53 protein-coding genes (2 of these 53 cut by a window edge) are annotated in these 56309 nt (G+C 72.1%); 25 read left to right on the top strand and 28 right to left on the bottom strand.

Annotation, left to right across the window (positions count from 1 at the left end):
* The 4 genes from ACFC09_RS05695 to ACFC09_RS05680 all read left to right on the top strand — a co-directional run.
* Positions 1–386: the 3' end of a glycosyltransferase family 2 protein gene (locus ACFC09_RS05695; protein ID WP_376524212.1), read on the top strand. Its footprint begins 592 nt before the window's first position; 386 of the gene's 978 nt are visible here — the last part of the coding sequence; the start codon falls outside the window, past its left edge; the stop codon is at positions 384–386.
* A complete protein-coding gene (locus tag ACFC09_RS05690; protein WP_376524211.1) occupies positions 383–1717 on the top strand; it encodes an alpha-2,8-polysialyltransferase family protein in 1335 nt (444 codons plus the stop codon). Before ACFC09_RS05695 ends, ACFC09_RS05690 begins: the two co-directional genes overlap by 4 nt.
* A 232-nt stretch (positions 1718–1949) precedes the next feature.
* A complete protein-coding gene (locus ACFC09_RS05685; RefSeq protein ID WP_376524210.1) occupies positions 1950–4631 on the top strand; it encodes a glycosyltransferase family 4 protein in 2682 nt (893 codons plus the stop codon).
* A 246-nt stretch (positions 4632–4877) separates the two neighbouring features.
* Entirely contained in the window at positions 4878–6110 is a 1233-nt protein-coding gene (locus ACFC09_RS05680; protein WP_376524209.1) for an acyltransferase family protein, read from the top strand.
* Between the two features lie 152 nt (positions 6111–6262).
* Here the strand turns inward: ACFC09_RS05680 and ACFC09_RS05675 are convergent, their stop codons facing one another.
* Positions 6263–6961 carry a TetR/AcrR family transcriptional regulator gene (locus tag ACFC09_RS05675; protein WP_376524208.1) on the bottom strand — a complete coding sequence of 233 codons (699 nt, stop codon included), beginning with the start codon at positions 6959–6961 and terminating at the stop codon, positions 6263–6265.
* A gap of 71 nt (positions 6962–7032) precedes the next feature.
* On the opposite strand from ACFC09_RS05675, the gene ACFC09_RS05670 reads away from it, so the two are divergent.
* Positions 7033–8442 carry an FAD-dependent oxidoreductase gene (locus tag ACFC09_RS05670; protein WP_376524207.1) on the top strand — a complete coding sequence of 470 codons (1410 nt, stop codon included), beginning with the start codon at positions 7033–7035 and terminating at the stop codon, positions 8440–8442.
* On the opposite strand, the gene ACFC09_RS05665 is transcribed toward ACFC09_RS05670, so the two are convergent.
* Positions 8434–10122 (bottom strand): methylmalonyl-CoA mutase, encoded by a 1689-nt coding sequence (locus tag ACFC09_RS05665; RefSeq protein WP_376524206.1) that lies wholly within the window; start codon positions 10120–10122, stop codon positions 8434–8436. The genes ACFC09_RS05670 and ACFC09_RS05665 overlap by 9 nt on opposite strands.
* A gap of 117 nt (positions 10123–10239) precedes the next feature.
* Here ACFC09_RS05665 and ACFC09_RS05660 point away from each other — a divergent pair, with 117 nt between their 5' ends.
* Complete coding sequence (locus ACFC09_RS05660) at positions 10240–11181, top strand: L,D-transpeptidase family protein (RefSeq protein ID WP_376524205.1); 942 nt, start codon at positions 10240–10242, stop codon at positions 11179–11181.
* A 308-nt stretch (positions 11182–11489) separates the two neighbouring features.
* Here the strand turns inward: ACFC09_RS05660 and ACFC09_RS05655 are convergent, their stop codons facing one another.
* The 7 genes from ACFC09_RS05655 to ACFC09_RS05625 all read right to left on the bottom strand — a co-directional run bounded on the left by ACFC09_RS05655 (position 11490) and on the right by ACFC09_RS05625 (position 19595).
* A complete protein-coding gene (locus ACFC09_RS05655; protein ID WP_376524204.1) occupies positions 11490–12665 on the bottom strand; it encodes a hypothetical protein in 1176 nt (391 codons plus the stop codon).
* Positions 12665–13327 carry an RNA polymerase sigma factor gene (locus tag ACFC09_RS05650; RefSeq protein WP_376524203.1) on the bottom strand — a complete coding sequence of 221 codons (663 nt, stop codon included), beginning with the start codon at positions 13325–13327 and terminating at the stop codon, positions 12665–12667. Before ACFC09_RS05650 ends, ACFC09_RS05655 begins: the two co-directional genes overlap by 1 nt.
* Positions 13328–13845: 518 nt before the next feature.
* The gene (locus tag ACFC09_RS05645; RefSeq protein ID WP_376524202.1) at positions 13846–15348 is read right to left on the bottom strand and encodes an ATP-binding protein; all 1503 of its coding nucleotides are present in this window, start codon (positions 15346–15348) and stop codon (positions 13846–13848) included.
* 233 nt (positions 15349–15581) lie between these two features.
* A complete protein-coding gene (locus tag ACFC09_RS05640; protein WP_376524201.1) occupies positions 15582–16499 on the bottom strand; it encodes a hypothetical protein in 918 nt (305 codons plus the stop codon).
* A 168-nt stretch (positions 16500–16667) separates the two neighbouring features.
* Positions 16668–17297: an RNA polymerase sigma factor gene (locus tag ACFC09_RS05635; protein ID WP_376524200.1), complete on the bottom strand. Its 630-nt coding sequence runs from the start codon at positions 17295–17297 to the stop codon at positions 16668–16670.
* Between the two features lie 160 nt (positions 17298–17457).
* Positions 17458–17853: a hypothetical protein gene (locus tag ACFC09_RS05630; protein WP_376524199.1), complete on the bottom strand. Its 396-nt coding sequence runs from the start codon at positions 17851–17853 to the stop codon at positions 17458–17460.
* A gap of 128 nt (positions 17854–17981) precedes the next feature.
* On the bottom strand, positions 17982–19595 hold the full coding sequence (locus ACFC09_RS05625) for a glycoside hydrolase family 20 protein (protein WP_376524198.1): 1614 nt from the start codon (positions 19593–19595) through the stop codon (positions 17982–17984).
* Positions 19596–19812: 217 nt separating this feature from the next.
* Between ACFC09_RS05625 and ACFC09_RS05620 the strand changes: the two genes are divergently transcribed.
* The 5 genes from ACFC09_RS05620 (at position 19813) to ACFC09_RS05600 (ending at position 23963) form a co-directional block, all read left to right on the top strand.
* Complete coding sequence (locus tag ACFC09_RS05620; RefSeq protein ID WP_376524197.1) at positions 19813–20352, top strand: 2-oxo-4-hydroxy-4-carboxy-5-ureidoimidazoline decarboxylase; 540 nt, start codon at positions 19813–19815, stop codon at positions 20350–20352.
* A gap of 207 nt (positions 20353–20559) precedes the next feature.
* The gene (gene sdhC, locus ACFC09_RS05615; protein WP_351745517.1) at positions 20560–20940 is read left to right on the top strand and encodes a succinate dehydrogenase, cytochrome b556 subunit; all 381 of its coding nucleotides are present in this window, start codon (positions 20560–20562) and stop codon (positions 20938–20940) included.
* Between the two features lie 5 nt (positions 20941–20945).
* Positions 20946–21428: a succinate dehydrogenase hydrophobic membrane anchor subunit gene (locus ACFC09_RS05610; RefSeq protein WP_376524196.1), complete on the top strand. Its 483-nt coding sequence runs from the start codon at positions 20946–20948 to the stop codon at positions 21426–21428.
* Positions 21429–21447: 19 nt separating this feature from the next.
* Entirely contained in the window at positions 21448–23202 is a 1755-nt protein-coding gene (gene sdhA / locus ACFC09_RS05605) for a succinate dehydrogenase flavoprotein subunit (protein WP_376524195.1), read from the top strand.
* Positions 23202–23963: a succinate dehydrogenase iron-sulfur subunit gene (locus ACFC09_RS05600; protein ID WP_376524194.1), complete on the top strand. Its 762-nt coding sequence runs from the start codon at positions 23202–23204 to the stop codon at positions 23961–23963. The genes sdhA and ACFC09_RS05600 overlap by 1 nt, the downstream gene beginning before the upstream one ends.
* 148 nt (positions 23964–24111) lie before the next feature.
* Here ACFC09_RS05600 and ACFC09_RS05595 read toward each other — a convergent pair whose 3' ends face one another.
* The gene (locus tag ACFC09_RS05595) at positions 24112–24741 is read right to left on the bottom strand and encodes a Uma2 family endonuclease (protein WP_376524400.1); all 630 of its coding nucleotides are present in this window, start codon (positions 24739–24741) and stop codon (positions 24112–24114) included.
* Positions 24742–24884: 143 nt separating this feature from the next.
* Here ACFC09_RS05595 and ACFC09_RS05590 point away from each other — a divergent pair, with 143 nt between their 5' ends.
* The gene (locus ACFC09_RS05590; RefSeq protein WP_376524193.1) at positions 24885–25295 is read left to right on the top strand and encodes a VOC family protein; all 411 of its coding nucleotides are present in this window, start codon (positions 24885–24887) and stop codon (positions 25293–25295) included.
* 15 nt (positions 25296–25310) lie between these two features.
* On the opposite strand, the gene ACFC09_RS05585 is transcribed toward ACFC09_RS05590, so the two are convergent.
* The 3 genes from ACFC09_RS05585 to ACFC09_RS05575 all read right to left on the bottom strand — a co-directional run bounded on the left by ACFC09_RS05585 (position 25311) and on the right by ACFC09_RS05575 (position 28838).
* Complete coding sequence (locus tag ACFC09_RS05585; protein ID WP_376524192.1) at positions 25311–26855, bottom strand: ABC transporter substrate-binding protein; 1545 nt, start codon at positions 26853–26855, stop codon at positions 25311–25313.
* Positions 26856–27194: 339 nt separating this feature from the next.
* Positions 27195–28571, bottom strand: coding sequence for a metallophosphoesterase (locus ACFC09_RS05580; protein WP_376524191.1), 1377 nt, complete (start codon positions 28569–28571; stop codon positions 27195–27197).
* Between the two features lie 27 nt (positions 28572–28598).
* Complete coding sequence (locus tag ACFC09_RS05575) at positions 28599–28838, bottom strand: SCO4848 family membrane protein (protein WP_376524190.1); 240 nt, start codon at positions 28836–28838, stop codon at positions 28599–28601.
* 91 nt (positions 28839–28929) lie between these two features.
* On the opposite strand from ACFC09_RS05575, the gene ACFC09_RS05570 reads away from it, so the two are divergent.
* Positions 28930–30231 carry a D-alanyl-D-alanine carboxypeptidase family protein gene (locus tag ACFC09_RS05570; protein WP_376524189.1) on the top strand — a complete coding sequence of 434 codons (1302 nt, stop codon included), beginning with the start codon at positions 28930–28932 and terminating at the stop codon, positions 30229–30231.
* On the opposite strand, the gene ACFC09_RS05565 is transcribed toward ACFC09_RS05570, so the two are convergent.
* Genes ACFC09_RS05565 through ACFC09_RS05550 form a run of 4 tightly spaced genes read right to left on the bottom strand, consistent with a single transcriptional unit; the run spans position 30176 to position 32982 of the window.
* Positions 30176–31087: a YihY/virulence factor BrkB family protein gene (locus ACFC09_RS05565; RefSeq protein WP_376524188.1), complete on the bottom strand. Its 912-nt coding sequence runs from the start codon at positions 31085–31087 to the stop codon at positions 30176–30178. The genes ACFC09_RS05570 and ACFC09_RS05565 overlap by 56 nt on opposite strands.
* Positions 31075–31500, bottom strand: a complete 426-nt coding sequence (locus ACFC09_RS05560; RefSeq protein WP_376524187.1) for a GtrA family protein — start codon at positions 31498–31500, stop codon at positions 31075–31077. Before ACFC09_RS05560 ends, ACFC09_RS05565 begins: the two co-directional genes overlap by 13 nt.
* Positions 31497–32480, bottom strand: a complete 984-nt coding sequence (locus ACFC09_RS05555; RefSeq protein ID WP_376524186.1) for a decaprenyl-phosphate phosphoribosyltransferase — start codon at positions 32478–32480, stop codon at positions 31497–31499. The genes ACFC09_RS05560 and ACFC09_RS05555 overlap by 4 nt, the downstream gene beginning before the upstream one ends.
* Complete coding sequence (locus ACFC09_RS05550; protein WP_376524398.1) at positions 32473–32982, bottom strand: phosphatase PAP2 family protein; 510 nt, start codon at positions 32980–32982, stop codon at positions 32473–32475. The genes ACFC09_RS05555 and ACFC09_RS05550 overlap by 8 nt, the downstream gene beginning before the upstream one ends.
* A gap of 151 nt (positions 32983–33133) precedes the next feature.
* Between ACFC09_RS05550 and ACFC09_RS05545 the strand changes: the two genes are divergently transcribed.
* The gene (locus tag ACFC09_RS05545) at positions 33134–34489 is read left to right on the top strand and encodes an FAD-binding protein (RefSeq protein ID WP_376524185.1); all 1356 of its coding nucleotides are present in this window, start codon (positions 33134–33136) and stop codon (positions 34487–34489) included.
* A gap of 32 nt (positions 34490–34521) precedes the next feature.
* Positions 34522–35277, top strand: a complete 756-nt coding sequence (locus ACFC09_RS05540) for a decaprenylphospho-beta-D-erythro-pentofuranosid-2-ulose 2-reductase (RefSeq protein ID WP_376524184.1) — start codon at positions 34522–34524, stop codon at positions 35275–35277.
* Between the two features lie 409 nt (positions 35278–35686).
* Here ACFC09_RS05540 and ACFC09_RS05535 read toward each other — a convergent pair whose 3' ends face one another.
* Together ACFC09_RS05535 and trpS are read right to left on the bottom strand one after the other, a co-directional pair.
* Positions 35687–36265, bottom strand: coding sequence for a 2'-5' RNA ligase family protein (locus ACFC09_RS05535; RefSeq protein ID WP_376524183.1), 579 nt, complete (start codon positions 36263–36265; stop codon positions 35687–35689).
* 179 nt (positions 36266–36444) lie between these two features.
* Entirely contained in the window at positions 36445–37458 is a 1014-nt protein-coding gene (gene trpS, locus ACFC09_RS05530; protein WP_376524182.1) for a tryptophan--tRNA ligase, read from the bottom strand.
* 131 nt (positions 37459–37589) lie between these two features.
* Here trpS and ACFC09_RS05525 point away from each other — a divergent pair, with 131 nt between their 5' ends.
* The 3 genes from ACFC09_RS05525 (at position 37590) to ACFC09_RS05515 (ending at position 40110) form a co-directional block, all read left to right on the top strand.
* Positions 37590–38150: an RNA polymerase sigma factor gene (locus tag ACFC09_RS05525; RefSeq protein WP_376524181.1), complete on the top strand. Its 561-nt coding sequence runs from the start codon at positions 37590–37592 to the stop codon at positions 38148–38150.
* Complete coding sequence (locus ACFC09_RS05520; protein WP_376524180.1) at positions 38143–39225, top strand: hypothetical protein; 1083 nt, start codon at positions 38143–38145, stop codon at positions 39223–39225. The genes ACFC09_RS05525 and ACFC09_RS05520 overlap by 8 nt, the downstream gene beginning before the upstream one ends.
* Before the next feature lie 153 nt (positions 39226–39378).
* Positions 39379–40110, top strand: coding sequence for a hypothetical protein (locus tag ACFC09_RS05515; protein ID WP_376524179.1), 732 nt, complete (start codon positions 39379–39381; stop codon positions 40108–40110).
* A gap of 65 nt (positions 40111–40175) precedes the next feature.
* Here ACFC09_RS05515 and ACFC09_RS05510 read toward each other — a convergent pair whose 3' ends face one another.
* A complete protein-coding gene (locus tag ACFC09_RS05510; protein WP_376524178.1) occupies positions 40176–41645 on the bottom strand; it encodes a glycine hydroxymethyltransferase in 1470 nt (489 codons plus the stop codon).
* A gap of 262 nt (positions 41646–41907) precedes the next feature.
* Between ACFC09_RS05510 and rocD the strand changes: the two genes are divergently transcribed.
* A complete protein-coding gene (rocD, locus tag ACFC09_RS05505; protein ID WP_376524177.1) occupies positions 41908–43113 on the top strand; it encodes an ornithine--oxo-acid transaminase in 1206 nt (401 codons plus the stop codon).
* Here rocD and ACFC09_RS05500 read toward each other — a convergent pair whose 3' ends face one another.
* Together ACFC09_RS05500 and ACFC09_RS05495 are read right to left on the bottom strand one after the other, a co-directional pair.
* Positions 43114–43983, bottom strand: a complete 870-nt coding sequence (locus ACFC09_RS05500) for a DMT family transporter (RefSeq protein WP_376524397.1) — start codon at positions 43981–43983, stop codon at positions 43114–43116.
* 358 nt (positions 43984–44341) lie between these two features.
* A complete protein-coding gene (locus ACFC09_RS05495) occupies positions 44342–45736 on the bottom strand; it encodes a PLP-dependent aminotransferase family protein (RefSeq protein WP_376524176.1) in 1395 nt (464 codons plus the stop codon).
* Between the two features lie 47 nt (positions 45737–45783).
* Here ACFC09_RS05495 and ACFC09_RS05490 point away from each other — a divergent pair, with 47 nt between their 5' ends.
* From ACFC09_RS05490 to ACFC09_RS05475, 4 genes are all read left to right on the top strand, one after another.
* Positions 45784–46281, top strand: coding sequence for a carboxymuconolactone decarboxylase family protein (locus ACFC09_RS05490; protein ID WP_376524175.1), 498 nt, complete (start codon positions 45784–45786; stop codon positions 46279–46281).
* Positions 46278–46748 (top strand): carboxymuconolactone decarboxylase family protein, encoded by a 471-nt coding sequence (locus tag ACFC09_RS05485; protein ID WP_376524174.1) that lies wholly within the window; start codon positions 46278–46280, stop codon positions 46746–46748. Before ACFC09_RS05490 ends, ACFC09_RS05485 begins: the two co-directional genes overlap by 4 nt.
* A 20-nt stretch (positions 46749–46768) precedes the next feature.
* Positions 46769–47527 carry an isocitrate lyase/phosphoenolpyruvate mutase family protein gene (locus ACFC09_RS05480; RefSeq protein ID WP_376524173.1) on the top strand — a complete coding sequence of 253 codons (759 nt, stop codon included), beginning with the start codon at positions 46769–46771 and terminating at the stop codon, positions 47525–47527.
* 70 nt (positions 47528–47597) lie between these two features.
* A complete protein-coding gene (locus ACFC09_RS05475) occupies positions 47598–47888 on the top strand; it encodes a hypothetical protein (protein WP_376524172.1) in 291 nt (96 codons plus the stop codon).
* A 184-nt stretch (positions 47889–48072) separates the two neighbouring features.
* Here ACFC09_RS05475 and ACFC09_RS05470 read toward each other — a convergent pair whose 3' ends face one another.
* From ACFC09_RS05470 to ACFC09_RS05455, 4 genes are all read right to left on the bottom strand, one after another.
* Positions 48073–49062: a malate dehydrogenase gene (locus ACFC09_RS05470; RefSeq protein ID WP_376524171.1), complete on the bottom strand. Its 990-nt coding sequence runs from the start codon at positions 49060–49062 to the stop codon at positions 48073–48075.
* Positions 49063–49634: 572 nt separating this feature from the next.
* Positions 49635–50522, bottom strand: a complete 888-nt coding sequence (locus ACFC09_RS05465; RefSeq protein WP_376524170.1) for a DUF2690 domain-containing protein — start codon at positions 50520–50522, stop codon at positions 49635–49637.
* Positions 50523–51043: 521 nt separating this feature from the next.
* A complete protein-coding gene (locus ACFC09_RS05460; protein WP_376524169.1) occupies positions 51044–51517 on the bottom strand; it encodes a DUF3017 domain-containing protein in 474 nt (157 codons plus the stop codon).
* Positions 51507–52361 (bottom strand): bifunctional methylenetetrahydrofolate dehydrogenase/methenyltetrahydrofolate cyclohydrolase, encoded by an 855-nt coding sequence (locus ACFC09_RS05455; protein WP_376524168.1) that lies wholly within the window; start codon positions 52359–52361, stop codon positions 51507–51509. Before ACFC09_RS05455 ends, ACFC09_RS05460 begins: the two co-directional genes overlap by 11 nt.
* 315 nt (positions 52362–52676) lie before the next feature.
* Here ACFC09_RS05455 and ACFC09_RS05450 point away from each other — a divergent pair, with 315 nt between their 5' ends.
* Positions 52677–53387, top strand: coding sequence for an RDD family protein (locus ACFC09_RS05450; RefSeq protein WP_376524167.1), 711 nt, complete (start codon positions 52677–52679; stop codon positions 53385–53387).
* Positions 53388–53536: 149 nt separating this feature from the next.
* On the opposite strand, the gene purH is transcribed toward ACFC09_RS05450, so the two are convergent.
* Positions 53537–55135: a bifunctional phosphoribosylaminoimidazolecarboxamide formyltransferase/IMP cyclohydrolase gene (gene purH, locus ACFC09_RS05445; RefSeq protein ID WP_376524166.1), complete on the bottom strand. Its 1599-nt coding sequence runs from the start codon at positions 55133–55135 to the stop codon at positions 53537–53539.
* On the bottom strand, positions 55132–55761 hold the full coding sequence (purN, locus tag ACFC09_RS05440; protein ID WP_376524165.1) for a phosphoribosylglycinamide formyltransferase: 630 nt from the start codon (positions 55759–55761) through the stop codon (positions 55132–55134). The genes purH and purN overlap by 4 nt, the downstream gene beginning before the upstream one ends.
* Positions 55762–56107: 346 nt before the next feature.
* On the opposite strand from purN, the gene ACFC09_RS05435 reads away from it, so the two are divergent.
* Positions 56108–56309: the 5' portion of a hypothetical protein gene (locus ACFC09_RS05435; protein WP_376524164.1), read on the top strand. The gene runs 617 nt beyond the window's last position; 202 of the gene's 819 nt are visible here — the first part of the coding sequence; the start codon lies at positions 56108–56110; its stop codon lies beyond the right edge, outside the window.

Raw genomic sequence — 56309 nt, 5'->3', positions numbered from 1 at the left:
CGGATTCGTTCGCCGCGGTGAACCTGCTCGGTACCTTCTACCGGCGCGGGGTCGCCTCCTCGCTCACCCAGATCGGTGACGTCCGGCAGCTCGATTTCATTCGAGCATTCGATCAGGTAATCGAAGAGACCGCCCAGGACCCCCAGGCGGACGAACTGCTGCCGAAGGCCGTCCGGACCTACTGCGCCATCATTTCCCATCATCTGGGATCCATCGAAAGGTTCGAGCCGCCGGTGGCGAAGAAGCTGAAATCACTGAGTGCCGCGGCGCTGCGGCGCATGCCGCAGGCCGTCCTGGACGACGCCCTGGACTCCATGGACCTCCAGCGCGCCACGAAGCTGCGCCGGCTGCGCCGCCGCCCCGCCCCGTCGGGGGTCGCCGCGTGACCACGCAGATCTTCCAGGCGTCGACGCTGTACGGCATGGCGACGCTGGCCGCCGCCCTGGACTCCGGTGCGTTCCGCCCCGCCGACCGGCGCATCCTGCTGGTCTGCAACAACGCGACGACACCCGAGACGACGCCGGGCCCGGACGAGATGCCGGGCTTCGAGCGGCTGCGGGAGCGCTTCGACGACGTGATCTCGTACAACGAGACGATCTTCCCCTTCCACCCGGGCGGCTGGCTCCCGCGGCCGGAGGACGTCCCGCTGTGGGAGCGCTATCTGCGGCTGGCCTGGGACCTCGGCGACGACGAGGTCGAGCTGGCCGTCGAGTCGATCCAGGTCAACCCGTCGCTCGGCATCGCGCAGATCTTCACCGGCGCCGCCGTCACCGTCTACGCCGACGGCCTGATGAGCTACGGTCCCACCCGCAACAAGATCGACCCGCTGGTCGGCACCCGGGTGGACCGGCTGCTCCACCTCGACCTGGTGCCCGGCCTCGCGCCGCTGCTGCTCACCGAGTTCGGCGTGGCCCCGGAGATCGTCCCGACCGCCGTGTTCACCAAGGTGCTGGCCGAGCTGTCCGGCAGCGGTGACGGCCTGCCGGACATCGACGAGCCCGCCCTGCTGCTCGGCCAGTACCTGTCGGCGCTGGGCATCCTCAGCGCCGAGCAGGAGGAGGACCTCCATGTGCGGATGCTGAAGGGGGCCGTCGGCCTCGGCCACCAGCGGATCGTGTTCAAGCCGCACCCGTCCGCCCCGGCCCGCTTCACCCGCACCCTGGAGCAGGAGGCCGAACGGCTCGGCGCCGACCTCACCGTCGTCGACACGCCGGTCCTCGCGGAGGTGCTGTACCAGCGGATGCGCCCGGCCCTGGTCGTCGGCTGCTTCTCCACGGCGCTGCTGACCGCGTCCGCGCTGTACGGGCTGCCGACCGCCCGGGTGGGCACCGACATCCTGCTGGACCGGCTGTCCCCGTTCGAGAACAGCAACCGCATCCCGGTCACCGTCGTCGACGCGCTGCTGCCCGACCTGGCGGACCGTTCCGCGGTCACCGAGCAGCGGCCCGGTACGGACGCGGCGACCCTTGGCGAGCTGATCCGGGCGGTGGGCTTCACCATGCAGCCGAAGATCTACCCGCGGCTGCGCCCGGAGGCCGAGCGCTATCTGGCCAAGCACCTCAGCCCACACACGCTGCGCTACTTCAAGCGCAAGCGGCTGACCTCGCTCGGTCTGCCCGGCGGGATCCCGGCCCAGCTGTCGTTCATCCCGCGCAACGCCACCGTGCGCCGGGTGGCCCGACGGGCGCGGGCGCTGAAGAAGGCCGTCAAACGTTAAGACCGGGCATAACCGCCCAAAGCCCTTGGGGTAGCACGGACTGGATCACCGTGCTACCCCAAGGGCTTCTCTCTACCCGTTTACATAACGACTCATTGCCCAGAGTTCACCTGGGGTTCCGCATTGGTTAGACATGGAGCGGGAGATGGTCGTATTTCCTTAAGACACATGAAGGTTCGGTCGGCCCACGGCCACACACGGGGCGGGCCCGATTGAAGGATTGATAACGTCCATGCGCATCGCTGTGTTCGTCGAGAACCGTAACGGCGTCGGCCTCGCCGCACAGATCATGAACGCCCCGGAGGCCCAGGCCCACTCGTTCCACCTGGTCACAGCCGACCGGGACGGGGACGTCGCGGGCTGGATCGAGCAGGAGGCGGCAGCCCGCTTCGACGATCTCAAGGTGCACAACCTGTTCCAGGTCGACGAGGCGCTCAGCGGCGCCGAGTTCCTGGAGGAGGTGGGCCACCGCATCCACGCCTTCACCGACCTGGAGCGCATCGACCGGCTGGTGTTCTTCAACGACCAGTCGCAGCGGGGCCGCCGGGTGGCCGGGGAACTGGGCCGCACCCTGCCGCTGATCCTCGTCCAGGACGGTCATCTCGACTTCCACTTCAAGAAGACGGACGCGGGCCTGCGCGACCAGAACTGGTACTACGGTTCGTCCTCGCCGGCCGCCGTCTGCGTGTGGGGACCGGCGACGGCGCACCACCTGCTGTTCCGCCAGGCGGACGCCGACGCGCCCGTCCACATCACCGGAGCGCTCGGGCACAGCGACGACCCCCAACTGCTCAGGGCGGCCCGCTCGACCACCCACCGGCACGCCAAACGCCCCGGTGAGCCGCTGCGCATGGTCGTCCTCGACCAGCCGCTCAGCGACCAGAAAAAGCTCTCCCGGGGCGACCACCGGCAGCAGCTCACCGAGCTGTGCGAGGCGCTCACCGCCTTCGGCGAGGTGGAGATCAAGCCGCACCCCTCCACGCTCCGCGGCCACCTGGAGTGGCTCCAGAACCTGCCGGACGTCACCGTGCTCGACGAGAGCGCGCTGCTGGAGGCGGAGGCCCTCGACGGCTACGACCTCGCGATCACCTTCTTCTCCACCACCTACCTCCAGACCCTGCGGGCGGGCACGCCGCTGATCCTGTTCAGCCCGCCCCCGCTGAACATCGTCTTCCCGACGATCAACCACCCGCTGCTGCGCAACGTCGGCACGGTCGGCGAACTCGTCGACGTCGCCGCCGACCTCCAGCGCTCGGGCAAGTTCACCGCCAACGTGCACGGCGAGCCGGTCGAGCACTTCCTCACCTTCCACGAGGACGTGCCCTCCCGCGTCCTGCGCCGCATCGAGGAGGCCGAGGTCCCCGTGGAGCGGCCCGCGCCGCGGTGGTCCGCACCGGACGAGGGCCCGCAGGCCCACCTGTCGCGCGCCGAACGCGCCCTGCGCGCCGTCGAGGGCCGGCTGAACCGGCCGCGCTCGCTGGCCATCCTCGGCCTGGGCTTCTCCTACGTCACCGGCGTGGCGATCCCCGTGCTCACCTACACCCAGGCGCTGCTCGCCCAGAGCCCGGTCGACATCCGCTACTTCGACCTCGGGGTCTACTCACGGACCGAGGACGTCCTGGCCGACCTGGAGGGCGCCGAGGTCGTCCTGATCAACAGCCTCGCCCCGTTCTGGCGCTCGCCGCTGGCCAACGAGCTGACGGAGGCGCTGCACGCCCTGGGCCGCACCGTGGTGCTGTACGCCCACGAGACCGAGTACGTCATGAACTTCGAGGGCGAACAGCACGCGCTGCGGCACGCCGAGATGCTCAAGGTGCTGCCCAAGATCAAGGTGCTGTGCGTCTCCACCTCCCAGGCCGACATGTTCCGGCAGCTCGGCGTGAGCGACCCGGTCGTCGTCTACAACACGGTGCCGCTCGACACCCACCGCGCCCGCGCCCGGCGGACCCCCGGTGAGCGCCCGCGGATCGTGATGGTCGGCTCGATGCAGGACCGCAAGGGTCTCGACCTGTTCTCGCGGGTCGCGGAACTCGCGTACGCGCAGGGCCTGCCGTGGCGCTTCGCCTGGATCGGCCACAAGACCTGGCGGATCGGCCCCTCCACCCTGCTGTCGGACCGCGTCGAGTGGATGGGAGCACTCTCCCGCGACCGGGTGCGCGAGGAACTCGCCGCCTCGGACGTCTTCTTCCTCTCCAGCGTGGACGACCCGATGCCGCTGTCGGTGGTCGAGGCGGTGCAGCAGCGGCTGCGCTCCGTCACCTACCACCGGGTGGGCTCCCGCGAGGTGCTGGAAGGCGTGCCCGGCTACCACTCCTTCGCCGAGTACACGCCCGAGGCCGCGCTGGACGCGCTGCGCAAGGTGCTCGACGAGGAGGTGTCGGAGCAGGAGTACCAGGACGTCGAGGAGCTGTTCGACATCTCGGCCTTCACCGCCCGGATGACCACGGCACTCGGCCTCGCCGGCCCCGAGGACGTGGTGCGGGGCGGCGCCGCCGGTGCCGTCGGCGACGGGCCGGAGCCGGACGGCGAGACGGTCTACGGCGAGGGACCGTTCGCCGCGGTGCTCTCCCGGCACGGCAAGTACCTCGCCGAGGACTTCACCCGGCACCTCACCTCGGGCAAGCACGACGACGCGCTGCGCGTGGGCACGGAGATCCTGCGCCGCCGCCAGCCGGTGGACGTGCTCATCGGCATGGCCGAGATACGGGCCGGGCGCGGCGAGGTCGACGAGGCGCACCGGCTGCTGTCCGCGGCGGCCATCGCGGGCGGCGACCGGGCCAGGGTCTGGTCGGAGATCTCCCGCGTGGCGAGCGCGCTCGGCGGCCGCGGGAAGGCCATACGGCAGCTCGCCCGCAAGGAGTCGATCCGGATCGACCTCTCCAACCGCTCCGCGCGGCTGCTGAAGTCCGACTGAGCCGAACGCGTCACGGGCCGGCGGCCGACGCGCCGCCGGTCCCGGCACGGGACCTGCCGGTCGAGCGGGCGGTTCCCCCGGGTGCAGGGGGTGCCCCCCCAGGTGCCGGGGTTTCCCCCGGGTGCCTGGGGTGTCCCCCGGGTGCGGGGGGTTCCCCCGGGTGCGGGGTGAGCGACTCCGGCATCCCGGGGATATCCGAACAGAACACCGCAATGAACCCGCGGATCCGGGTAAGCGTGCGGGACCATGCCAGCGACATCCCCCACCCGTGCCTCCGTACCCTCTCCTCCCCCGCCCGCCGCGCTCCCCACCCCGCCTCCCGGCTCCGCCGGTCCCGGCCGCCGCGGTGGTCGGCTGCTCGCCCTGGACGGGCTGCGGCTGCTGGCCGCGCTGATGGTCTGCCTCTACCACTTCGCCGGCCGCGGCGGTGACATCTCCCGCTCCTGGGGCCGGACACCGGCCCGGGTCTTCCCCGACCTGTCCCAGGCGGCCGTCTACGGCTGCATCGGCGTGCAGTTCTTCTTCGTCATCAGCGGCTTCGTGATCTGCATGAGCAGTTGGGGCCGCGGCCCCGGCGACTTCCTCCGCTCCCGCGTCGCCCGCCTCTACCCCGCCTACTGGGTGGCCGTGCTCCTGGTCACCGCCGCCGCGTTCGCCCTACCCGTCGTCCTGCACCCGCTGCGCCTCGACCAGATCCTGGTCAACCTGACGATGTTCCAGCAGCCGTTGGGCGTGCCCCGGGTGCTGGGGGTGTGCTGGACACTCTGGGTCGAGGTCCGGTTCTACGCCCTGTTCGCGGTGTGCGTGGTGCTGCGGGGCGTCACCTACCGCCGGGTCGTGCTGTTCTGCTGTGTGTGGACGCTGGCCGCGGTGATCTGCAAGAACGCCGGCAGTCCACTGACCGCGCAGTTGGTCATGCCCGAGCACGCGCCGTTCTTCGTCGGCGGCCTCGCGCTCTATCTGATCCACCGCTTCGGGCACAGCCCGACCCTGTGGGGCCTCGTGGGCGTCTCCTGGCTGCTCGGCCAGGAGTCCGTCACGACCGGGCTGTGGCGGCCGGGCGCCACCGGCGACTTCCACCGCAACCCGTACGTGATCCTGCTGCTGGTGACGCTGGCCTTCGCCGCCGTGGCGGCCGTGGCGCTGGGCCGGCCGCGGTGGGCCGCCCGGCCCTGGCTGACCGCGGCCGGCGCGCTGACGTACCCCTTCTACCTGGTCCACGAGCACCTGGGCTGGTTCGTCATCCGGGTGCTGCACCGGGGACTCGGCCTGCCGCCGTGGCCGACGCTCACGGTCACGGTGCTCGGGCTGCTGGGCCTGGCCTGGCTGATCCACCGCTGCGTGGAACGACCGCTCGGCCCACGGCTGAAGCAGGGCGGCGGAGCAGGGAGGCGCGGCGCCCTCGACGGCGGTGGCAGCGGGCCGGGCGGCGCTGTACCGGGCGGGGGACGGCCGGGGGACGGTGCGGCGGGCGGCTGACGGCGGCGCGGCGGCGCCCCGGACTACGGACGACGGACGACGGACGACGGACGACCGGGGGACGGTGCACCAAGCGGGGAACGGCCGGTGAGCCGATGTGCCGGTGAGCCGATGTGCCGGTTAGCCGATGTGCCGGTTAGCCGATGTGCCGGTTAGCCGATGTGCCGGTGAGCCCGGCCGTGCGTCGCTCCCGGCGGTGCCCAGCCGGGGCCGTACCGCGCCTCGATGCCCGCGATCACCAACTCCAGCCCCTCCTCGAAGCGCCGGTCGTAGTCGTCAAAGATCTCCGCGCCCACCGCCGCCGACAACGGGAAGTCGGCCAGCATCCGGGCGCGTTCCTCGACGTCGTACCCCTCCCTGCGCTCGCCCGGCAGGGGCCGCACGCCCTGTTCCTCGGTGACGAAGCCGAGGGTGTGGAAGTACGTCGTCGTGGTGGCGCGGACGGCCTGCCCGAGGGTGAAGCCCGCGGCCACGAAGATCCGCAGGCTGTCCTCCATCTGCGCCGCGTGCTCGATCCCCGTGAAGCGCGAGCCGCTGAAGACCTTCGCTCCGTCGCGGTAGCCGAGCAGTGCCGCGCGCAGCGCGCGGTTGGACCTCAGCAGGCGTTCCCGCCAGGTGTCGCCGGGGTCGAGCGCGGTTGCGGCGACCATCCGGCGGTACATCTCCGTCGCCATCTCGTCGAGCAGCGCCTGTTTGTCCTTGAAGTGCCAGTACAGGGCGGGCGCCCTGACGTCCAGTTCCCGCGCGATGGCGCGCAGCGTCAGCCCGTCCAGGCCGACCTCGTTGAGCAGCCGCAGCGCGGTGTCGGCGACCCGGGCGCGGTCGAGGGGGACTCGTCGTTCCGCGTTCACGCTTGACAGCTTAACAGCGTTAAGGGCACGCTCGTGAGCAGCGGAACTTAACAGCGTTAAGGAGAAGCGGGATGACAGTGGACACCGACGTACTGATCGTGGGCGCGGGCCCGACGGGGCTCGCCCTCGGGATCGACCTGGCCCGGCGCGGCGTGGCCGCGCTCCTCGTGGACGGCGCCGACGGGCTGTTCCCCGGATCGCGCGGCAAGGGCATCCAGCCGCGCACCATGGAGGTCTTCGACGACCTCGGGGTGCTGCCGGCGATCCGCGCGCACGGCGGGCCCTACCCGGTGCAGCTGATCTGGCGCGACGGGCAGCGGGTCGGCGAACGGACGATGTTCGACCCGACCGAGCCGAGCGCGGGCGCGCCGTACGCGGAGCCGTGGATGGTGCCCCAGTGGCGCACCCAGGAGATCCTGGCCGCGCGGCTGGCGGAGCTGGGCGGGCGGATCGTGTTCGGCCGCCGGGCGGTGGGCCTCGATCAGGACCCGGACGGGGTGACCGTACGCTTCGCCGACGGCCCGCCGCTCCGGGCGCGCTACGCGGTCGGCGCCGACGGCGGGCGCTCGGCGGTGCGCAGGGCGCTGGGCACCGGCATGACCGGCGAGACCGTCGACCCGGACCCGGCCCTGGTGGCCGACCTCCGGATCACCGGCCTCGACCGCGGCCACTGGCACGTCTTCCCGCCACGCGAGGACGGCGGCGGCTTCCTGGCGCTCTGCCCGCTCGCGGGCACCGACGAGTTCCAACTGGTCGCCCGGTTCCCCGCGGACACGGCCCCCGACCCCACCCCGGACGGGATCCGCGCCGTGGTCGCCGCCCGCTCCCACCTCACCGCGGCGGACGTGACGGAGGTGCGCTGGGCCTCGGTCTTCCAGCCGCGGGCGGCGCTCGCGGACCGGTTCCGTTCGGGCCGCGTCCTCCTCGCCGGCGACGCGGCGCACATCCACTCGCCGGCGGGCGGCCAGGGCCTCAACACCAGCGTCCAGGACGCCTACAACCTCGGCTGGAAACTGGGTGCGGTGCTGACCGCGGGCGCGCCGGAGTCCCTGCTCGCCACCTACGAGGAGGAGCGGCGGGCGGTCGCCACGGCCATGCTGGGCCTGTCCACCGCCGTGCACCGCGGCGAGATCCGGCGCGGTCCGGCGACCCAGCAGCTGGGGCTCGGCTACCGGGACTCGTCACTGACGGCGGAGACCCGGTCGACCGTGACCGGGGTACGGGCGGGCGACCGGGCGCCGGACGGGACGGTGGGCGGCGTACGACTCTTCGACGCGTTCCGGGGCCCGCACTGGACGCTGCTGGGTGCCGACGCCGCCGACGCGGTCCGCCGCCCCGGGCTGCGGACCGTCCCCGGCCCGGCCCCCGCACCGTACGGCCCCGGCCTGTTCCTGGTCCGCCCGGACGGTTACGTCGGCTGGGCGGGGGACACGACGGCCGGGATCCCGCGGTACCTGGCGCGATACGGCGGGTCAGAATAGGTCCCGGGGCACGTGGACCCCCCACACCTCGCGCAGCGCGCCGCACACCTCGCCCACCGTCGCGCGGGCCCGCAGGGCCTCCTTCATCGGGTACAGGACGTTGTCCGCATCCTCGGCGTCCTCGGCGTCCTTGACGTCCTTGGCGTCCTCGGCGTCCTTGACGTCCTCGGCGCCCCGCGTGCCCCGGGTGCCCCGGGTGCCCTGGGTGCCCTGGGTGCTCTCGGCCGCCTTGCGCAGCGCGGCCAGCGCCGAGTCCACCGCGGCCCGGTCCCGTCCGGCCCGCAGCGCGGCCAGCCGCTCGGCCTGGCCGGCCTCGATGGCCGGGTCGACGCGCAGCGGTTCGTAGGGTTCCTCCTCGTCGAGCCGGAAGCGGTTGACACCGACCACCACCCGGTCGCCCGCGTCGGTCTCCTGGGCGATGCGGTAGGCGTTGCGCTCGATCTCCGCCTTCTGGAAGCCGTGCTCGATCGCCGCCACCGCGCCGCCCAGGTCCTCGACCCGGCGCATCAGGTCCAGCGCCGCGGCCTCCACGTCGTCCGTCAGCCGCTCCACGGCGTACGAGCCGGCGAAGGGGTCGACCGTCGCCGTCACGTCCGTCTCGTACGCCAGGACCTGCTGGGTGCGCAGGGCCAGGCGGGCGCTGGTCTCCGTGGGCAGGGCGATGGCCTCGTCGAAGGAGTTGGTGTGCAGCGACTGGGTGCCGCCCAGCACCGCGCCCAGCGCCTGCACGGCGACCCGGACCAGGTTCACCTCCGGCTGCTGCGCCGTCAGCTGCACCCCGGCCGTCTGCGTGTGGAACCGCAGCATCAGGGACTTCGGATCCCGCGCGCCGAACTCCTCGCGCATCACGTGCGCCCAGATCCGCCGCGCCGCACGGAACTTGGCGACCTCCTCCAGCAGCGTCGTACGGGCGACGAAGAAGAAGGACAGCCGGGGGGCGAAGTCGTCGACGTCCATGCCCGCCGCCACCGCGGTCCGCACGTACTCGATGCCGTCCGCCAGGGTGAAGGCGATCTCCTGCGCGGGCGACGCGCCCGCCTCGGCCATGTGGTAGCCGGAGATCGAGATGGTGTTCCACTTCGGCAGCTCGGCGCGGCAGTACCGGAAGATGTCCGCGGTCAGCCGCAGGGACGGCCCCGGCGGGAAGATGTAGGTGCCCCGCGCGATGTACTCCTTGAGTACGTCGTTCTGGATGGTGCCGGTCAGCCGGTCGGCGGGCACGCCCTGCTCCTCCGCCACCAACTGGTACAGCAGCAACAGCAGCGCCGCCGGAGCGTTGATCGTCATCGAGGTGGAGACCTCGCCGAGCGGGATGCCGTCGAACAGCACCCGCATGTCCTCGATCGAGTCGACGGCGACCCCCACCTTGCCGACCTCGCCGTGCGCGATCGGGGCGTCGGAGTCGTGGCCCATCTGGGTGGGCAGGTCGAAGGCGACGGACAGGCCCGTGGTGCCGTGCGCGATCAGCTGCCGGTAGCGCGCGTTGGACTCGGCGGCCGTACCGAAGCCCGCGTACTGGCGCATCGTCCAGGGGCGGCCAGTGTACATCGTCGGGTACACGCCCCGGGTGAAGGGGTACGCGCCCGGCTCGCCCAGTTGCCCGGCCGGGTCCCAGCCGCGCAGCGCGTCCGGCCCGTAGACCGGCTCGATGGGCAGTCCGGACTCCGACTCACGCGCCATGGTGCTGCCTCCGCGGTACGTCTGTACGCCGCTGTCCGCCGACCGCTTCCGGCCAGTCGGCTACTCCCCACCATGCCCCGTAGTTCGGCGGCGGTCGCGCTGGGAAGCATCATGGGCATGAGGTTCACGGGGATCGACCGGATCGCTCGACGGCCCGCCGCCGCACTCGCCTCGGCCGCCGCGCTCACCGTGCTCACCGCGCTGTGCGGGTGCACCGTGCAGCCCACGGCGGCCGACGGGAAGAACCGCTCGCCGGTGCACATCGAGGTGCCGAGCGCCCGCCCGCCGGCCACGCCCGCATCGGGCGGCGGCCCGACGAAGGCCACGCCCGCGCCCGCGGCACCGTCCGCTCCCGCGCCGTCGCGCACCACCACGTCGCCGCCCGCCCCCGCGCCACCACCGCCTCCCGCCCCGCCGTCTCCCGCGCCGCGCGTCCTGTGGTCCCGCGGGGACACCGGCCCGGACGTGCGTGAACTCCAGGCTCGGCTGCGCCAGGTCGCCTGGCTGTTCGACGGGCCGACGGGGACGTACGGCGAGCTGACGGAGGAGGCCGTCAAGGGCTTCCAGGGCAAGCGCGGGCTGCCGCGGACCGGGCGGACGGACACCGTCACCTGGCAGCGGCTGGTCGGCATGACGCACGAGCCGGGCAAGTGGGAGCTGTACCTGATGGGCGGTCAGCCGGCCGCCGCGCCCGATCCGCGCTGCCTGACCGGCCGGGTGCTGTGCATCGACAAGACCAGCCGGACGCTGCGCTGGATGATCGACGGGCGCACGGTGTCGACGATGGCGGTGCGGTTCGGCGCGCAGTACACGCCGACCCGGGAGGGCGCGTTCCAGGTCTACTGGAAGTCACGGCACCACGTGTCGACGCTCTACGACTCCCCCATGCCGTACGCCATGTTCTTCAGCGGCGGCCAGGCGGTGCACTACTCGGCCGACTTCGCCGCCCGGGGCTACGCGGGCGGCTCGCACGGCTGTGTCAACGTACGTGACGAGACGGCCGTGGCGGCGTTGTTCGCGCAGGTGCGGACGGGCGACAAGGTCGTCGTCTCCCGGTGAGGCGCCGGGCGGACACGGAGTGCGGGCCTGGCGCGCGGGCGGGACCGGGGGAACGTGTCCCGCCCGCGCCAGGTGCACGAGCCGTGGGTACGGGGGGAACCCCGGCTCGGTGCGACAGCCGATGACCAGTCGGCTCGTTCTGTACTGCGTCACAGCGGCCGAAACTGTCACACCCGCCCCGGAAAAAGTTTCCCCGCGCCGCGAAGACGCAGGTCGGAGGGGCGGAGGGGCGAAGGCGGGAGACTCGGCCGAACCAGCCGAACCGGCCGAACCGGCCAAAGCACCGGGCGGGTGACGGCGCAGGAGAGTCAGAGCGCGGTGTAGGTCGGGCTTGGCGAGGGGCCCGGCGACTGTGCGGGGCTGTCCGTGGGTGCCGGGGTGGGGGAGGACGGGACGGTCCTCTGACCGCCGCCGCCGTTGCCCTTGCCCTTGCTGTTGCTGTTGCCCTTGCCGTCGCCGCGACCATGGCCGTGGTCGTGGCCACGGCCCTTGTCCGGGTGACCGCCGTCGCCTCCCCCGCCCCGGTCGCCCCAGCCGCCACGGCCGTCCTGGTCGCCCTGGTCTCCCTGGTCGTCCTGGTCGTCCTTGATGCCGTTCTTGTCCTTGCCGCCGTGCTCGTCCTTGCCGTCGGCGCTCTCCGTGCGGACCTCGCCCGCGGAACCGCCCTCGTTCTTCAGGAGGCTCTTGCAGTACGCCGGCACCCGCGTGGGGCCGCCCGCCGCCGTCTCCAGTCGGCGCGCGCGGCCGGAACCCAACTCCTTGCCGTCCTGGAGGTCACGGCAGGCCGCGGGCGCGCCGCCCCAGGTTCCGGAGGCACTCCCGGCCCGGCCGGTGGAGTCGTCGCCGCCCGGCTTGACGGCGTCCGGGCCGGGCGTCCCGCCCCCGGTGCCGACGGCGGCGCTGTGGCCCGACGGGGCGCTCGGCGTCGGCGGACCCGACGGGCCGCCCCGGGTGGCGGGCGCGGAGGGCGAGAGAAGCGGGCCCTCGGGCGTTCCGGCCACCGAGACCGACGCGGCGGGCCCCGGGTCTCCCTCGCCGAAGGGCACCGGCAGGACTCCGGTTCCGGCGGCCACCGCCACCCCGCCGACCGCGCCAACGACCAGTGCGGCGGCGAGCGCCAGCCGCACGGGACGGGCCCGGCGGCGCCGGACGGGCGCGCGGCCGGCGCCGGAGCCGATACGGACCAGCCCCGCGTCGGACGGCCGGCGCACCGCACCGGAACGTCGCTCCTGCGAACCCTCCCGGAGCCCCACGGCGGCCGACTCGGACGCCTCTCCCCGGGCCTTGCGGAAAGCGGCCAACGCGCCCTCCTCACCGGGGAGTTCGGCCCCGGCGGGGGCACCCTCGGCGGAGAGCGCGGCCAGTGTCCCGGCGAGTCGTTCGGCTTGGCCGCGGGCAGCCGCGTCGACGGTTTCGAGCGGCTCGCCGCGCAGCAGACGTTCCGCCGTTTCCCGGTTCAGCCACGGGTACTGCTCGTCGGCCATCACATGTCCTTCTGCGTCCGCGAACGCGATTGCGTCACAGTGGCGGACGTCACCGTACGACCGCGTGGTTCTCGCTGGGCCGGCAGGGAGTCGAGCCGCCCGGCGGATTCCGGATCCGCGCCGAGCAGTTCCGCGAGCCGTTTCAGACCGCGGTGCGCGGCGGTGCGGACGGCGCCCGCGCGCTTGCCGAGTGTTTCGGCGGCGGTCTTGGCGTCGAGTCCGACGACCACGCGCAGGACGACCGCCTCGGCCTGGTCCTGCGGGAGCCGGGCGATGAGGGAGAGGGCGCGGCCGGTGGCCAGGGCCTCGATGGCCTCGCCGGCCGTGTCGGACTCGGCGGCCCGGGTGGTGAGTTCGCTCTCGTCGCCGCCTGTCACGGGGCGGCGGCCGCGCATGCGTATGTGGTCGAGCGCGCGGTTGCGCGCGATGCGGGCGGCCCAGCCGCGGAACCGGTCCGCGTCCCCGCTGAAGCGTTCCAGGTCGCGGGCGATCTGCAACCACGCCTCGGACGCGACGTCCTCGGCGTCCGCGTCACCGACCAGCGTCCGTATGTATCCCAGCAGCCGTGGCTGCACCGCGCGGTACACGGTCCGGAACGCGGTCTCGTCCCCGTCCTGTGCCGCACGCACCGCGGCGGTCAACTCCGCGTCGTCCCCCAGCACCCGTGGTGCCCTTCCTCGCGCGAACCGGCTCCGCTCACGCGGACCGGATCTCGCCGTCGTGGTTCCTGAATCGGTGGTTGCGGTGTTCGAGGCCGCAGCTGGATGCGGTGGTCATGCGCCCGCCGCGCCTCGGCGCGAAAGGCACGTTACGACCTGAAACCGCTCCCGTCCACGTCTGTACGAGGTGCAACCACCTCGTGACACGGATCGGTGTGACAGAAAACGCCCCGGCGACGCTGAGGGAAGTACGGGCCGCCGCGCGGCCCGTGCCGCGCGACGGCCGGGGCCTCTCCTGTGGGGGGTGGCGGCCCCGGCCGTCGCCTCGGCCCTTCCGCTCCGCCGTGGGGCTCTGCGCGAGTTCCGTGACCAGCGCGACCAGGGCGTGACCGGTGGGCCGGAGTGCCGGGCGGTCCGGACCGCCCGGGGTCGACGACTCTTGAGCCACCGCCACCTGTCCAGTACCGGCTGCATCCTGCCGCCCGCTACGTGCCTGGTTCGCAGACTGCCTGCTCTTGGTGTCAACCGCTGTAGAGGGTGGGCAGATCGACCAGGAGGAGGTCGTCACGACGGCCGGCCAGGTCGACCAGATCAGGGTAAAAGCCGTGCAGGGAGTACAGCGCCAGCGTGGTGGCGGCGGTGTCGTACCCCTGATCCGCGAGCAGGGCACGGATGCGTTCCAGGCGTTCCAGGTCACCGGTTCCCCGGCGGGCGGCGGTCGCCTTGGCCTCGCCCAGCAGCGCGATCCTCGCGCCGGGAGCCTGCGGGCGCTCACCGGCGGCCAGGGCGATGACATCGACCTCGTGCTTGGTCCGGGCGGCCTGGTCGGCGACCTCGGTGGTACCGACCGGGCCGGGCAGTCCGCCGGGCAACAGGGCGTGGGCGTACCGGCTGGTGAACTCGCGGGCCAGGTCCTCGAAGTGCGGTCCCAGGATCTTGGAGTTGAAGGTCAAAGTGGCCTGCTGCCACACCTGCTCGGCGAAACCCTGCTCCACGGCTGCGGCCTGCGGGAGGGTGATGAGCTGATTGAAGCGGATGACGGGGTCGGCGAGGGTGATGACGGGATGCCTGGAGCGGAGGATGTCCTGTTCCCGGCGGATGTAGCCGGTGGATTCCAGCACCCCGAGAGGATGGGCGACGGCGTTGCGCGGACGCTCAAGGGCGGCCCCGATCTTGCTGGGGGTGGTGGCGCCCCGCGCGATCGCGGTGAGGATGTCGTAGTACAGCGTGTGCTGCGTGATCCTCGGGTCCTCGCGCAACAGGTACTCGGTCTCGGTACGGGAGTACACGGCCCGGCCAGGATCGAGCAGTGTGCGGGTGAGCCAGGTGTCGAAGCCGTCGTCCGGATGCGGTCGGCCCGCCACCGGCCGGTAGCCGGGGGCCCCGCCCAGTACCGCGTGCACCTTCAGCGCGGTCAGCGGGTCGGCGATCTGCCAGAAGTCCCGGCTGTCGCGGTAGTCGAAGGCACCGAGCCATAGATCGACCACGGCGCGTCCGCGCAGCGGCTTGGTCCCCGAGAGCAATTCGTGCATGACGCTCATCGCGGAGCCGCACAGGATCAGCCGTGGACCCGGCCCGGCACCGGGCCGCGCACCCCGCTGGCGCTCGTCGTAGAGCTGTTGCAGCAGCCCGGGGATTTCAGGCGAGTGCTGGAGCAGATACGGCAACTCGTCGATCACCAGGAACGGGAGTGCCGAACGGGCGGTCACGTCAAGGGCGTTGGACAGAACGTCGCGCCAGTCGGTCAGGCGCAGACTCCCTGGCCGCAATCCGGCGTGGGTGGCGACGGCGTCACTGAACCGCTGGATGGCAGGCAGCCGCCCCTCCTCCCGGACCGCTGTGACGTACAAGCCGCCGACCTGCTCGGACAGGGCCTGTAGAAGGTACGACTTCCCATACCGCCGCCGCCCCGACACGATGCCGAGCCGCATCGCCGGATCCGGATCAGTGAGGAACTCCGCAAGCAGATCCCACTCCCGTTCCCGGTCGACGACGTCGTCGGGCTTGGCCGGCGTACTTGCCATCGGTCGTCCTCCCGACAACTCGACCCTGACGGATTACGTCGAAGTCTACTTCGACATTTTCCGTCGTACTGGAATTCTCCTCCGAATCGGCGATGAGCACCGATCCGGCCGGGAGGCGGGAACCTGCACCGAGGGAACAAAATGACTGGTCAGCGGCCCTTTTCATGCCTCCGTCGGGCCAGGAGTGGCGGCCCAGGCCGTTGCCTCGGCGAGGGACACCGCCCCGCGCGAGATCACTTCTTCCCCTTGGCCTGCTTCTCGTCGGGGGCCCGCGTTCCCTCGGTCTGCTTCTGCTCGGGAGCCTGCGTCGCCTCGGTCTGTTTCTCGTCGGTCTGTTTCTCGTCGGGCTGTTTCTCGTCGGCCTGCGGTTCCTGGACCTGCGGGGCGGCGGTCCGCGGTGCGGCGGCCTGCGGTTCCTCCGTCCGCGTGGCCGCCGCTGACGCCGTGGCCGTCGCCGTGGCCGACTGCCGGGCGCAGTAGGCCGCTACCTTCTCCGCGCCGCCCGCGGCCGTGACGAGCCGCTGCCACGCCGTCGAATCCAGCGCCTTTCCACGGCCCTTGACCTGCTCGTACGCCCGACAGTGGGCCAGCAGGTCGGCGGCCGTGGCCGGGCGGTCCCGGCGCGCGTGGTCCGCGGCGGATCCGGTGGCCGCGGACGACGCGGGGGCGGGGCCCGTGGCGGTCGGGCTCGTGGACGGTGCCGCGGACGGCCGGTCGCCGCCGCTCGTCGTACCGCCGCCGTCCGCCGGCCGCACGGACGGCACGGCGGGCCTGCGGTCCTCGTGCGCGGGCGACCCGGCCGAGGCGATGGCGGCGACGGCCAGGCCGCCCAGCGCGAGGCTCGCGAGCACCGCGGAGAGCGAGGCCCCGGCCGAGAGGCGGACGCGGCGCGGCCGGGAGCGCCGCCAGTCGTCGCGGCGCCGGGTCCGCGCCCGGTGCGCCCGCGTGCCGCGCGCGGCCCGGAACGCGGCGACGGCCCGCCGCTCGGCCTCCGGGTCGACACCGGCGCCGTCCCGCCGGACCACCGTGCCGATCCGCTCCCCCAGCGCCGCGTCCGGGCCCGCCTGCCCCTGGCCCCGCTCGGGCGCGACGCCGGCCCGGTGCGCCTGCCGACGACCGGACCGCCCGCCGTCACTGTGCCGTTCGCCCATGTCCGTTCCCTGTCCCACCCGAGCCGAGCGCCGTCCGCCGCGGCCCGCCAAAGCCCCGAGGCCGGGGACCCGCCGCCGTGCACGCCCGGCGGCACGGCAGCGCACGCCCGGCGGGACGCCCGGCCCTGTCGGCCTCCCCGGCTCCGTACGAGCCGTGCCCGCCGCCGTTCATGTCGCATCCCCCAGCGTGCCGGTGCCCTCATCCGTCACACCGCCGTCCGCCGCCGGCCGGCCGAGATCACGGCCGAGGCGTTTCAGCCCGCGGTACGCGGCCGTGCGCACCGCGCCGGGCCGCTTGCCGAGGACGCGTGCGGCGCCGGGGCCGTCCAGACCGACGACGACCCGCAGCAGCACGGCCTCGGCCTGGTCCCGCGGCAGCCCCCGGATCAGGGCGAGGGCGTGTTCGGTGGAGATGGCCTCCAGCGCCTGGTCGTACGTGCTGTGCGGGCCGGGCAGGTCCAGTACGTCCTGTTCCAGCCCGGTGGCCCGGGGCCGTACCCGCTGCCTGCGCAGATGGTCGAGGGCCCGGTGCCGGGCGATGGTCGCGGTCCAGCCGCGGAACCCTGCGCCGTCGCCCTTGAACCGGCCCAGGTCCCGGGCGATCTCCAGCCAGGCGTCGGAGGCCACGTCCTCGGCGTCCTCGCCGACGAGTCCGCGGAGATAGCCGAGCAGCCCCGGCTGCACGATCCGGTAGGCCACGGCGAAGGCGGTCTCGTCGCCGTCCTGGGCCCGCGCGACGGCCGCGCCCAGTTCGCCGTCGTACGCCTGCGGGCGGCGGCGTTCCCCTCCCTGGCCCAAGAACCGTCCTCGTCCGTCCGGAGCCGTGCCCGTGCTCGTGCCGCCGCTCCTCCTCACAGCGCACGGCATCGTGCGACACGGCGACTCGCGTCCCCCATGGTGATCAGCGCCGCACCTGACAGATGTGTCACAGCGCTTGTGTCACAGCGCTCGGCGGTCGTCAGCGCCCGGTCGCCGACGCCGTCGCGTCCCGGCACAGCAGGCGCAGCGAGCCCTGCCCGTCGAAGCAGCGCCGCGCCTCGTCCACCGGGTCCCACAGCCGGCCGTCGGGCGTGCGGACCCAGTGGTCGCCGCCGGTCGCCCACCACTCGGCGCCGGTCTGCCGGACGATCACCTCACCGGCGTAGGCGCCGAAGCCGCGCAGCACGTCCCGCACGGCGGCGTACGGCGGCCCCTCGCGCCGTATCTCGTCGATCATCCGGTCGACCCGCCACAGGCTCTGCGCCGAGTAGTCGAGCCGGACCCGCGCGCCCTCGCGCATCGTCGCCACCACGTCCGCCGCCCATCGCACGGGCTTGCTCGCGGCCTGCGGCCTGGTCCGCTGCTGTGCTGTCACCTGATGCGCTGTCACACAGTCAAGAGCGACACGGGCGCCGCTTTCGTCACCCGGATCCGCACCGGCGCGCGCAACCGGCGCAGGACCGCCCCACCTCTCTCGCACCACGGTCACAGGGCCGGCCCGGCTCAGCCCAGCCGGTTCGCCAGTTTCTGGAAGTCCGCCCAAGAAACGGACGGTTCACCCGGGTCCCACAGTTTCTGCACCGTGGCCCGCAGCGGCATCCGGATCCCGGCGGCCACCTGGTCCTGCGTCTGGGCGTTCGGGTCGTCGCACCACACGGCGAAGGATCCGCCGAGGATCTGCGGGTCGTAGTGGGCGGGCACGGCGGTGGTGCCGCGCAGCACCCGCGGGGTCCACTGCTCGTAGATGCGCTGCCCGGTGGGGTAGACGAAGGTCTGCGGCTGGCCGAGGACGTAGTACAGGAACTCGTCGTTGTAGTTGATGACCTTGCGTCCCTCGCCCAGGTAGTCCGTCGGTTGCCGGGCGCCTATCTCCTTGCCCGTCCAGTAGGCGACCTCCAGGTCCTTGGCGGGCTGCACGGAGGTGCCGCGGTAGAAGCCGTCGTTCCAGGCCCGCATCGTGCGCTGGTGGGCGCGGACCGTGTCGGCGCGGCCGTCCAGCCAGCCGGTCGCCAGGTCCTGGATGGTGCCGCCCGAGCCGTACGTTGTGCGGGCGGCGGCGGCCAGCTGTGGATAGGAGGCGGCGGGGTCGGGCACCGCGACCGCCTGGTACTCGTCGCCGCCGAGGTTCCAGTAGGGACCGGGGAAGACGCCGGCGAACTCGTTGAGGAGGTCGTCCACGAGGCCGGCCGCGGCGGGTTTGGAGATGTCGATGGCGCCGGGCGTGACGGTGCCCTGTGCGTTGCGCAGCTTCAGGTCGGGGTGGGCGGCGAGGACCGCGCCGAGGTGTCCGGGCGAGTCGATCTCGGGGACGATGTTGATGTGCCGGCCGGCCGCGAGGTCGGTGATCTTCTTGACCTGCGCCTGGGTGAGATGGTCCTTGGAGACGATCTCGGGGTGGGTCTTCGACTGGATCCGGAAGCCCTGGTCGTCGGAGAAGTGCAGCCCCAGCTCGTTGAACTTCAGGTCTCCCAGCTCACGTATTCGGTCCTCTATCCAGGACTCGGTGAACGGCTTGCGGGCGATGTCCAGCATGAAGCCGCGCCGCTGCTCGGCGGGCTCGTCGCGCACGACGCCCTCCGGGGCGGTGCCGCCGCCGTGCACCTCCTGCTTGAGGGTGCGGGTGCCGTAGAAGACGCCCGCGTCGGTGGGGCCGCTGACGGTGACGCCGCCGCCCCGCACGGTCATGGTGTACGACTCGGGGTTCGCCTTCTTGTCGCCGCTCAGCTCCAGCCGTACGTCCCCGGCCCGCATGTCCTGCTGCTGCCCCGCGTAGTCCAGGCCCAGCTCGCCCGCGATCAGCCTGCCCTCGTCGGCCAGGGCGGGGTCGGTCACCACGACCCGGTCGCCGCCGGCCGGGCGCCAGCCGGGGCCGCGCTCGGCGGTGTGCGAGCGGACGGCCGGAATGGTGCGGGGTGCCTGGGACAGCGGATAGGAGCGGCTGGGGCTCGGGGTGGCCGAACCCGGCCGTGCCACCCCGGCGGGCCGTGTCCCGCCGTCCGCGGAGGCCCAGACGCCCAGTCCGACGCCGAGCGCCACCGTGCAGACGAACGCTCCGCCGACCGCCGCGCGCCGCCGCCTGACCTGCTGCGCCGACTCGCGACGCCTGTGCTGGCTCACCTCGCCAACGTAAAGCCGATGTCGACGCGATGCGTCCACGAACGGTTCCCAAACTCTGCCGTCCGGGTGAAATCCGGGCATCCGTCGGACACGGCATGACCACTCTCGATAACGTGGTGACACACCCTTCACAGCATCCGCTGCCGCCCCACATGTGACGCGAGGACCCACGCTGCCTGCGCACCGTCTCCCGTACCCGTCCGGGTCCTCCGGCGGAGTGGCCATACCGGCGCTCCCGGAGCAGACCCGCGTCCCGCCGTACCCCGGCCGACTGGCCGGATTCAACGCCGCCAGCGCCGACGAGGCCCACGAGGCCCTTCTGACCTGCTTGAACAGCCCGCGCTGGGCCCAGCGGGTCGCCGCCCACCGCCCCTACCCCGACCTCGACGCGCTGCTGGCCGCGGCGGACGAGGCGGCGTACGACCTGACGCCGGCGGACCTGGCCCAGGCGCTGGCCGCCGAGACCCCGCAACCCCTCCCGGAGGGCACCTACTCCGCCGCCCACACCGCCCTCAGCGCCGCGCACGCCGCCTACGAGGCCCGCTTCGGCCATGTCTTCCTCATCCACCTGGGCGGCATCCCGCCGGACGAGGCGCTGGACCGCACCCTCGAAGGCATCCGCTCCCGGCTGGCGAACGACCCGGACGAGGAACGGGTGATCACGGCAGAACACCTGCGGCGCCTCGCACGGCAACGTCTGGTGGAGCGGCTGAGAAGCGGGGGGAACCGCAGCACACCCGGGGCCCCGCCCCGGTAGCCGCGCCCCCGAGGCGCCTCCCGGCGCCCGCCCGATGACCCGTCCGTGCACCTTTGAGCACCGTTTTGATCACACCGGGAGGCCCCCCGCCGAGCGCCGCGGGCACCCCGCTACCATGCTGGGGGCCGGTGGACCGTACCCGGCCGGGCCCGACCGACACCGAACAAGCCGGCGCGGCCCTTGTCCCCGCTCCCGGAGGGTTCTTCCGTGCCGGCTGGAACGCTGTACCGCGGCCGGGAAGGAATGTGGTCCTGGGTGGCTCACCGAGTCACCGGCGTCCTCATCTTCTTCTTCCTGTTCGTTCACGTGCTGGACACCGCTCTCGTGCGTGTCTCCCCCGAGGACTACGACAAAGTCGTAGCCACGTACAAGACGCCGATCGTCGCGCTGCTGGAGTACGGCCTCGTCGCCGCCATCCTCTTCCACGCGCTCAACGGCCTGCGCGTCATCGCCGTCGACTTCTGGTCGAAGGGCCCGCGCTACCAGAAGCAGATGCTCTGGACGGTCGTAGGTGTCTGGGTCGTCCTGATGGCCGGTTCGATCTACCCGGTGCTCGGCCACGCCGCTCGTGTCCTGTTCGGGAGCTGACGCCGATGTCCACCACTGAAACCACCGCTTCCGGGATCGGCCCCGTCGAGGGCGAGTCCCTGTACAGCGTCGACCACCCCGCGCCGCTCATCGAGGCCCCGCGCCTGCGGACCAAGAAGACCCCGAAGTCCACCCGGGGCAACTTCGAACTGGTCGCCTGGCTGTTCATGCGGCTGTCCGGCATCGTGCTGGTCGTCCTGGTCCTCGGCCACCTGCTCATCCAGCTGTTCCTGGACGGCGGCGTCTCCAAGATCGGCTTCGCCTTCGTGGCCGGCCGCTGGGCGAACCCGTTCTGGCAGGTCTGGGACCTCGCCATGCTCTGGCTCGCGATGCTGCACGGCGCCAACGGCCTGCGCACGATCATCAACGACTACGCGGAGCGCACGAACACCCGGCTGTGGCTGAAGGGCCTGCTCTACACCGCCACGGTGTTCACCATCCTGCTGGGCACGCTGGTGATCTTCACCTTCGACCCGAACATCCGCTAGGCACGGGGCTGCGAGAATCATGAAGATCCACAAGTACGACACCGTCATCGTCGGCGCCGGCGGCGCGGGCATGCGCGCGGCCATCGAGTCGACGAAGCGCAGCCGCACCGCGGTCCTGACCAAGCTCTACCCCACCCGCTCCCACACGGGCGCCGCGCAGGGCGGCATGGCCGCCGCGCTGGCCAACGTGGAGGAGGACAACTGGGAGTGGCACACCTTCGACACGATCAAGGGCGGTGACTACCTGGTCGACCAGGACGCCGCCGAGATCCTGGCGAAGGAGGCCATCGACTCGGTCCTCGACCTGGAGAAGATGGGCCTGCCGTTCAACCGCACCCCGGACGGCACCATCGACCAGCGCCGCTTCGGCGGCCACAGCCGCAACCACGGCGAGGCCCCGGTCCGCCGCTCCTGCTACGCGGCCGACCGCACCGGCCACATGATCCTCCAGACGCTGTACCAGAACTGCGTCAAGGAGGGCGTGGAGTTCTTCAACGAGTTCTACGTCCTGGACCAGCTGATCACCGAGGTCGACGGCGTCAAGCGCTCGGCCGGCGTGGTCGCCTACGAACTGGCGACCGGCGAGATCCACGTCTTCCAGGCGAAGGCCGTGATCTACGCGTCCGGCGGCTGCGGCAAGTTCTTCAAGGTGACCTCCAACGCGCACACGCTGACCGGCGACGGCCAGGCCGCGGTCTACCGGCGCGGGCTGCCGCTGGAGGACATGGAGTTCTTCCAGTTCCACCCGACCGGCATCTGGCGCATGGGCATCCTGCTCACCGAGGGCGCCCGCGGTGAGGGCGGCATCCTGCGCAACAAGGACGGCGAGCGCTTCATGGAGAAGTACGCGCCGGTCATGAAGGACCTCGCCTCCCGCGACGTCGTCTCCCGCTCCATCTACACGGAGATCCGCGAGGGCCGCGGCTGCGGTCCCGAGGGCGACCACGTCTACCTGGACCTGACGCACCTGCCGCCGGAGCAGCTGGACGCCAAGCTGCCCGACATCACCGAGTTCGCCCGTACCTACCTCGGCATCGAGCCGTACACGGACCCGATCCCGATCCAGCCCACCGCGCACTACGCGATGGGCGGCATCCCGACGAACGTCGAGGGCGAGGTCCTGTCGGACAACACCACCGTCGTGCCGGGCCTGTACGCGGCCGGCGAGGTCGCCTGCGTGTCGGTGCACGGCGCCAACCGCCTGGGCACCAACTCCCTGCTGGACATCAACGTGTTCGGCCGCCGGGCCGGCATCGCCGCCGCGGAGTACAGCCAGAAGGCCGACTTCGTCGAACTCCCCGAGGACCCGGCGTCGTTCGTCGTCGAGCAGATCGAGCAGCTGCGCGACGCGACGGGCACCGAACGTGTGGCGACGCTCCGCCGCGAGCTTCAGGAGTGCATGGACGCCAACGTCATGGTGTTCCGCACCGAGCAGACGATCAAGACGGCGGTCGAGAAGATCGCGGAGCTGCGCGAGCGCTACAAGAACGTGTCGATCCAGGACAAGGGCAAGCGGTTCAACACGGACCTGCTGGAGGCCGTCGAGCTGGGCAACCTGCTGGAGCTGGCCGAGGTCATGGCGGTGTCCGCGCTGGCCCGCAAGGAGTCCCGCGGCGGTCACTACCGCGAGGACTACCCGAACCGCGACGACGTCAACTTCATGCGCCACACCATGGCGTACCGCGAGGTGGGCGACGACGGCACCGAGTCCGTCCGTCTCGACTACAAGCCGGTCGTCCAGACCCGCTACCAGCCGATGGAGCGTAAGTACTGATGGCAACCCCTGTTCTGGACAAGGTGGAGGCGGAGGCCGCGGCGTCCCCCTACATCACGGTCACCTTCCGCATCCGCCGCTTCAACCCGGAGGTCTCGGCGGAGTCCACGTGGGAGGACTTCCAGCTGGAGATCGACCCGAAGGAGCGGGTCCTCGACGGCCTCCACAAGATCAAGTGGGACGTCGACGGCACCCTCACCTTCCGCCGCTCCTGCGCCCACGGCATCTGCGGTTCCGACGCGATGCGGATCAACGGCAAGAACCGCCTCGCCTGCAAGACGCTGATCAAGGACCTCAACCCCGAGAAGCCGATCACGGTCGAGCCCATCAAGGGCCTCACGGTCCTCAAGGACCTGGTCGTGGACATGGATCCGTTCTTCCAGGCGTACCGGGACGTCATGCCGTTCCTCGTCTCGAAGGACACCAACGAGCCGACGCGCGAGCGGTTGCAGTCGGCCGAGGACCGCGCCCGCTTCGACGACACGACCAAGTGCATCCTGTGCGCGGCCTGCACGTCGTCCTGCCCGGTCTTCTGGAACGACGGCCAGTACTTCGGCCCGGCGGCGATCGTCAACGCGCACCGTTTCATCTTCGACTCGCGTGACGACGCCGGCGAGCAGCGCCTGGAGATCCTCAACGACCGCGACGGCGTGTGGCGCTGCCGCACCACCTTCAACTGCACGGACGCCTGCCCGCGCGGCATCGAGGTGACGAAGGCGATCCAGGAGGTGAAGCGGGCGCTCATCACGCGCCGCTTCTGACGCCCCGCCCGCACACCGCCGAAGGCCCCGTTCTCCCTCCGGACGTCCGGAGGGAGAACGGGGCCTTCGCGCTGTCGGACGCCCTCCCCGGCCCGGGGAGCCGGCCGTCCGTCCGGGAGAGCGGTCCGGCCGGCCGCGCCGGAACGGGTCAGGTCAGCGGCCCCGGGCGCCGGTCGATCGCCGTCAGGTCGATCTCGATGTCGAAGGGCACGGTGAGCTTGAGACGGTCGTGGAAGATACCGCTGAGCGCGTACGTCGTGGTGGCGGGGTCGAGTTCGTAGACGTGGACGACGGGGAAGCCCTTGTTCTCGTCCTGCTCGACCCGCCAGAAGTGCGGGACCCCGGCCTGCGCGTACTTGCGGGGCTTGACCTCGCGGTCGCGCTCGCGGGAGTCGGGGGAGACGACTTCGACGGCGAGGACGACGTCTTCGGGTCCGTACCACGTCTGGTCCGGCCCCGTCCCGGCCCTCGTGTGAAACACCACGATGTCCGGCTCCGGCCGGTTCTTCTTGTCGAGCCTCACTGTCATGTCGCGGTCGACGTCCAGTTGGTCCGGCGCCTGATTCAGGAGCGCGTGGTCCAGGAGACGCGCGGCATACGCGTGGAACCTGGTCTGCGGGCTCCGGAAGACAAGGGCCCCGTCGATCAGTTCCGTGTGCGAGGGAAGACCGGGAATCCGGTCGAGGTCGTCCGCGGTCCAGCCCTCGGCGGGCGGAACCGGCCAGCGGGTGATCGGCTCGGTTCCCCGCTCCGTCTCGGCGTGGGGCGTGTCGTCCATCGCTGCTTCCATACGACGGAGTCTCGCCCGCCCCTTCGCGTACCCAGGAGGAATACGGACCGCCTCACCTCAACGAGTGATCACGACCAGGTCCCCCGGACCGGTCCCGGAAGGCGCCGGATCCGCCCCGCTAATGTGACGTCATGTCAGACGAAGAGTCGTACGAGCTGCTCGGTTTTGACAATGTGCTGGTGCCCGTCGGGGACCTCGGCGAGGCCGTCGGGTTCTACCAGCGGGCCGGGTTCACCGTGGGGTACCGGTTCGACGAGGGCGGGATCGCGCTGCTGAAGGTCGGCGGCGAGACGCCCGGGATCCTGCTGCGGGCCGAGGAGGAGTTCGGGCACCGGCCGCCGCCGTGGCCCGCGCCGCGGATCTGGCTGGAGGTGCCGGACGCGCGGGTGGCGGCGGACCGGCTCGCCGATGCCGGGATCGCGACGCTCGACGAGCCGGCCGCCGTGGCCACCGGGTGGGCCGTGGAGATCGCCGACCCCTGGGGCAACGTCATCGGGTTCACGGACTACTCGAAGCGGCCGGAACTGGGCCGGCGGTCCTGAACCGCCGACCGGGCGTCAGATCCAGTCCAGCTGCCAGAGCCGGAACACGCCGGTACCGTCCGAGAGGTACTGGCCGCCGCCGACGTCCTCGCTGCTGACCGTGTACTGCTTGGCCTGCCACAGCGGGATCAGCGGCACGTCGGTCGCCACCTGCGTCTGCAGGTCACGGAAGTCCTGGGCCGCGTCGGTGCGATCGGCGTACTTCTGGCTGTCCAGGATGACGTCGTCGACGGCCTTGCTGCGGTAGGCGGTGCCCAGGGTGGAGCTGCTGCCGACGAGCGCGGCGCCGAAGGTGTCCGGGTCGGGGTAGTCGGCGACCCAGCCGACCGCCCAGGCGTCCATCTTCCCGGCCGCCCAGCGCTTTTGGAAGTCGGTCCACTCGTAGCCCTCGACGTCCACCTTGAACAGCCCGTCCGCCTCCAGTTGCTTCTTCAGCAGGGCGGACTCCCCGGCGCCCGCGCCGCGGCCCTTGCCGTAGCCGAGGGTGATGTGCACCGGCAGCTTCACCCCGGCCGCGGTGAGCAGTTCCTTCGCCTTCGCGGGACTCCGGGTCGGGTAGTCGTCGAAGAACGACGTGGTGTGGCCGGTGAGGCCGGTCGGGATCAGCGAGTACAGCGGGTCGACCGTGCCCTGGTACACGGTGGCGGCGAGTTCCTCGCGGTTGACCAGCCAGGCCATGGCCTGGCGCACCCGTACGTCGTGCAGCGGCGAGTCGGTGCGGGTGTTGAGGTACAGGTTGCGGGTCTCGGAGCTGTCGGACTCGGTGACGCGCTGGTTCGGGTCGCTCGCGTTGAGGCCGGACAGCACGCCCGGCGGCAGCTGACGGGTGGCGACGTCGACCTGCTTGCCCTGCCACGCCTTGTCGAGGGCCTCCGAGTCGCTGTAGTACCGCATCTCGATGGGCCGGCCCGTGTCCTTCAGGTAGCCCTGGTAGTGCGTGTTCGGTGCGAGGACGGCCCGCTGGTCCTTGGTGTACGAGGTCAGCGTGTAGGGGCCGCTGCCGTCGACCCCGGAGTCGGTGCGCAGGCGGTCCGCCGGGTACTTCTCCCGGTCGACGATCGCACCGGCGCCGGTGGCCACCTTGAACGGGAAGGTGGCGTCCGGCGACGACAGGTGGAAGGTGACGGTGTCCTTGCCGTCCGCGGTGACCGAGCCGAGGGTGGAGAGCAGCGACGCCGGGCCGAGATCGGAGTTGATCTTCTTGATCCGGTCGAAGGAGTACTTCACGTCCTCGGCGGTCATCTCCCGGCCGCTGCGGAAGGTGATCCCCTCGCGCAGGCTGCACCGGTACGTCTTCAGGCCGCTGCCCACGAAGCCGCAGCTGCGCGCCGCGTCCGGCACGGGCTTCACGCCGTCCGGCTCGTACGTCAGCAGCGACTGGAAGACGCTGCTGTACAGGGCCCAGGAACCGGCGTCGTAGGCACCGGCCGGGTCGAGCGAGGTGATGGCGTCCGTCGTGCCGACCTTGATGGTCTTGTTCTTGTCGGCCTGCGACGGCAGCAGTTGCCAGCCGCCCACTCCCACGATCGCCAGCACGATCAGCGTCACGAGAATACGCATGCGAACCGATCGCATGGTGATGCCCTCCCCGGGCCTACCGCGGGCCCTACCCCTGGCCTTGCACAAGTGCCACGCCCCGGCGCGGCGCCGCTCACCTAATCACACGTGTTTGGCCAGAGGGAAGAGTATTGGGCAGAGATGTGCGAGAACTTACCCAGCACGTGTTACCGCCGAGTTTCACAGTCTGTTCACAGTGGTCGGTTCATCACGATATGGCGGGATTCAATTCATGCCGATATGCCGCTATTGGACTGCCGTGACCTGCGCATTCACAGCACGCGCCGAGCGCGTCACCGCTCCATAGGGTTACGTGTGGGGGTGTGGTGGCACCCGGGACGGTCAGATCCGTCCCGAGGCCAGCTGAACGACCGTGATGTCCGACGGCGCCCCGACCCGGGTGGGCGGACCCCAGGCACCCGCGCCCCGGCTGACGTACAGCTGGGTGTCGCCGTAGCGCTCCAGGCCCGCCACCGTCGGATTGGCCGCCGCCGCGAGCAGGCTGCCCGGCCAGAGCTGGCCGCCGTGCGTGTGCCCGGAGAGCTGGAGGTCGACGCCGTGCCGGACGGCCTCGTGGATCTGCACCGGCTGGTGCGCGAGGAGCACGCACGCCCGTGCCGGGTCGCGGTCGCCGAGGGCCTTGCCGAAGTCCGGGCCCTGGCCCTCGCTCTCGCCCTGGACGTCGTTGACCCCGGCGAGGTCGAAGCCGGGCAGTTCGGTCCGGGCGTTCTCCAGCGGGCGCAGCCCGAGCCGCCGTACCTCCTCGACCCACTGCTCGGCGCCGGAGAAGTACTCGTGGTTGCCGGTGACGAAGTACGCCCCGTGCCGCGCCGACAACTGGGCGAGCGGCGCCGCCGCCGGACCCAGGTCGTGCACGCTGCCGTCCACCAGGTCGCCGACGACCGCGATCAGATCGGGCTGGGTCGCATTGACCGTGTCCACCACCCGCTGCGCGAAACCCCGGCCGAGTACGGGGCCGAGGTGGATGTCGCTGACGACGGCGATACGGAACCCGTGTGCCGAGCGCGGGAGTCTGGCCAGCGGGACGGTGACCCGCTTCACCCGCGGTCCGCGCAGCACACCGTAGGTGCCGTACCCGGTCGTGGCCACGGCGGCCGTGGCCGCGGCCCCGCCGACCACCCGGGAGACGAAGAGACGGCGGGAGGGTTCCGGCCGGGCGGACGGGGCGGATTCCGGACCGATGTCGGGAGCGGTGTCCGGGCCGGTGTTCAGGTCGGTGTTCAGGTCGGTGCCCGGGGCGGTGTTCGGGCCGGTGGCGCGGGGCGGCCCGGCGGCCGGGGCCGGCTGCGGCGCCGGCTCCCGGGGCGCCGCCTGAGCCGGTACCGGTGGCGCGCCCGCCGGCACCGCCACCGGGGCCGGGGCGGTACGGCCCGCGGCGGACCGCGACGTCAGCCGGCGCAGCAGCGGCCGTGCCGCCTCCCCCACCACCACCGCCAGCAGGAGGTAGAGCGCCAGCGCCATCCAGAGGAAACCGGGCCAGGCCAGGGCCCGTTGGAGCCAGAACGGAACCCCGGAGCGCTCGGCGACCAGGGCCGCGACCATCAGGACCGGGCCCGCCACGAACACCGCCGTGCCGGTCCGGCGGGCGAGGCCCGGCCCGGCCGTCGTGTCACGGACCAGGCGCCGCCAGACGTACCAGTGCAGCCCGGCGACGACGGCCACCACGGCCAGTGCGCCGAGCACCAAGACGATGACCACTCCGCTGTGTCCCCCGCGTTCTTCCCGCTATGACGTCCGACGCAGTGCGCGCAGTCCGCGCAACCCGATGACCCCGATGATTGTCCCCAAGAGGAAGGAGACGATCGCCAGCAGCAGATGCACCCAGAAGTACGCCGTCGGGTGCCCGTTGTCGAAGGCGAGCCCGCTGCTGTCCTTGACCAGGTTCTTGACGAAAGTGACCCAGATGACCCAGCTCCACACCCCGAAGACGAGCAGGAACCAGGACACCGGGCGGCTGAGCTTCATACCTTCAGTATCACCGTCGGCTGTCCGGATCCGTGTCCGGGGTGGGGCGGGCCGGAAGACTTCACGGCCCGCGACAGGTACGTTCTCGACCGTGCCCGTTCCTCATCAGACCGTGAGGCGATCTCTGCTGGTCTCCTCCGCCGCCTTGCTGTCCCTCTCGCTCACGGCCCCCGCCGCCCTGGCGGCCCCCGGCCCCTCGACTGGTCCGTCGGCCACGCCACCGGCGCAGATGTCGACGGTGGGGGGTGTCCGCCTCGGCCAGGCGGGCACCCAGGTCGACCTGGCGGGCGGCGCACCCGTGCTGCCCAAGGACCTGACCGCGCGCTCCTGGATCGTCGCCGACGCCGAGACCGGCGACGTGCTCGCCGCCCACAACGCGCACTGGCGGCTGCCCCCGGCGAGCACGCTGAAGATGCTGTTCGCCGACACCGTGCTGCCGAAGTTCCCCGCCGCGACGAAGCACAAGGTGGTGCCGTCGGACCTGGCGGGCGTCGGCGCCGGATCCAGCGTGGTCCCGGTGACGGAGGGCCAGACCTACACGGTCCGCGACCTGTGGCTGGGCGTCTTCCTGCGCTCCGGCAACGACGCCGTGCACGTGCTGTCCGCGATGAACGGCGGCATAGCCGAGACCGTCCGGGACATGCAGACGCACGCCGACGATCTGCAGGCCCTCGACACGAACGTGGTCAGCCCCGACGGCTACGACCAGCCGGAACAGGTGTCGTCGGCGTACGACTTGACGCTCATCGCCCGCTCCGGGCTGCAGAAGAAGGACTTCCGCGCGTACTGCTCCACGGTCCGGGCGAAGATCCCGGTCGGCACGGAGAAGGAGAAGGGCAGGACGGTCGAGCGGACCACGGAGATCCAGAACACCAACCGGCTGCTCAGCGGCGACACCGACGTCCCCGTCTACCAGGGGATCGCGGGCGTGAAGAACGGCAACACCACCAACGCGGGCGCCACCTTCACCGGTGTCGCGGAGCGCAACGGCAGGGTGCTGCTGGTCACCGTCATGAACCCGGCGAACAACGCGCACAACGAGGTCTACAAGGAGAGTTCGAAGCTCCTCGACTGGGGCTTCGCGGCGGCCGGGAAGGTACAGCCGGTGGGCGAGCTGGTGCCGCCGAGGAGCGCGCAGGCCACGGCCTCGCCCAGCGACGGACCGAGCACGGCGCCGGGTGCCACGTCGCCCGCCGACGGCAAGGGCGCCGGTGCGGCGGCCGGCGGGGCCTCGACCGAACCGGTGGCCGCCGCCACGGACGGTTCGAGCGGCGTCGGGACCGCGCTGGCGATCGCCGGCGGGGCGCTGGTCGTGCTGGCCGGCGGGGTGTTCCTGGTCAATCGCCGATGGCCGCTGCCGGATCTGGTGCGCCGTCGGACGTCCCGTTCCTGACCTCGGCCCCGTCGCTCTGCGTCGCCGTCCAGGCGGCGCAGAACAGCACCAGTTTCGCGGTGAGGTTGATCCACAGCAGCAGCGCCACGGGCACCCCGAAGGCCCCGTACATGCTCTTCGTCGCGACGCCCTGGATGTAGCCGCTGAGCAGCAGCTTGAGGAGTTCGAAGCCGACCGCGCCGATCAGTGCGGCGACGATCAGCCGGCGGCGCGGCGGCTCGACCCCGGGCAGCAGGGTCAGGACGTAGAGCAGCACCAGGAAATCGGCGAGCACGGCGACGGCGAACGCGGCGACGCGCAGCAGGAGGCTTCCCCAGCTCGCCCGGTCCAGGCCGAGCTGGTCGGAGACCCAGCCGACCAGCGCGGACGCCACGGTCGAGATGGCGATGGTCGCGAGCAGGGCACCGCCGAGGCCGACGAGGACCCCCGCGTCGACGGCCTTGCGCAGGACGGGGTTCTCCGTGGCCTCGGCCCGTTCCCACACCGCCCGCAGGCAGTCACGCATCTGGCCGACCCAGCCGATGCCGGTGAACAGCAGGACGGCACCGGCGATGAGTCCGACGGTGCCCGCGTTCTGCACCAGGGCGTTGATGTCCAACTGGTTGGAGATGCCCGGGACCTGTTCGGCGATCTTCTTCTGGAGCTGTGCCTGCTGCGCCGTGCTCAGGGTGGCCGCGGCGATCGACGCGGCCACGGTCAGCAGCGGGAACAGCGCGATGAAGCTGATGAACGTCATCGCGGCGGCCAGCCGGGTCCACTTCACCCGGTCCAGGCGCTCGTACGCCCGCCAGGCGTGCGTGGCGGTCAGCCGCGTGACGAGCGGGCCGATCCCGGGGAGCCTCTTCAGCCAGTCCATGATCCGACTCTGCCCTCTGCGGGGAACACCAATGTCCGGGTACCCCAGAAGCGCAGGATCGTGGCGAGGCCCATGCCGATGCCGGCACCGGAGACGGTGTCGGCGTACTGCGAGGTCAGGCCGAGGCCGTAGTGGCTGACGGCGATGCACAGGAGCTGGACGAGGGCGCCGGCGAGGTTCACGGCGACGAAGACGGCGTACGGGCGCACGCCCCTGGGCTGCGCGTGGCGGTAGGTGCCGTGCGCGTTGCCCAGGTAGGCGACCGTGCAGCCCGCCGCGAACGCCAGGGTCTTCGCGGTGAGCGGGTCGAGGTCGGCGGGGCCGCGCAGCCAGGTGAAGAGGGCCAGGTCGGTGGCGTAGGCGAGGAGCCCGGCGGTGGCGAAGCCCACCAGCTCGCGTCGGGCGGCCGTCACCAGTTCGCCACCGCCAGCCCGTACATGGCGAGCCAGGCCAGCCCGATCAGGGCCAGCGCGCGGTCGTGCAGGACGACGTCCTCGGGCTCGCCCGCGGTGCCGCGGTCGGCGAAGACGGCGTACCGGAGGATCGCGAGGATGAAGGCGACCATCGACAGCTGCCGCCAGGGCAGCACGCCCGCGTGCGGGCCGCCGCCCTCCTCCAGGGCCCACATGCAGTACGCGAGGACGGCGACGCCCGCGGCCAGTTGCCAGACGAAGCGCAGGTATCCGGTCGTGTACTCGGTGAGCAACGCGCGCGTGGCGCCCGCTTTTCCGGCCGTCTGGAGGGCTTCCGAGTAGCGCTTGGCCGACACCATGAACAGCGCCCCGAACCCGGTGGTGATCAGGAACCAGCGGGACAGCGGGATGCCGAGCGCGACCCCGCCGATCATCGCGCGCATCACGAAACCGATGGTGACGACGGCGAGATCGGCGACCAGGACGTGCTTGAGGCTGACGCAGTACGCCAGTTGCAGCACGACGTACGCGGTCAGCAGGGCCGCGACGAGCGGCGAGGTCAGCCAGGCGGCGGCGGTCGGCGCGAGGACGGCCAGGACGGCTCCGGCGGCGTAGGCGAGGGGTACCGGGACCTGGCCCGCGGCGACCGGGCGGCGGCACTTGGTGGGGTGGGCGCGGTCCGCCTCGGCGTCGCGGGCGTCGTTGATCAGGTAGACGGCGGCGGCGCAGGCGGTGAACAGGACGAAGACGAGGGCGACCTGGGTGAGCGCGTGCCGGGAGAAGATCTGCCCCGCGGCGGCCGGGGCGGCGGCGACGAGGCTGTTCTTCACCCACTGCTTGGGCCGGGTGGTGCGCAGCAGGCCGCCCAGGACGGTGCCCTTGGCGGGGGGCGCGGCGGACGCGGTGGAGTTCCGCCGCCGCTCGGGCAGCCCGGCCTCGCCGGCGTGCACCCCGTCCGTGAGGGGCGCTGTCTCAGTCATGGCCGCTCCCGGTCATCCAGCGCGCGCCGAGCCGTGCGGTGAGCGCGCCCAGGGCCGCGCCGGCGGCGACGTCGGTCGGATAGTGCACGCCGACCACCAGACGGGACAGGCACATGGCGGCGGCCAGCGGCGGGAACCCGTAGGCGCCCAGCGCCCCGAACGCCACCGCGGCGGCGGTCGCCGAGGCGGCGTGCGAACTCGGGAAGGAGTACCGGCCGACGGTGCGGACCAGCGGCTCGACGTGCCCGGGGCGCGCTCGGCGCACCAGGCGTTTGACGCCCGTGCTGGTGAGGTGGGCACCCGCGACGAGCGCCGTCGCGCGCAGCCAGGAACCGCGCCGCGCGCCGTCCGCCACGGCCGCGGTCAGGCCCGCGGCGAGCCACAGCGCGCCGTGCTCACCGGCCAGCGACAGGCCGCGTGCGGCGGACGCGACGCGCGGATCGGCACCGCAGCCGCGGAATGCGGAAAGGATCCGGTCGTCCATGTCGTCCATGTGGTCCATGTGGTCCATGTCGTCCATGTGGACCCACTGTTCACCCCCACACCGCCAGAATTACGGCAATATTGAGCGACATCCCATTAATCACCCATTTCGGGGAGAGATTGGATGTTTCTTAATTAATCGCCCGCATAGGGGCGATACGGTCACCGGCATGTCTGGAGCCATGGTTTCCGTCACCGGCTGGGGTCGCACCGCCCCCACCTCAGCCCGGCTGGTCCGCCCGCGGACGTACGAGGAGGCCGTGGCCGCCGTCCGCGGCTGCGGGGCCCGCGGCGGCATCGCGCGGGGCCTGGGCCGGGCCTACGGGGACGCGGCGCAGAACGCCGGCGGTGCCGTGCTCGACATGACCGGCCTCGACCGCATCCACGCCATCGACGCCGACGGCGGCACCGTGCTGTGCGACGCGGGCGTGTCCCTGCACCGGCTGATGGAGGTGCTGCTGCCGCTCGGCTGGTTCGTACCGGTGACGCCCGGCACCCGCCAGGTGACGGTCGGCGGGGCGATCGGCGCCGACATCCACGGCAAGAACCACCACGTCTCCGGCTCCTTCGCACGCCATGTGCTCGCGCTGGAACTGCTCACCGCCGACGGCGAGATCCGCGCGGTCGGCCGCGGCACGCCCCTGTTCGACGCGACCACCGGCGGCATGGGCCTGACCGGCGTGATCCTGACCGCCACCGTGCGGCTGCTGCCGGTGGAGACCTCGTACATGTCGGTCGACACCGAACGCGCCACCGACCTCGACGACCTGATGGCCCGGCTGACCGCCACCGACCACCGCTACCGCTACTCGGTCGCCTGGATCGACCTGCTGGCCCGGGGCACGGCCACCGGCCGCGCCGTCCTCACCCGCGGCGACCACGCGCCCCTGGAGGCGCTGGAGGCGGGCACGCGCGCGCGGCGGCGCCCGCTGTCCTTCCGCCCCCGGCAGCTCCCGCCCGCCCCGCCCCTCGTCCCGGAGGGCCTGCTCGGCCGCACCAGCGTGGGCCTGTTCAACGAGATCTGGTACCGCCGGGCGCCACGCGCGCGTACCGGCGAACTCCAGCGGATCCCCACCTTCTTCCACCCCCTGGACGGCGTACCGCACTGGAACCGGATCTACGGCCGCGGCGGCTTCGTCCAGTACCAGTTCGTCGTCGGACACGGCCAGGAGGAGGCCCTGCACCGGATCGTGCGCCGCATCTCCGCCCGCCGCTGCCCGTCCTTCCTGGCCGTCCTCAAGCGCTTCGGGGAGGCGGACCCCGGCTGGCTCTCCTTCCCGGTGCCCGGCTGGACGCTCGCCCTGGACGTCCCCGCGGGCCTGCCCCGGCTCGGCGCCTTCCTCGACGAACTGGACGAGGAGGTCGCCGCCGCGGGCGGCCGTGTCTACCTCGCCAAGGACTCCCGGCTCCGCCCCGACCTGCTCGCCCCGATGTACCCCCGGCTCGCCGACTTCCGCGCCCTGCGCGCTCAGCTCGACCCGCGCGGGGTGTTCGTCTCGGACCTCGCCCGCCGCCTCGGCCTGTAAAGCCCCTGAAGTCCCCCTCCCTTGGAGCTGTCGTGAAGGACGCCTTCGGCCTCCCCCAGTCCCTGCTCGTCCTCGGCGGTACGTCGGAGATCGCCCTGGCCACCGCGCGCCGGCTGATCGCTCGCCGCACCCGCACCGTGTGGCTCGCGGGCCGCCCCTCGCCCACCCTGGACAAGGCCGCCGAGGAACTGCGCGGCCTCGGGGCGGACGTCCGCACCGTCGCCTTCGACGCGCTCGAACCCGAATCGCACGAGGCGGTGCTCGGCAAGGTCTTCGCCGAGGGCGACGTCGACATGGTGCTGCTCGCCTTCGGGATCCTCGGCGACCAGGCCCGCGACGAACGCGAGCCGGTGAGCGCGGTCCGGGTCGCCCAGACCAACTACACCGGCGCGGTCTCGGCCGGCCTGATCGCGGCCTCCGCGCTCCAGACGCAGGGCCACGGCTCCCTGGTCGTCCTCTCCTCGGTGGCCGGCGAGCGGGCCCGCCGCTCCAACTTCATCTACGGCTCCAGCAAGGCGGGCCTGGACGCCTTCGCCCAGGGCCTCGGCGACGCACTGCACGGCACGGGCGTGCACGTCATGGTCGTACGCCCCGGATTCGTACGGTCCCGGATGACGGCCGGCCTCGACGAGGCTCCCCTCGCCACCACGCCGCAGGCCGTGGCCACGGCCATCGAACTGGGCCTACGGCGCCGAGCGGAAACCATCTGGGTACCAGGCCCCCTCCGCCTGCTCATGACAGCCCTACGCCACACCCCAAGAGCGCTGTTCCGCCGCCTCCCGATCTAACGACCCCAAAGACCCACGAGGAACCACGCGCAACCGACTTCCACCCACGTACACCCCCGCCCGCCCCCCAGAGGGGCGCGATGAGCTGCGCGACCAACCCCCACCCAGAGGGGCGCGGGGAACTGCGCGACCAACCCCCACCCACCCGCACCCGAACACCCACGGTCCACCCCACACACACAGGGGCGCGGGGAACTGCGTGACCAACCCCCACCCAGAGGGGCGCGGGGAACTGCGCGATCAACCCCCACCCACCCGCACCCGAACACCCACCGTCCACCCCACACACACAGGGGCGCGGGGAACTGCGCGATCAACCCCCACCCACCCGCAGCCAAACGCCGCCGCGACAACCCACACCCCCGACCCCGCGAACCCCCCACCTACCCCCAGCCGAACAACAACCCCCTCACGCCCCACCCAGCGGAGCGCTCATCGCACGGCCCGCCTGCGGCGGCACCAACGCCCCTCCGAAGGCGAACTCCCGCAACTTGCGCCACACCCCGTCGGGCCCCTGCTCGTAGAGCGCGAACCCGGTGCACGGCCACTCGGCCTCGAACCCGGCCAGCTCACGGAAGGCACGGTCCATCGCCGCGTCCTCAATACCGTGCGCCACCGTGACGTGCGGGTGGTAAGGAAACTGCAACTCGCGCGCGAGCGGACCGGAACCGTCACGCACCCGCGTCTGGAGCCAGGTGCAGGTCTCCGCGCCCTGCACGACCTGGACGTAGACCACCGGCGACAACGGCCGGAAGGTCCCCGTGCCGGACAACCGCATCGGGAACGGCCGGCCGGCCGCGGCGACCTCGGTCAGATGGGCCTCGACGGCCGGCAGCGCGGAGGCGTCGACCTCCGTCGGCGGCAGCAGCGTGACGTGCGTGGGGATGCCGTGAGCCGCGGCGTCGCCGAAGCCCGCGCGCCGCTCCTGGAGCAGGCTGCCGTGAGGCTCCGGGACCGCGATCGACACGCCGATCGTTACGGTCCCCACGTCGTCTCCTGTCGTCGTCTGCCGTCGTCTGACGTCATCTGTCGTCGGCCGGGCCGGGTCGCCGGTTCCGTACTCGGCCGTCCGACTATCGACTCTAAGGCCACAGCCGAGTCATGGGCAGGCGCAGCCGAAGTGATGTGCGGCGCCCCGCCCGATGCCCGTGTGTGCGGTCGTGCGCCTCAGTGCTTGGCGGGCAGGAATCCCACCCGGTCGTACGCGCGGGCCAGCGTCTCCGCGGCCACGGCACGCGCCTTCTCGGCGCCCTTGGCGAGGATCGAGTCGAGCGTCTCGGGATCGTCCAGGTACTGCTGGGTCCGCTCCCGGAACGGCGTCACGAAGTCGACCATGACCTCGGCGAGATCCGTCTTGAGCGCCCCGTAGCCCTTGCCCTCGTACTTCGCCTCCAGCTCGGACACCGCCGTCCCGGTGAGCGTCGAGTAGATCGTGAGCAGGTTGCTCACGCCCGGCTTGTTCTCGGCGTCGTAGCGGATGACGGTGTCGGTGTCGGTGACCGCGCTCCTGACCTTCTTGGCGGTGGTCGCGGGCTCGTCGAGGAGGTTGATGAGGCCCTTCGGCGTGGAGGCCGACTTGCTCATCTTGGCGGACGGGTCCTGGAGGTCGTAGATCTTCGCCGTCTCCTTGAGGATGTACGGCTTCGGCACGGTGAAGGTCGCCCCGAACCGGCCGTTGAAGCGCTCGGCGAGGTCGCGGGTCAGCTCGACGTGCTGGCGCTGGTCCTCGCCGACCGGGACCTCGTTGGCCTGGTAGAGCAGGATGTCGGCGACCTGGAGGATCGGGTACGTGAACAGGCCGACGGAGGCGCGGTCGGCGCCCTGCTTGGCGGACTTGTCCTTGAACTGCGTCATGCGGGACGCCTCGCCGAAGCCGGTGAGGCAGTTCATGACCCAGGCGAGCTGGGCGTGCTCCGGGACATGGCTCTGGACGAACAGCGTGCAGCGCTCCGGGTCGAGGCCGGCCGCGAGGAGCTGGGCGGCGGCGAGCCGGGTGTTGGCGCGCAGTTCCTTCGGGTCCTGCGGGACCGTGATCGCGTGCAGGTCGACGACCATGTAGAACGCGTCGTGGGACTCCTGCAGGGCCACCCACTGGCGGACGGCGCCGAGATAGTTGCCGAGGTGGAACGAGCCCGCGGTGGGCTGGATTCCGGAGAGCACGCGGGGACTGTCAGAGGCCATGTTCACCATTCTCTCAGGTGCCGGGCCTCGAACCCGACCTGGCCGGAAACGGGCGGGAACCGATTCGGCTCGTGCGGTGTATCAAGAGCGTGAGGACGCGGGAGGGGGGCCGCATCGTCGATGAGGCCGCGGTGATCGCACGCGTACGCGCCGGAGAGCCGGAGGCGTATGCGGAGCTGGTGCGAGCCCATACGGGCATCGCCCTGCGAGCGGCCGCGGCGCTCGGGGCGGGTGCGGACGCGGAGGACGTGGTGCAGCAGGCATTCGTCAAGGCGTACTGCGCGCTGGGCCGTTTCAAGGACGGCGCGGTGTTCAAGCCCTGGCTGCTGTCGATCGTCGCCAATGAGACGAGGAACACAGTGCGGACGGCGGCGCGGCAGCGCACGCTCGCCGGCCGGGAGGCCGCCTTCGCGGAGGCCGAGCCGCTGATACCGGAGGCGGCGGACCCGGCGGTCGCCACGCTCCACACGGAGCGCCGCACCGCCCTGCTGGCCGCCCTGGACCGGCTGAGCGAGGAGCACCGCCTGGTGGTCACCTACCGCTATCTCCTGGAGATGGACGAATCGGAGACGGCGCAGGCCCTCGGCTGGCCCCGGGGGACGGTGAAGTCCCGCCTGAACCGCGCCCTGGGGAAGCTGGGGCGGCTGCTGCCGGAGTTCCAGCCCAGGGAAGGGGGTGACGGGCGTGACTGAGTCGTACGACGGCGAGGACGGACGGGCCTCCAGAGGCGCCGGAGGCCGGGGCTCGCGCCGTCCGGGCGGCCACCGGGGGCCGCGGGGGCGGAGCCGCGGGCGGTCCGGGGGCTCCGCCGCCGCCCGGCTGCCGGAGGAGCTGCGGGCGCTCGGCCGGTCACTGGGCGCACCCGGGACCGACGAGCCCGACGGCACCGCGGGTCCGATCGGCGCGGAGACGATGGCCGAGCGGGTGCTCGGGCAGCTCCTGGCCGAGCGGCTGCCGGTCCCGGTGGCCGAGCCGCCGGGCCTCCGTGAGCGACTGCGCGCCGTCCGGCGCTGGACGCGGCTGCGGTGGCGTTCGCTGACGGCGACGCTGTGCGGTCTGCTGACGGTGCTCGCGCTCACGCCCCCGGTGCGCGCCGCCGTCCACGACTGGTTCGGCTTCGGCGGGATCGAGGTGCGCCACGACCCCTCGGCGGTGCCCTCCCCCGGCGCCGAGGTGCCCGGCTGCGGCCACTCGCTGACCCTCGCGCAGGCGAGCCGGCGGGCCGGATTCGAACCGCTCGTGCCGGACGCCCTCGGGGTGCCGGACGCGGTGACCGTGACCGATGAGCCGCACGGCCGGCTCCTGCTGAGCATGTGCTGGCAGGAGCGGGGCGGCACAGTCCGGCTCGACGAGTTCCCGGCGAGCCTGGACCTTGGTTTCGTCAAGACCGTGCGGGAGGCGCCGGAGTGGATCGAGCTGCACCGGGCACAGGCGCCGGACGGCATGCCCGACTTCGCCCTGTGGTTCCCGCAGCCGCATCTGCTGGGGTTCTGGCTGGTGGACGCGGACGGCGACCGCCACCGGCGGCAGGTGCGCACGGCGGGACCGACCCTGCTGTGGACCCACCCGGCACAGCCGAGCGCTGGAACCGGGGGCGGGGGCCAGGGCGGGGGCGGGGGCGGCGCAGGGTCCGGCGGTGAGGGAGCCGGTGGGTCCTCGGGCGGGGAGGTGACCCTGCGGCTGGAGGGCGTGGACACACGGACGAGGGCGGTGCAGATCGCGAAGTCCCTGACCACGCTGTCCCGGCCGGCCGGCCGCCCGGCCTGAGCGGCCCCGCGGATCCGGGCAGTCCGGTGACACCTCGGACAAGTCCTCGAAACAGTGGGTGCGGAAAGGGAACCCGGGCGGGCCGGGCGGTGTACCAGAAGTGACACGCGGCCCGCCGACGGGCCACACGGAATCGTCTGGCTGGGGGATCGCATGGCGAAAGGCAAGGCTCGTGAACTGACGGCATTGGGCGGGGTGTTGGCTGCCTTGCTCGGGCTGCTCTTATGGGGTGCGTCGTCCGCGGTGGCCGGCGGCCCGACCAGCGTGCTGGTGGCCTCACCCCAGAGCGAAGAGGCCACCGCGCGGTACTACTCGGACGGGGAGTACAAGCGACTCCAGGCCCTGCTCGGCCCGGAGAACAAGGGCTCACGCACCATGCCACCGGAGGCGGCCCTGTCCTTGGCCCGGCAGATCGATGTGACCTGGCTGGCGCACGACATATCGCCCTGGCGAGTGGACCGGGTCTTCCCCCTCGACTCGCCCTCTCGGGAGATCTGGATCCACACGGCGGCCAACCTGCCCACTTCGGGCAACGGCTACTGGCACCAGGCCGAGCAGCCCGCCCAACTGCGTTCCCTGCTCGGGAAGTTGGGTGTGATGGGCAAGAGAACGGGCCAATCGGACTACAGCGGCATCTTCCCGGCCCCATGGCAGTCGTCGGACACCCCTGCCACACCGGCGCAGGAGGACGAGACCACCACGACGGTGTCGATCAGCACCGGACCCGAGGACGACGGCACCGACTGGTGGTGGGCGATACCGGGCGCGGCGGCGGGAGCGGCGCTCGCACTCGTGCTGCGCCGCTTCCTGCCCCGGCTGGCGCCCGCGGCCCTGCGGCGTGGCAGCCGAGAGCCGGGGCCGAGACAGGAGCTGCGGGACATGTAAGTGCCAGGGAACCGCGAAGTCCTGCGGGCCACCGGCTACGGGCCACCGGGGCCACCGGCCGGGTGTCAGCCGAGGTCGACCTCCGGGTACAGCGGGAACCCGGCCACGAGGTCGGAGGCCCGCTGCGAGATCTCGTCCGCGATCTTCGGGTCGAGGACGTGCTGCGCCTTGGACGTCGTGCCCTTGCTGGTGGTGCCGGGCTCGGCCGTGGTGAGGACGCGGCCGATGAGCGCGGCCACCTCGTCCATCTCGGCGGTACCCAGGCCACGCGTGGTCAGGGCCGGGGTGCCGATGCGGATACCGGAGGTGTACCAGGCGCCGTTGGGGTCGGCCGGGATCGCGTTGCGGTTGGTGACGATGCCGGACTCCAGCAGCGCGGCCTCGGCCTGCCGGCCGGTGAGGCCATAGGAGGTGGCGACATCGATCAGATTGAGGTGGTTGTCGGTTCCGCCGGTGACCAGGGTGGCACCCCGGCTCATCAGGCCCTCCGCCAGAGCCCGGGAGTTGTCGACGATCCGCTGGGCGTAGTCCTGGAAGGACGGCTGCCGGGCCTCGGCGAGGGCGACGGCCTTGGCGGCCATGACATGCGGAAGAGGGCCGCCGAGCACCATCGGGCAGCCGCGGTCGACCTGGTCCTTGAGCGAGTCGTCGCACAGGACCATGCCGCCACGCGGGCCGCGCAGCGACTTGTGGGTGGTGGTGGTGACGATCTGGGCGTGCGGAACCGGATCGAAGTCGCCGGTGAGGACCTTGCCGGCGACGAGACCGGCGAAGTGCGCCATGTCGACCATGAGCGTGGCACCGACCTCGTCGGCGATCTCACGCATGATCCGGAAGTTCACGAGACGGGGGTAGGCGGAGTAGCCGGCGACGATGATCAGCGGCTTGAACTCACGGGCGGAGGCACGCAGCGCCTCATAGTCGATGAGGCCGGTCGTCGGGTCGGTGCCGTAGGAGCGCTGGTCGAACATCTTGCCGGAGATGTTCGGGCGGAAACCATGGGTGAGGTGGCCGCCGGCGTCCAGGGACATGCCGAGCATGCGCTGGTTGCCGAAGGACTGGCGGAGTTCGGCCCAGTCGGCCTCGGAGAGGTCGTTGACCTGCCGGACACCGGCCTTCTCCAGCGCGGGCGCCTCCACACGCTGGGCGAGGACGGCCCAGAAGGCGACGAGGTTGGCGTCGATACCGGAGTGCGGCTGGACATAGGCGTGCCGGGCGCCGAAGAGTTCCCTGGCGTGCTCGGCGGCGATCGACTCCACGGTGTCGACGTTGCGGCAGCCGGCGTAGAAGCGGCGGCCGATGGTGCCCTCGGCGTACTTGTCGCTGAACCAGTTGCCCATCGCGAGAAGGGTGGCCGGGGAGGCGTAGTTCTCGGAGGCGATCAGTTTCAGCATCTCGCGCTGGTCGGCGACCTCCTGGCCGATGGCGTCGGCCACCCGCGGCTCGACGGCGCGGATCACGTCGAGAGCGGCCCGGAAGGCGGTGGACTCGGCGGAGAGGGACGAGGAGAGGGGGGCGGGGGACTGCTCTGGCATGAGGACCTCCGGACGGTGTGCGTACAGCGTTCACGGTTCGGCCCAGGCGCACGGCACTCGGTCTCACTGAGGCCGCTCCCCGATGGTCCATCCCATCCCAGCGCGCCAGTCACGGCCCGCGGCCAGCCTACCGGGCGCGCAGGACGGGAAAGCGGGGCGGTGGTCGCATGTCGGGGACGCCTGCGGGTCCCTCCCACGCGCGAGGATGGGAAGAGGGTAGGAAAAGGGGGACGAATCCGACTCGCTGGCCACAGGAGTTCCCGTGAACGCTACGGAGACGCTCATCGCCGCCGCCGACGCCCACAGCGCGCACAACTACCACCCGCTGCCGGTGGTCGTGGCCACCGCGGACGGGGCCTGGATGACGGATGTGGAGGGCCGACGCTATCTCGATCTGCTCGCCGGCTACTCCGCGCTGAACTTCGGGCACGGCCATCCGCGTCTGGTGGCGGCGGTCAGGGCGCAGTTGGAACGGGTGACGCTGACGTCACGAGCCTTCCATCACGACCGGTTCGCTGCGTTCTGCGCGGAGCTGGCCGAGCTGTGCGGCATGGAGCTGGTGCTGCCGATGAACACCGGCGTGGAGGCGGTGGAGACCGCGGTGAAGACGGCCCGGAAGTGGGGCTACCGGGTGAAGGGGGTGCCCGCGGAGATGGCGAAGATCGTGGTCGCCGGGGGCAACTTCCACGGCCGTACGACGACAGTCATCAGCTTCTCCACCGACCCTCAGGCGCGGGCGGACTTCGGGCCGTACACGCCGGGCTTCGAGATCGTGCCGTACGGGGACCTGACCGCGATGCGGGCGGCGCTCACCGAGAACACGGTCGCGGTGCTGCTGGAGCCGATCCAGGGCGAGGCGGGCGTGATCGTGCCGCCGGCCGGCTATCTGCCGGCGGTGCGGGAGCTGACCCGGGAGCGCAACGTGCTGTTCGTGGCGGACGAGATCCAGTCGGGGCTCGGCCGGACCGGACGGACCTTCGCGTGCGAGCACGAAGGGGTCGTACCGGATGTGTATCTGCTCGGGAAGGCGTTGGGCGGCGGGATCCTGCCGGTGTCCGCGGTCGTGTCGGGTGCGGAGGTGCTCGGGGTGTTCCGGCCGGGTGAGCACGGGTCGACGTTCGGCGGGAATCCGCTGGCCTGTGCCGTGGCGCTGGAGGTGATCGCGATGCTGCGGTCGGGCGAGTACCAGGCGCGCGCAGCGGAGCTGGGCGAACATCTGCACCGTGAGCTGGCCGCACTGCTCGACACCGGCGCGGTGACGGCGGTGCGCGGGCGCGGCCTGTGGGCGGGGGTGGACGTCACGCCGACGCTCGGCACGGGCCGGCGGATCTCGGAGCGGCTGATGGAGCGTGGCGTCCTGGTGAAGGACACGCACGGCTCGACGATCCGGATCGCGCCGCCGCTGGTGATCGAGAAGGAGGATCTGGACTGGGGTCTCGATCAACTGCGGGCGGTGTTGGCCGCCTAGCTAGGGCTTCGCCGTCCCAGCCGCTTTCCTCTGGGGCTGTTCGGTCAGGGACTGCTCCGCCGGGGCCTCTCCGAAGCGGGCCAGGGCCAGGGCGCCCGCCACCGCGACCGCGAAGCCCACGACCGCCGGCCAGGCCATGCCTTCGCGGGTGCGGTCGCCGAGCCACACCACGCCCACGGCCGCCGGGCCGATCGTCTCCCCGATCACCATTCCGGCGGTGGCCGTCGTCACCGAGCCGCGCTGAAGGGCCGAGGTGAGCAGCAGAAACGCGGCGCCCCCGCCGATCAGCAGGGCGTAGGTGGCCGGGTTGGTGAACAGGGCCGTCGGCGTGAGTCCGTCGATCAGCCGTACCGCCACCTCCACCACCCCGAACCCGCACCCCGCCGCCAGCCCGAGCAGCAGCGCCCGGTTCCGTCCCCGCAGCCGTCCGCCGGCCGCCCCGACCAGCAGCACCCCCAGGGCCACCGCGGGCATCGCGTACTTCAGCGCCGCCGAGCCGCTGCGATGGCCCTCCGGCCCGGAGGCCAGCCCCAGCATCGCGAGCCCGGCGCACACCACCGCCACCGCGCCCCACTCCACCCCGCTCAGCCGCACCCGTAGCAGGCGCGCCGCGACCACGGCGGTCACCGCCAGGCTCGCCGCCAGCGCCGCGGCGACCGCGTAGATCGGGAGCGACCGCAGCGCCGCGATCTGGAGCAGGAACCCGAGCCCGTCCAGCCCCAGCCCGGCCAGATACCGCCACTGCCGCAGCGCCCGCAGCAACAGCGCCGTGTCACCGCCCCCGCCGGCGTCCGCCGCCTCCCGGGCGGCCATCGCCTGCAACACGGTCGCCGTACCGAAGCAGACCGCCGCGCCCAGGGCGCACACCATTCCGAAGAGCACAAGGCGACTGTAGGCGAGCGGGAGGGCCCGGGGCCCGGCCCCGGGCAGCCTCACACCGGACTCTCGCCCCCGCTCACCGCGCCCCGCTCACCCGCGCAGGGGTTCGTCCCCGCACCAAGCCGGGTCGGGATCATCCCCGTAGCAAGCCGCGAGGGGATCGCCCCCCGGGCCGAGCCGCGAGAGGATCACCCACGGACCAAGTCCCTCTGGGATCGCCCCCGGATCAGGCCGCGAGGGGATCGCCCCGGACCGTGCCCCTTGGGGATCGTCCCGGTACCAAGCCCGGAAGAGTGGTTCCGGTACCAAGCCAGGCAGAGTGGTTCCGGTACCAAACCGGGCAGAGTGGTTACGGCAGTACGCGGCACAGGGCCTCCAGGGCTGCCGTCCAGGCGTGGTCCGGTGGGGTTCCGTAGCCGACGACCAGGGCGTCCAGGGGGTCGGTGTCGGCGTGGCCGTGGCGGTACGTGGCCAGGCCGTGCAGGGCGAGACCCTGCCAGGCGGCGGCCTGGACCACCGACCGTTCGGTGCCGGGCGGCAGGCGCAGGACCGCGTGCAGACCGGCCGCGATGCCCGTGACATGGACCTCGGGCGCGCGGGCGGTGAGAGCCGCCACGAGGGCGTCTCGGCGGTGCCGGTAGCGCAGGCGGGCGGAGCGCACCTGACGGTCGTAGGCGCCGGAGGTGAGGAACTCGGCCAGGGTGAGTTGGTCCAGTACCCCGCAGCCGTCGCTGTTGCCCTTGGCGGCGGCGCACTCCTCGACCAGGGACGGCGGCAGCACCATCCAGCCCAGCCGCAGACCGGGGGCGAGGGACTTGCTGGCGGTGCCGAGGTAGACGACGTGGTCGGGGTCGAGGCCCTGGAGCGCGCCGACCGGTTGGCGGTCGTAGCGGAACTCGCCGTCGTAGTCGTCCTCCAGGACCAGGCCGCCGGTGCGCCGCGCCCAGTCCACCACGGCGGCCCGCCGGTCGGGGTGCAGGGCCGTGCCCATCGGGAACTGGTGGGCGGGGGTGAGCAGCACGGCACCGGCGTCCGGTATGGCACGGGTGTCGGTGGCCCGTTCGTCGTAGGGCAGCGGGGGGATGGCCAGGCCGGCGTCGGTCAGCAGGTTCCAGTGGACGGACAGGCCGTACGACTCGACGGCGACCGTGCGGGCGCCGCGGGCCCGCAGCACCTTGGCGAGGATCTGGAGGCCGTGCGCGAAACCGGCGCACACCACGATGTTCCCCGGATCGGCGCGCACGCCCCGGGAACGGGCGAGATAGCCGGCGAGGGCGGTGCGCAGTTCGGGACGGCCGCGCGGGTCGCCGTAGCCGAGGGCGTCGTTGGGGGCGGCGGTGAGGGCGCGGCGGGCGGCCTTGAGCCATTCGGTGCGCGGGAAGGCGGCGAGGTCGGGGGTGCCGGGCGTCAGGTTGTGGGTCGGCCGGCCGCGGACACGGCGGCGGGGTGCCGGGGCGGCCTCGCCGACGGTGGCCGGTATCCCCGTGGCCACTCGGGTGCCCGAGCCCTGCCGGGCGGTGAGCCAGCCCTCGGCGACGAGGTCGGCGTAGGCGTCGGCGACGGTGTTGCGGGCGATGCCGAGGTCGGTGGCGAGGGTGCGGGAGGAGGGCAGCCGGGTGCCGGGGGCGAGGCGGCCGGTGCGGACCGCGTCCCGCAGCGCGTCGGTGAGGCCCCGCCGCAGACCGCCCGCCCCGGTCGGTTCCAGATGCAGGTCGATGCCCAAAGTGGCCCAGGATTCCGCCATGGAAATGGACCATACTCCTGGGCTGCCTGGCTTCTAGTGTCGAAGCCATGACCACACAGGACAACGTTCAGTACGCATCCGAGATCGCCCCCCGCCTGCGCATGGCCGAACTGGCGCCGGAGGTGTACAAGGCGATGATCCGGCTGGACACCGCGGCCAAGAAGGGCCTGGACCCGAAGCTGTACGAGCTGGTGAAGATCCGTGCCTCGCAGATCAACCACTGCGCGTTCTGCCTGGACATGCACTCCAAGGACGCCCTCGCGGCCGGCGAGAGCGTGGAGCGGATCGTGCAGCTGAGCGCGTGGGAGGAGTCGCGGCACTTCTACACGGAGAAGGAGCTGGCGGCGATCGAGCTGACCGAGGCGATCACGGTCCTCACCGACGGCTTCGTACCCGACGAGGTGTACGAGAAGGCGGCGAAGCTGTTCGAGGAGGCCGAGCTGGCGCAGCTGATCGCCGCGATCACGGTGATCAACGCCTGGAACCGGTTCGGCGTGACCACCCGGACGACGCCGGGCCACTACCAGCCGGGTCAGCACCCGTGACCCGTACGCAGGTGCTGGACCGTTCGGTCGCCGAGGCCCTGTCGGCGCTCTCCGGGGCGGCCAGACGGGGACTGGGCGACCCGGTCCTGGCCGAGCTGGTGATGATCCGCGCCTCGCAGCTCAACCACTGCGCGTTCTGCCTGGACATGCATCTCGCCCTGGCCCGGAAGGGCGGCGTGTCCGAGAATCGCTTGCAGTTGCTCAACGCCTGGGAAGAGGCCGAGGACAACTACAGCGAACGGGAGCGGGCCGCACTGGCGCTCACCGAGGCGGTGACCGTCCTGACCGCGAGCGCCTCCCGCACGGCCGCCGGGCGGGGCTTCGTGCCGGACGCGGTGTACGAGCGGGCCGCCAAGCACTTCGACGAGACCGAACTCGCCCACCTCATCGGGCTGATCACGGCGATCAACAGCTGGAACCGGCTGATGGTCAGTCGCCGGGTCGCGCCCGGTGGGTACCGGCCTTGAGCGGGGCGGAGGCAGGACACATGAGGAATCTCGATCTACTCGGAGAACTGCCGGTGGTACGGAAGGTGGAGGTCTTCCGCTCACTGCATCGGCGGCGGTCGCCGGGTGATCCTCTGGTCCTGCCGGGACCGTGGGACGCGGCGAGCGCTCGGGCCCTTGCGGAGGCCGGGTTCCCGGCGCTGGCCACGCCCAGTGCGGGGGTCGCCGCCTCCCTCGGGTTCGCGGACGGGGAGACTCCGGCGGACGAGATGTTCGCCGCGGTGGCCCGGATCGCCGGCGCGGTGGACGTGCCGGTGTCGGCGGACGTCGAGAGCGGCTACGGGCTCGCGCCGAAGGAGCTGGTGGAGCGGCTGCTGGAGGCGGGAGCCGTGGGCTGCAACCTGGAGGACTCCGTGGCGGGCACCCTCAGGGACCCGCACGAGCAGGCCGACTGGCTCGCCGCGGTGCGTTCGGCCGCGGGGGACGAACTGTTCGTCAACGCGCGCGTGGACACCTTCCTGCGCGGCGTCATGGATCCCGGCGCGGCCATCGAGCGGGGCGCGGCGTATGTCGCGGCCGGAGCCGACTGCGTGTATCCGATCATGGCCCCGGCGCAGCTGATCCCGCAGTTGCGGGCCGGGATCCAGGGCCCGCTCAACGTGCTCGGCCGGCTCGACGGGGACGGCCCGCCGCCCGCGGAACTCAGCCGGCTCGGGGCCACCCGGATCACGTTCGGTCCGGGCCTGCACCACTCGGCGGACGCGGCGCTGCGGCGCATCGCGGGCGGACTCGTGCGCTGAGCGGGCGGGGGCGGACGCTCGGCGCCGCCCTGCCCGCCAAGGCGCACACGCCCACCTGCGCGCACCCACCGTGCGGGTCGTCGACGGCGCCTCGGCCGACGCCCGCGCCTGCCTGGACGCGTATGCCGCCGACATCGACGAGCGCTTCGCCGAGGGCTTCGACAAGTCCGACCTGCTCCCGGCGTACGTCGACGGCGTCTACGCCCATCACTGGTTCGAGAAGCGGCTGACGCGGCCGGCCGCGTGTCCGGACCCGGACCTGGTTCCCGGCCCGGACCCGGACACGGTGCCCGACCCGGACACGGTGCCCGACCCGGTTCCGGTGCCCGACCCGGTTCCGGACGGGGACGTGGGCGCGTAGCCGGGGGACGGAGACGTACGCGGGCCCCGCTCCGAGGTGGCAGGAGCGGGGCCCGTGTTGCTCTTGGTTCAGGGAGAACCGGGTGTCCGAAGATCCGGAGGCCCGGAGGCCCGGGGCCCGGAGGCCCGGGGCACGGAGGCCCGGGGCACGGATCAGGGAGACCCGGACAGTCCTGGGGAGCGGATCAGATGAGGCCCAGGGAGCGGACCGCCTCGCGCTCCTCCTCCAGCTCCTTGACGGAGGCGTCGATACGGGCGCGGGAGAACTCGTTGATCTCCAGGCCCTGGACGATCTCGTACCGGCCGTCCTTGACGGTGACCGGGAAGGAGGAGATCAGGCCCTCGGCAACACCGTAGGAGCCGTCCGACGGGATGCCCATGGAGGTCCAGTTGCCCTCGGCGGTGCCGTTGACCCAGGTGTGGACGTGGTCGATGGCGGCGTTGGCGGCGGAGGCCGCGGAGGACGCGCCGCGGGCCTCGATGATCGCCGCGCCGCGCTTGGCGACGGTCGGGATGAACTCGTCGGCCAGCCACTTCTCGTCGTCGACGACCTCGGCCGCGTTCTTGCCCGCGATGGTGGCGTGGAAGATGTCCGGGTACTGGGTGGCGGAGTGGTTGCCCCAGATGGTCAGCCGCTTGATGTCGGCGACCGTCGAACCCGTCTTCTTCGCCAGCTGGGTCAGCGCGCGGTTGTGGTCGAGGCGGGTCATCGCGGTGAAGCGCTCGGCCGGTACGTCCGGGGCGGCGGACTGCGCGATGAGCGCGTTGGTGTTGGCCGGGTTGCCGACCACCAGCACCCTGATGTCGTCCGCGGCGTGGTCGTTGATGGCCTTGCCCTGCGGCTTGAAGATGCCGCCGTTGGCCTCCAGGAGGTCACCGCGCTCCATGCCCTTGGTGCGCGGCCGGGCGCCGACGAGGAGGGCGACGTTGGTGCCGTCGAAGGCGACGTTCGGGTCGTCCGTGATGTCGATGCCCTGAAGGAGCGGGAACGCGCAGTCGTCCAGCTCCATGGCCGTACCCTCGGCCGCCTTCAGCGCCGGGGTGATCTCCAGGAGGCGCAGCTTGACCGGCACGTCCGCGCCGAGCAGCTGGCCGGAGGCGATGCGGAAGAGCAGGGCGTAACCGATCTGGCCGGCCGCGCCGGTGACGGTGACGTTCACGGGAGTGCGGGTCATGGCGTTCTCCGTATGACAGCTGGCGGTGGGGCGTCCCTGCCCCGGGGGTACGGGATCCCGCCCCGGCCTGTGACCGGTGCCCGCCGCGACGATCGATCACGGTTCAGTTGATCGATCTCTTGGCGTCAAGAGAGATCCAGCGATCAGGCTATCGCGCGTCGGACTTGGCGCACCGCCCACCCCGTGTGGCCCGTCCCACAGACCCCGGTGGCCCGTCCCGCAGACCCCAGGGAGAGGCGGCCGCCCGTCCGGGAGAGGAGAGACAAGGGCGGCCGCCGTTCGGGGATACCGGATTCCGGACTCCCGTGGGGGTACGGTTCGCGTTCCCTCGTTGCCGCCAACCATGCACACCGCGCGGAATTTCATCAGAACGGGGCATGCCCCGCCCGCACGCCGCCCCGCCGTTCGTCCCCCGCAGCCTGGCTCCCGCCGCACGCCCCCACCGCACGCCCCTCCCGTACGCCACCCCCGTAGAGCCCTCACTCCTCACCCCTCACCCCTCGCGTACGCCCTTGACCCGGTACGCCCATCCGCCCGACGGTGCCCGACTCCCGCCCCACTCCCCGGTGTTCCTAGCGCGTGCACCCCGTCCGTCCGTTCGTCAACGTCGCGCACGCCTTCGCCCCGGTGGCGTTCCGTACGGCCACCATCGGGGTGTACGCGAGGGTGTCGCCGGCCTCCGTGACCGTGCCGGTGCGGCCGGCGGTGGTGCCGACGGTGAGGCGGACCTCGTCACCCGGTCCCGCGCCGGTGATCCGCCCCCAGACCGTGCCGCAGGTCCTGCTGTAACGGACTTCGACGGTGACGGTGCCGACGGTGGCGGTCCCGGCAGTGGTCACCAGGTCGCCGGCGCACCCCATGGCCTCGGCGTCCTTGCCCGTGCAGTCGCCGCCGACGCACTTGACCCCGGCGGGCAGGTCGGCGGCGGTGCCCGTGGACGGGGCGGGCGACCTGGCCGTGCCCCCGTTGTTCTTCTTGTCGCTGCCTCTGCCGGTCAGGAGGAGGAAACCGGCGATGACGAGGAGCACCCCCACGAACCCGGCGAGGAACATCGCCGCCTGCCGCCTGCCGCCCCGGCCCCCGGAGGCGGCGCCCGGGTCCGGTCCCCGCGGCGGCGCGCCGAACTCCCCCCGTGCGGCGCGCGCTTGGGTGATGCGTATCGCCTCCATGGTCAGGTCGTGGCGCAGCTCGGAACGGCTCCAGGAGCGTTCGGCCAGTTCCCACATGGTGGTGAGGTGGACGGGATGGGTGCCGGTGACCTCCGCGAGCGCGACGATCGCGCCCTTCGGCGCGAGGAGCCGGCCGTCGAGGTAACGCTCCCAGGACGTCTTGCTGTAGCCCGTGCGGTCGGCCAGCGCCGCGATGCTCAGCTCCGCGCGGTCCACGAGCCGTCGTAATTGGCCGGTGAACTCCTTGACCTGCGGATCGAGTTGGTCGGGCAGGGCTTTCCAACGAGGCATGCGTTCCCCCCTCTTCCCCCGGTCGGTGCTGTCGTGTGCCCGGCGGCGGGTCCCCGCCGCCGTCCCCGCAGTTCCCCCCGCGGGTGGCGCCCCGTCGCCGGTCCCCGTTCTGGCCACCCACAGGGATGCGTTCCCCACGGACCGCAGGTCCGCGGGCGAGGGTGCACTGGAGCATCGAGCCGACCGGTCACACACCACCGCGCGCCGCAGGCCACGCACCGCAGGCGACGCGCCATAGCCCACGCGCCGCGCTCCGCAGCCCACGCGCCGCGCTCCGTACGTCACACTCCGCACGGCGTATCCCGCAGGGCCCGTCCTCCCGCAGGGCCCGCGGACCGTGGCGGAACGGTCACTTCCATGACCGCGGAACGGTCACTTCCATGACACAGCGTGCGGACGGGCATGGAACGGGCCGGTCACGGCACGGGAGGGTTGAGGGACGACGGCGGCCCGTCCCGGCTCGGGGGAAGAGACGGGCCGCCGTCCTCGGGCGGGGCGCGGACCGGACCGGCCGGCGCCGCCTACTGGTTCATCGTGAAGTGCAGCGTGTCCTTCAGGAACGGGATCTCCAGCCACGGTCTGGGCTGGGCCATCATCGCGAGCAGGACGATCGCCAGCCCCAGCACGCCGTAGGTGGCGATGTCCGTGAAGCGCGAGCGGACGGCGAGCATGCCGACGCCGGGCAGGAACCAGCGCAGCGCGGCGCCGGCCAGCAGGGCGGCGCCGACCAGCAGCATCCCGAACCGGAAGACATCGAGGGCGGTCAGCAGCAGGCCGAGGGCGACCGTGCCCAGCACTATGAGGATCGGCCACTGGCGGGCCGGCGCCGGCAGGTCGCCGGAGGCGGCCCGGCCGCCGCCCTCGGGGCGCGCGGTGTCCCTGGTGAACAGCGGGAAGCGGCGCGTGACCCGCTTGGGGCGCCCGGCCGCGTCGGGTGCGCTGATCGCGTCGCGGACCGTCGGCTCCGCGTCTTGGTGGGTGTTCTCAGCCGGCACTGCGCTCCGCCGCCTCGACCACGTTGACGAGCAGTTGCGCACGGGTCATCGGGCCGACGCCGCCCGGGTTCGGGGAGATCCACCCGGCCACCTCGGCGACACCGGGGTGCACATCGCCGACGATCTTGCCGTCCGCGCTGCGCGAGACGCCCACGTCCAGGACCGCGGCGCCCGGCTTGACGTCCTCGGGCCGGATGAGATGGGCGGATCCGGCCGCCGCGACGATGATGTCCGCGCGCCGGAGGTGGGACGCCAGGTCACGGGTGCCGGTGTGACACTGGGTGACCGTGGCGTTCTCACTGCGCCGGGTGAGCAGCAGCGGCATCGGCCGGCCGATGGTCACGCCGCGGCCGACGACCACCACCTCGGCACCCTTGATCTCCACGCCGTGGCGGCGCAGCAGGGTCAGTACGCCGTTGGGGGTGCAGGGCAGCGGGGCCGGCTCGTTCAGGACGAGACGGCCGAGGTTCATCGGGTGCAGGCCGTCCGCGTCCTTGTCCGGGTCCATCAGCTCCAGGATGCGGTTCTCGTCGATGCCCCTGGGCAGCGGCAGCTGGACGATGTAGCCGGTGCAGGCCGCGTCCTCGTTCAGTTCGCGGACGACCGCCTCGATCTCCTCCTGCGTCGCCGTGGCGGGCAGCTCGCGCTGGATGGAGGCGATGCCCACCTGGGCACAGTCCCGGTGTTTGCCGGCTACGTACTTCTGGCTGCCGGGATCGTCCCCGACCAGGATCGTGCCGAGGCCGGGCGTGATGCCCTTCTCCTTCAGCGCCGCCACGCGGGCGGTCAGATCGGACTTGATCGCGGCTGCGGTGGCCTTGCCATCGAGAATCTGGGCGGTCATGCCCCCCATCCTCCAGGATGACCGCCCGTTGGTTCCAATCCGGGGCCGTCGGTGACCCCTCCGTCGTCCCCTCCGTCGTCGCGGCCGGGGCCGCTTCGGTCCGGGACCGTCCGTTTCCTCCGTCTCCGGTTCGCCCAAGATCGTTGATGTTTCGCTTGCACAACGCCTGTCGTAAGTGGCTGGACAAGGGGTCCCCCAGCCATAACGATGAACGGCGCAGTACCGCGGTCCGTGTTGGGGGGCAAACCGCTCAAGTTCTGACGTTCCTCCGCGCCTGTCCGCGTCGTCCCCGCAGTGCAACGGAGGAAATCCGCCATGAGTTTCGGCTCGCCCCAGAACCCCTACGGACAGCCGCAGAATCCCCAGCAGGGTTACGGCTACCCGCAGCAGCCCGGCCAGCCGGGACAGCCCGGTCAACCCGGTCAGCCCGGCTACGGCTACCCGCAGGCGCCGCAGGGAGTTCCGCCGCAGCAGGGTTACGGCTACCCGCAGCAGCCGGGTTACCCCCAGCAGCCGGGCTATCCGGGCGGTGTCGGCCCGCGGGTCGCGTCGATGGGCCGCCGCCTCGGCGCCCGCGTGATCGACGGTGTCGTGTTCGGCGTCGTCTACGGCATCCTGGCCGCCGCCGGCCTCGCCAGCCTCGTCGGCGCGGCCAAGGACTGCGACCCCAACGCGGCCAACTACGACACCTGCATCAACAACGCCAGCTCGGACTTCGTCGCCAAGTTCGGCGCGGTCATCGGTGTGCTGGCGATCATAGGTCTGCTCTACGAGTGGCTGATGACCGCTCTGGTCGGGGCGACCGTGGGCAAGCTGGCCGTCGGCATCCGCGTGGTGAAGGTCGACACGGGCCGGAAGCCCGGCATCGGCTCGGCGCTCATCCGCTACATCATTCCGGTGGTCGGCAGCTTCGTCTGCGGTATCGGGGCGCTGATCGTGTACCTGTCCCCGTTCTGGGACAAGTCGGGCCGCCAGCAGGGCTGGCACGACAAGGCCGCGAGCACGATGGTCGTGCACAACAGCTGACCGGGGCGGACGCGGACCCGCGTCGGCCCGCGAGGTACGGCCAAGGGCCGTGTCCCACCGTACGAGTGGGACACGGCCCTTGGCCGTTCCGGGCCGGCGACAGCGCCCGACCCGGCCCGGCCCGGCCCGGCGGACGGGGGGAATCAGCGTCAGTGGAAGAAGTGCCGCGTCCCCGTGAAGTACATGGTGACGCCGGCCTTCTGGGCGGCCTCCACGACGAGTTCGTCGCGGACCGAGCCACCGGGCTGGACGACGGCCCGGACTCCGGCCGCGGTGAGGATCTCCAGGCCGTCCGGGAAGGGGAAGAACGCGTCGGAGGCCGCGTACGCGCCCCGCGCGCGCTCGGCACCGGCCCGCTCGACGGCCAGTTTCGCCGAGTCGACCCGGTTGACCTGGCCCATGCCGACGCCCACCGACGCGCCGTCCTTGGCGAGCAGGATGGCGTTGGACTTCACCGCGCGGCACGCCTTCCAGGCGAACGCGAGCTGCGCCAGCTCGTCCGCGCCGAGCGCCTCGCCGGTCGCCAGCGTCCAGTTGGCCGGGTCGTCGCCGTCGGCCTGGAACCGGTCGGTGACCTGCAACAGGACACCACCGTCGAGCTGCTTGGTCTCCACCCGGTTGGACGGGCCGTTCGGTGCCTTGAGGACCCGGATGTTCTTTTTCTTCGCCAGGGCCTGAAGCGCGCCGTCCTCGTAGTCGGGCGCGACGATGACCTCGGTGAAGATCTCGGCGACCTGTTCCGCCATCTCCTTGCTGACCGGCCGGTTCACGGCGATCACACCGCCGAAGGCCGACAGCGGGTCACAGGCGTGCGCCTTGCGGTGCGCCTCGGCGACGTCCGCGCCGATCGCGATGCCGCACGGGTTGGCGTGCTTGATGATCGCGACGCACGGTTCGTCGTAGTCGTAGGCGGCACGGCGGGCGGCGTCCGTGTCCGTGTAGTTGTTGTACGACATCTCCTTGCCGTGCAGCTGCTCGGCCTGCGCGAGGCCGCCGCCGCCCGCGGCGGAGCCGCTGCCGGACGCCGTGTCGACGTAGAGGGCGGCGGGCTGGTGCGGGTTCTCGCCGTAGCGCAGGGTGTTCGCCCGCTCCCAGGTGACGCCGAGGAAGTCGGGGAAGCCCGACTCGTCGACCGGCGCGTACTCGCCCGCGAACCAGCTCGCGACCGCGACGTCGTACGCCGCCGTGTGCTGGAACGCCTCCGCCGCCAGCCGCTTGCGGGTGGCGAGGTCGAAGCCGCCGTCCCGCACGGCCGCGAGGACGTCGGCGTACCGCTCGGGGCTGGTGACGACGGCCACGGACGGGTGGTTCTTGGCGGCGGCCCGCACCATGGAGGGCCCGCCGATGTCGATCTGCTCGACGCACTCGTCGGGCGAGGCACCGGAGGCGACGGTCTCACGGAACGGGTAGAGGTTGACGACGACGAGGTCGAACGGCTCGACGCCCAGCTCGGCCAGCTGCTCGCGGTGGCTGTCCAGCCGCAGGTCGGCGAGGATGCCCGCGTGCACCTTGGGGTGCAGCGTCTTGACCCGGCCGTCCAGGCACTCGGGGAAACCGGTGAGGTCCTCGACCTTGGTGACGGGGACGCCGGCCGCGGCGATCCGCCCGGCGGTGGAGCCGGTGGAGACGAGTGCGACGCCGGCCTCGTGCAGCCCGCGCGCCAGCTCGTCGAGTCCGGTCTTGTCGTAGACGCTGACGAGCGCGCGACGGATCGCCCGCGTACCGCTCCCGTTGCTCTCGGAGGTCACTGGATTACTACCTTTCGTCCCTCAATGCGATGGCCGTGGCGGGCGAGCCGGCCCACGACCTCGACGAGCAGCCTTCGCTCGACTTCCTTGATGCGCTCGTGCAGCGCGCTCTCGTCGTCCTCGTCCCGGACCTCGACCACGCCCTGCGCGATGATCGGCCCGGTGTCGACGCCGTCGTCGACGAAGTGGACGGTGCAGCCGGTGACCTTGACGCCGTACGCGAGCGCGTCCCGCACGCCGTGGGCCCCCGGGAAGCTGGGCAGCAGAGCGGGATGCGTGTTGACGAGCCGTCCGCCGTAGTGTGCGAGGAACTCCTTGCCGACGATCTTCATGAAGCCGGCCGAGACGACGAGATCGGGCCGGTGTTCGGCGACGGCCTCGGCGAGCGCGGCGTCCCATTCCTCGCGGGTGCCGTAGTCCTTGACCCTGCGCACGAAGGTCGGCACCCCGGCGCGCTCGGCACGGGCCAGCCCCTCGATGCCGTCGCGGTCGGCGCCGACGGCGACGATCCGGGCGCCGTAGCGCTCGGCACCGGTGGCCGCGATCTCGTCGAGGAGCGCCTGCAGATTGCTGCCGGATCCGGAGACCAGCACGACGAGGCGTTTGACCTCGGGCTTGGCGGCCACGGTGGGGCCCTTTCTCGGGGGAACTGCGGGGAACTTCGGCACAGGACTTCGCTGGGGAACTGCGGTAGGGGACTTCGTCACGGAACTTCGCTACGGCGGCCGAACACCGTACGGAGGTTTGTACATTCGTACGATTGCTTCGCGCCCCTGGATCCGGGGAACTCTACGAAGCAGTCGGCCGTCAGCAACGATACCGGCACTCGGAACGGCCCCCGCGGGACGGGGGCGTGGCCGGAAGGTAGCGTCTGAGACGAAGCAACTCGGGAACGCTGTCGTCGGGCGGTGCGTTGCCGAAGTGTCAGCTCTTGTCGGACAGCCTCATTCACCTAGGGAAGACGCTCATTTGATGCCGGACCGCAGTCTGCGACTCCTCACGTTCCCCCCGCAGTCGGTGCAGGGAGGGGGGCCTGGTGCCGTGCTGGTGCGGGAGCGGCCGTCCTCGCCGCCCGACGCGCCCTCGGGCGGACAGCACACCGGCACCCCCTCGGACAGGCAGGACGGGGACGAGCGGGGCGGCGCCGCGCAGGACGACAATCCGTTCGCGCCGC

The organism is Streptomyces sp. NPDC056161 (assembly GCF_042268025.1).
Lineage (GTDB): Bacteria > Actinomycetota > Actinomycetes > Streptomycetales > Streptomycetaceae > Streptomyces.
Note: the sequence above shows the minus strand (reverse complement) of the source record. Positions and strands in the feature narration are given on the sequence as shown.

Bases quoted from the DNA above. Each gene is read 5' to 3' on its own strand.
- ACFC09_RS05490 (WP_376524175.1), top strand. From the start codon at position 45,784: ATGACCACACAGGACAACGTTCAGTACGCATCCGAGATCGCCCCCCGC.
- ACFC09_RS05600 (WP_376524194.1), top strand. From the start codon at position 23,202: ATGGCAACCCCTGTTCTGGACAAGGTGGAGGCGGAGGCCGCGGCGTCC.
- ACFC09_RS05495 (WP_376524176.1), bottom strand. From the start codon at position 45,736: ATGGCGGAATCCTGGGCCACTTTGGGCATCGACCTGCATCTGGAACCG.
- ACFC09_RS05645 (WP_376524202.1), bottom strand. From the start codon at position 15,348: ATGGCAAGTACGCCGGCCAAGCCCGACGACGTCGTCGACCGGGAACGG.
- ACFC09_RS05590 (WP_376524193.1), top strand. From the start codon at position 24,885: ATGTCAGACGAAGAGTCGTACGAGCTGCTCGGTTTTGACAATGTGCTG.
- ACFC09_RS05660 (WP_376524205.1), top strand. From the start codon at position 10,240: ATGAGGTTCACGGGGATCGACCGGATCGCTCGACGGCCCGCCGCCGCA.
- ACFC09_RS05510 (WP_376524178.1), bottom strand. From the start codon at position 41,645: ATGCCAGAGCAGTCCCCCGCCCCCCTCTCCTCGTCCCTCTCCGCCGAG.
- ACFC09_RS05670 (WP_376524207.1), top strand. From the start codon at position 7,033: ATGACAGTGGACACCGACGTACTGATCGTGGGCGCGGGCCCGACGGGG.
- ACFC09_RS05545 (WP_376524185.1), top strand. From the start codon at position 33,134: ATGTCTGGAGCCATGGTTTCCGTCACCGGCTGGGGTCGCACCGCCCCC.
- ACFC09_RS05685 (WP_376524210.1), top strand. From the start codon at position 1,950: ATGCGCATCGCTGTGTTCGTCGAGAACCGTAACGGCGTCGGCCTCGCC.
- ACFC09_RS05550 (WP_376524398.1), bottom strand. From the start codon at position 32,982: ATGGACCACATGGACGACATGGACGACCGGATCCTTTCCGCATTCCGC.
- ACFC09_RS05555 (WP_376524186.1), bottom strand. From the start codon at position 32,480: ATGACTGAGACAGCGCCCCTCACGGACGGGGTGCACGCCGGCGAGGCC.
- ACFC09_RS05450 (WP_376524167.1), top strand. From the start codon at position 52,677: ATGAGTTTCGGCTCGCCCCAGAACCCCTACGGACAGCCGCAGAATCCC.
- ACFC09_RS05500 (WP_376524397.1), bottom strand. From the start codon at position 43,983: ATGGTGTGCGCCCTGGGCGCGGCGGTCTGCTTCGGTACGGCGACCGTG.
- ACFC09_RS05465 (WP_376524170.1), bottom strand. From the start codon at position 50,522: ATGCCTCGTTGGAAAGCCCTGCCCGACCAACTCGATCCGCAGGTCAAG.
- ACFC09_RS05565 (WP_376524188.1), bottom strand. From the start codon at position 31,087: ATGGACTGGCTGAAGAGGCTCCCCGGGATCGGCCCGCTCGTCACGCGG.
- ACFC09_RS05655 (WP_376524204.1), bottom strand. From the start codon at position 12,665: ATGGCCGACGAGCAGTACCCGTGGCTGAACCGGGAAACGGCGGAACGT.
- sdhA (WP_376524195.1), top strand. From the start codon at position 21,448: ATGAAGATCCACAAGTACGACACCGTCATCGTCGGCGCCGGCGGCGCG.
- ACFC09_RS05515 (WP_376524179.1), top strand. From the start codon at position 39,379: ATGGCGAAAGGCAAGGCTCGTGAACTGACGGCATTGGGCGGGGTGTTG.
- ACFC09_RS05455 (WP_376524168.1), bottom strand. From the start codon at position 52,361: ATGACCGCCCAGATTCTCGATGGCAAGGCCACCGCAGCCGCGATCAAG.
- ACFC09_RS05640 (WP_376524201.1), bottom strand. From the start codon at position 16,499: ATGGGCGAACGGCACAGTGACGGCGGGCGGTCCGGTCGTCGGCAGGCG.
- ACFC09_RS05585 (WP_376524192.1), bottom strand. From the start codon at position 26,855: ATGCGTATTCTCGTGACGCTGATCGTGCTGGCGATCGTGGGAGTGGGC.
- ACFC09_RS05665 (WP_376524206.1), bottom strand. From the start codon at position 10,122: ATGGCGCGTGAGTCGGAGTCCGGACTGCCCATCGAGCCGGTCTACGGG.
- ACFC09_RS05575 (WP_376524190.1), bottom strand. From the start codon at position 28,838: ATGAAGCTCAGCCGCCCGGTGTCCTGGTTCCTGCTCGTCTTCGGGGTG.
- ACFC09_RS05480 (WP_376524173.1), top strand. From the start codon at position 46,769: ATGAGGAATCTCGATCTACTCGGAGAACTGCCGGTGGTACGGAAGGTG.
- ACFC09_RS05595 (WP_376524400.1), bottom strand. From the start codon at position 24,741: ATGGACGACACGCCCCACGCCGAGACGGAGCGGGGAACCGAGCCGATC.
- ACFC09_RS05470 (WP_376524171.1), bottom strand. From the start codon at position 49,062: ATGACCCGCACTCCCGTGAACGTCACCGTCACCGGCGCGGCCGGCCAG.
- trpS (WP_376524182.1), bottom strand. From the start codon at position 37,458: ATGGCCTCTGACAGTCCCCGCGTGCTCTCCGGAATCCAGCCCACCGCG.
- ACFC09_RS05680 (WP_376524209.1), top strand. From the start codon at position 4,878: ATGCCAGCGACATCCCCCACCCGTGCCTCCGTACCCTCTCCTCCCCCG.
- ACFC09_RS05610 (WP_376524196.1), top strand. From the start codon at position 20,946: ATGTCCACCACTGAAACCACCGCTTCCGGGATCGGCCCCGTCGAGGGC.